The organism is Pirellulales bacterium, from assembly GCA_035546535.1.
Taxonomy (GTDB): Bacteria; Planctomycetota; Planctomycetia; order Pirellulales; family JACPPG01; genus JACPPG01.
The window spans coordinates 1-57,671 of sequence record DASZWQ010000033.1 but is presented as its reverse complement, the minus strand read 5'-3'; the positions used below and the strand labels follow the sequence as shown (position 1 = coordinate 57,671).

48 protein-coding genes (1 of these 48 running past the window's edge) are annotated in these 57,671 nt (G+C 63.2%); 25 read left to right on the top strand and 23 right to left on the bottom strand.

Translation table 11 applies throughout. The annotated features are described in order from the left end of the window. The 3 genes from VHD36_04285 to VHD36_04275 all read left to right on the top strand — a co-directional run. Positions 1 to 191, top strand: the 3' end of a protein-coding gene (locus tag VHD36_04285) for a glucose 1-dehydrogenase (protein HVU86513.1). 562 nt of this gene lie to the left of the window's left edge; 191 of the gene's 753 nt are visible here — the last part of the coding sequence; its start codon lies off the left edge, out of view; the stop codon is at positions 189 to 191. A gap of 68 nt (positions 192 to 259) precedes the next feature. Then, entirely contained in the window at positions 260 to 739 is a 480-nt protein-coding gene (locus VHD36_04280; GenBank protein HVU86512.1) for an isoprenylcysteine carboxylmethyltransferase family protein, read from the top strand. Between the two features lie 228 nt (positions 740 to 967). Continuing rightward, positions 968 to 1,759 carry a DUF1570 domain-containing protein gene (locus tag VHD36_04275; protein HVU86511.1) on the top strand — a complete coding sequence of 264 codons (792 nt, stop codon included), beginning with the start codon at positions 968 to 970 and terminating at the stop codon, positions 1,757 to 1,759. Between the two features lie 37 nt (positions 1,760 to 1,796). Here the strand turns inward: VHD36_04275 and VHD36_04270 are convergent, their stop codons facing one another. The 4 genes from VHD36_04270 to VHD36_04255 form a co-directional block, all read right to left on the bottom strand. Next, positions 1,797 to 3,350: a BBP7 family outer membrane beta-barrel protein gene (locus VHD36_04270; GenBank protein HVU86510.1), complete on the bottom strand. Its 1,554-nt coding sequence runs from the start codon at positions 3,348 to 3,350 to the stop codon at positions 1,797 to 1,799. A gap of 715 nt (positions 3,351 to 4,065) precedes the next feature. Continuing rightward, positions 4,066 to 5,028: a GNAT family N-acetyltransferase gene (locus tag VHD36_04265; protein ID HVU86509.1), complete on the bottom strand. Its 963-nt coding sequence runs from the start codon at positions 5,026 to 5,028 to the stop codon at positions 4,066 to 4,068. A 116-nt stretch (positions 5,029 to 5,144) separates the two neighbouring features. Then, entirely contained in the window at positions 5,145 to 5,456 is a 312-nt protein-coding gene (locus VHD36_04260; GenBank protein ID HVU86508.1) for a Rieske 2Fe-2S domain-containing protein, read from the bottom strand. Positions 5,457 to 5,577: 121 nt separating this feature from the next. Further along, positions 5,578 to 6,504, bottom strand: coding sequence for a lysophospholipid acyltransferase family protein (locus VHD36_04255; GenBank protein HVU86507.1), 927 nt, complete (start codon positions 6,502 to 6,504; stop codon positions 5,578 to 5,580). Between the two features lie 704 nt (positions 6,505 to 7,208). On the opposite strand from VHD36_04255, the gene epsC reads away from it, so the two are divergent. After that, on the top strand, positions 7,209 to 8,165 hold the full coding sequence (gene epsC / locus VHD36_04250; GenBank protein HVU86506.1) for a serine O-acetyltransferase EpsC: 957 nt from the start codon (positions 7,209 to 7,211) through the stop codon (positions 8,163 to 8,165). Positions 8,166 to 8,276: 111 nt separating this feature from the next. Here the strand turns inward: epsC and VHD36_04245 are convergent, their stop codons facing one another. Together VHD36_04245 and VHD36_04240 are read right to left on the bottom strand one after the other, a co-directional pair. Then, entirely contained in the window at positions 8,277 to 9,524 is a 1,248-nt protein-coding gene (locus VHD36_04245; protein ID HVU86505.1) for a PQQ-binding-like beta-propeller repeat protein, read from the bottom strand. Positions 9,525 to 9,737: 213 nt separating this feature from the next. Continuing rightward, positions 9,738 to 10,904, bottom strand: coding sequence for a DUF1570 domain-containing protein (locus tag VHD36_04240; GenBank protein HVU86504.1), 1,167 nt, complete (start codon positions 10,902 to 10,904; stop codon positions 9,738 to 9,740). Positions 10,905 to 11,381: 477 nt separating this feature from the next. Here VHD36_04240 and VHD36_04235 point away from each other — a divergent pair, with 477 nt between their 5' ends. Further along, a complete protein-coding gene (locus tag VHD36_04235; GenBank protein HVU86503.1) occupies positions 11,382 to 11,996 on the top strand; it encodes a HEAT repeat domain-containing protein in 615 nt (204 codons plus the stop codon). Positions 11,997 to 12,058: 62 nt separating this feature from the next. On the opposite strand, the gene VHD36_04230 is transcribed toward VHD36_04235, so the two are convergent. Beyond that, positions 12,059 to 12,481, bottom strand: a complete 423-nt coding sequence (locus tag VHD36_04230; GenBank protein HVU86502.1) for a DUF3365 domain-containing protein — start codon at positions 12,479 to 12,481, stop codon at positions 12,059 to 12,061. A gap of 220 nt (positions 12,482 to 12,701) precedes the next feature. Then, on the bottom strand, positions 12,702 to 13,136 hold the full coding sequence (locus VHD36_04225) for an Rrf2 family transcriptional regulator (GenBank protein ID HVU86501.1): 435 nt from the start codon (positions 13,134 to 13,136) through the stop codon (positions 12,702 to 12,704). Between the two features lie 519 nt (positions 13,137 to 13,655). On the opposite strand from VHD36_04225, the gene VHD36_04220 reads away from it, so the two are divergent. The 4 genes from VHD36_04220 (at position 13,656) to VHD36_04205 (ending at position 18,140) form a co-directional block, all read left to right on the top strand. Then, the gene (locus tag VHD36_04220) at positions 13,656 to 15,179 is read left to right on the top strand and encodes a hypothetical protein (protein ID HVU86500.1); all 1,524 of its coding nucleotides are present in this window, start codon (positions 13,656 to 13,658) and stop codon (positions 15,177 to 15,179) included. Positions 15,180 to 15,488: 309 nt separating this feature from the next. Further along, on the top strand, positions 15,489 to 16,418 hold the full coding sequence (locus VHD36_04215) for a diadenylate cyclase (GenBank protein HVU86499.1): 930 nt from the start codon (positions 15,489 to 15,491) through the stop codon (positions 16,416 to 16,418). Between the two features lie 210 nt (positions 16,419 to 16,628). Then, complete coding sequence (locus VHD36_04210) at positions 16,629 to 17,759, top strand: DUF1559 domain-containing protein (GenBank protein HVU86498.1); 1,131 nt, start codon at positions 16,629 to 16,631, stop codon at positions 17,757 to 17,759. 54 nt (positions 17,760 to 17,813) lie between these two features. Then, entirely contained in the window at positions 17,814 to 18,140 is a 327-nt protein-coding gene (locus VHD36_04205) for a hypothetical protein (GenBank protein ID HVU86497.1), read from the top strand. A 59-nt stretch (positions 18,141 to 18,199) separates the two neighbouring features. Here the strand turns inward: VHD36_04205 and VHD36_04200 are convergent, their stop codons facing one another. After that, positions 18,200 to 18,976: a phytanoyl-CoA dioxygenase family protein gene (locus VHD36_04200; GenBank protein ID HVU86496.1), complete on the bottom strand. Its 777-nt coding sequence runs from the start codon at positions 18,974 to 18,976 to the stop codon at positions 18,200 to 18,202. A 142-nt stretch (positions 18,977 to 19,118) separates the two neighbouring features. On the opposite strand from VHD36_04200, the gene VHD36_04195 reads away from it, so the two are divergent. Beyond that, a complete protein-coding gene (locus VHD36_04195) occupies positions 19,119 to 20,111 on the top strand; it encodes an NADPH:quinone reductase (protein ID HVU86495.1) in 993 nt (330 codons plus the stop codon). A gap of 212 nt (positions 20,112 to 20,323) precedes the next feature. Here the strand turns inward: VHD36_04195 and VHD36_04190 are convergent, their stop codons facing one another. Together VHD36_04190 and VHD36_04185 are read right to left on the bottom strand one after the other, a co-directional pair. Further along, a complete protein-coding gene (locus VHD36_04190) occupies positions 20,324 to 21,349 on the bottom strand; it encodes a hypothetical protein (GenBank protein HVU86494.1) in 1,026 nt (341 codons plus the stop codon). Between the two features lie 330 nt (positions 21,350 to 21,679). Next, positions 21,680 to 22,417, bottom strand: coding sequence for an SDR family oxidoreductase (locus VHD36_04185; GenBank protein HVU86493.1), 738 nt, complete (start codon positions 22,415 to 22,417; stop codon positions 21,680 to 21,682). Between the two features lie 425 nt (positions 22,418 to 22,842). Here VHD36_04185 and pruA point away from each other — a divergent pair, with 425 nt between their 5' ends. After that, the gene (gene pruA / locus VHD36_04180; GenBank protein HVU86492.1) at positions 22,843 to 25,875 is read left to right on the top strand and encodes an L-glutamate gamma-semialdehyde dehydrogenase; all 3,033 of its coding nucleotides are present in this window, start codon (positions 22,843 to 22,845) and stop codon (positions 25,873 to 25,875) included. Between the two features lie 181 nt (positions 25,876 to 26,056). On the opposite strand, the gene VHD36_04175 is transcribed toward pruA, so the two are convergent. Genes VHD36_04175 through VHD36_04140 form a run of 8 tightly spaced genes read right to left on the bottom strand, consistent with a single transcriptional unit; the run spans position 26,057 to position 38,319 of the window. After that, on the bottom strand, positions 26,057 to 28,879 hold the full coding sequence (locus VHD36_04175) for a vWA domain-containing protein (protein HVU86491.1): 2,823 nt from the start codon (positions 28,877 to 28,879) through the stop codon (positions 26,057 to 26,059). After that, positions 28,876 to 30,660 carry a BatA and WFA domain-containing protein gene (locus VHD36_04170; GenBank protein HVU86490.1) on the bottom strand — a complete coding sequence of 595 codons (1,785 nt, stop codon included), beginning with the start codon at positions 30,658 to 30,660 and terminating at the stop codon, positions 28,876 to 28,878. Before VHD36_04170 ends, VHD36_04175 begins: the two co-directional genes overlap by 4 nt. Before the next feature lie 27 nt (positions 30,661 to 30,687). Next, complete coding sequence (locus tag VHD36_04165) at positions 30,688 to 31,557, bottom strand: DUF58 domain-containing protein (protein ID HVU86489.1); 870 nt, start codon at positions 31,555 to 31,557, stop codon at positions 30,688 to 30,690. Next, positions 31,550 to 33,094, bottom strand: a complete 1,545-nt coding sequence (locus tag VHD36_04160; GenBank protein ID HVU86488.1) for a hypothetical protein — start codon at positions 33,092 to 33,094, stop codon at positions 31,550 to 31,552. Before VHD36_04160 ends, VHD36_04165 begins: the two co-directional genes overlap by 8 nt. Further along, positions 33,091 to 34,020, bottom strand: coding sequence for an ABC transporter ATP-binding protein (locus VHD36_04155; GenBank protein ID HVU86487.1), 930 nt, complete (start codon positions 34,018 to 34,020; stop codon positions 33,091 to 33,093). The genes VHD36_04160 and VHD36_04155 overlap by 4 nt, the downstream gene beginning before the upstream one ends. A gap of 2 nt (positions 34,021 to 34,022) precedes the next feature. Further along, entirely contained in the window at positions 34,023 to 35,813 is a 1,791-nt protein-coding gene (locus VHD36_04150) for a hypothetical protein (protein ID HVU86486.1), read from the bottom strand. Then, a complete protein-coding gene (locus VHD36_04145; protein ID HVU86485.1) occupies positions 35,810 to 36,889 on the bottom strand; it encodes an AAA family ATPase in 1,080 nt (359 codons plus the stop codon). The genes VHD36_04150 and VHD36_04145 overlap by 4 nt, the downstream gene beginning before the upstream one ends. Then, positions 36,886 to 38,319 (bottom strand): hypothetical protein, encoded by a 1,434-nt coding sequence (locus VHD36_04140; GenBank protein HVU86484.1) that lies wholly within the window; start codon positions 38,317 to 38,319, stop codon positions 36,886 to 36,888. The genes VHD36_04145 and VHD36_04140 overlap by 4 nt, the downstream gene beginning before the upstream one ends. A gap of 743 nt (positions 38,320 to 39,062) precedes the next feature. Between VHD36_04140 and VHD36_04135 the strand changes: the two genes are divergently transcribed. The 13 genes from VHD36_04135 to VHD36_04075 are packed head-to-tail and all read left to right on the top strand — an operon-like array spanning position 39,063 to position 52,421. Then, positions 39,063 to 39,371 carry a cytochrome C oxidase subunit IV family protein gene (locus tag VHD36_04135; protein ID HVU86483.1) on the top strand — a complete coding sequence of 103 codons (309 nt, stop codon included), beginning with the start codon at positions 39,063 to 39,065 and terminating at the stop codon, positions 39,369 to 39,371. A gap of 36 nt (positions 39,372 to 39,407) precedes the next feature. Then, positions 39,408 to 39,782, top strand: coding sequence for a hypothetical protein (locus VHD36_04130; protein HVU86482.1), 375 nt, complete (start codon positions 39,408 to 39,410; stop codon positions 39,780 to 39,782). Between the two features lie 59 nt (positions 39,783 to 39,841). Continuing rightward, a complete protein-coding gene (locus VHD36_04125) occupies positions 39,842 to 40,501 on the top strand; it encodes a cytochrome c3 family protein (protein HVU86481.1) in 660 nt (219 codons plus the stop codon). Then, entirely contained in the window at positions 40,498 to 43,629 is a 3,132-nt protein-coding gene (locus tag VHD36_04120) for a TAT-variant-translocated molybdopterin oxidoreductase (GenBank protein HVU86480.1), read from the top strand. Before VHD36_04125 ends, VHD36_04120 begins: the two co-directional genes overlap by 4 nt. Next, positions 43,629 to 45,044, top strand: a complete 1,416-nt coding sequence (gene nrfD / locus VHD36_04115) for an NrfD/PsrC family molybdoenzyme membrane anchor subunit (GenBank protein ID HVU86479.1) — start codon at positions 43,629 to 43,631, stop codon at positions 45,042 to 45,044. The genes VHD36_04120 and nrfD overlap by 1 nt, the downstream gene beginning before the upstream one ends. Beyond that, positions 45,044 to 45,670 carry a DUF3341 domain-containing protein gene (locus VHD36_04110; GenBank protein ID HVU86478.1) on the top strand — a complete coding sequence of 209 codons (627 nt, stop codon included), beginning with the start codon at positions 45,044 to 45,046 and terminating at the stop codon, positions 45,668 to 45,670. Before nrfD ends, VHD36_04110 begins: the two co-directional genes overlap by 1 nt. Before the next feature lie 7 nt (positions 45,671 to 45,677). Then, a complete protein-coding gene (locus VHD36_04105; protein HVU86477.1) occupies positions 45,678 to 46,445 on the top strand; it encodes a cytochrome c in 768 nt (255 codons plus the stop codon). Beyond that, positions 46,442 to 47,653, top strand: coding sequence for a hypothetical protein (locus VHD36_04100; GenBank protein HVU86476.1), 1,212 nt, complete (start codon positions 46,442 to 46,444; stop codon positions 47,651 to 47,653). The genes VHD36_04105 and VHD36_04100 overlap by 4 nt, the downstream gene beginning before the upstream one ends. Then, positions 47,646 to 48,185 carry a hypothetical protein gene (locus tag VHD36_04095; GenBank protein ID HVU86475.1) on the top strand — a complete coding sequence of 180 codons (540 nt, stop codon included), beginning with the start codon at positions 47,646 to 47,648 and terminating at the stop codon, positions 48,183 to 48,185. The genes VHD36_04100 and VHD36_04095 overlap by 8 nt, the downstream gene beginning before the upstream one ends. Beyond that, positions 48,164 to 49,018 carry an SCO family protein gene (locus VHD36_04090; GenBank protein ID HVU86474.1) on the top strand — a complete coding sequence of 285 codons (855 nt, stop codon included), beginning with the start codon at positions 48,164 to 48,166 and terminating at the stop codon, positions 49,016 to 49,018. Before VHD36_04095 ends, VHD36_04090 begins: the two co-directional genes overlap by 22 nt. 31 nt (positions 49,019 to 49,049) lie before the next feature. Then, positions 49,050 to 50,057: a cytochrome c oxidase subunit II gene (coxB, locus tag VHD36_04085; GenBank protein HVU86473.1), complete on the top strand. Its 1,008-nt coding sequence runs from the start codon at positions 49,050 to 49,052 to the stop codon at positions 50,055 to 50,057. Then, on the top strand, positions 50,054 to 51,703 hold the full coding sequence (locus tag VHD36_04080; GenBank protein HVU86472.1) for a cbb3-type cytochrome c oxidase subunit I: 1,650 nt from the start codon (positions 50,054 to 50,056) through the stop codon (positions 51,701 to 51,703). Before coxB ends, VHD36_04080 begins: the two co-directional genes overlap by 4 nt. After that, positions 51,693 to 52,421: a cytochrome c oxidase subunit 3 gene (locus tag VHD36_04075; protein ID HVU86471.1), complete on the top strand. Its 729-nt coding sequence runs from the start codon at positions 51,693 to 51,695 to the stop codon at positions 52,419 to 52,421. The genes VHD36_04080 and VHD36_04075 overlap by 11 nt, the downstream gene beginning before the upstream one ends. A gap of 61 nt (positions 52,422 to 52,482) precedes the next feature. On the opposite strand, the gene VHD36_04070 is transcribed toward VHD36_04075, so the two are convergent. The 4 genes from VHD36_04070 to VHD36_04055 form a co-directional block, all read right to left on the bottom strand. Then, positions 52,483 to 53,712, bottom strand: coding sequence for a hypothetical protein (locus VHD36_04070; protein ID HVU86470.1), 1,230 nt, complete (start codon positions 53,710 to 53,712; stop codon positions 52,483 to 52,485). Between the two features lie 294 nt (positions 53,713 to 54,006). Next, positions 54,007 to 54,516 carry a biopolymer transporter ExbD gene (locus VHD36_04065; GenBank protein HVU86469.1) on the bottom strand — a complete coding sequence of 170 codons (510 nt, stop codon included), beginning with the start codon at positions 54,514 to 54,516 and terminating at the stop codon, positions 54,007 to 54,009. A gap of 1 nt (position 54,517) precedes the next feature. After that, positions 54,518 to 54,973 carry a biopolymer transporter ExbD gene (locus tag VHD36_04060; GenBank protein ID HVU86468.1) on the bottom strand — a complete coding sequence of 152 codons (456 nt, stop codon included), beginning with the start codon at positions 54,971 to 54,973 and terminating at the stop codon, positions 54,518 to 54,520. Positions 54,974 to 55,064: 91 nt separating this feature from the next. After that, positions 55,065 to 55,862 (bottom strand): MotA/TolQ/ExbB proton channel family protein, encoded by a 798-nt coding sequence (locus VHD36_04055; protein HVU86467.1) that lies wholly within the window; start codon positions 55,860 to 55,862, stop codon positions 55,065 to 55,067. A gap of 515 nt (positions 55,863 to 56,377) precedes the next feature. On the opposite strand from VHD36_04055, the gene VHD36_04050 reads away from it, so the two are divergent. Then, positions 56,378 to 57,448 carry a TerC family protein gene (locus tag VHD36_04050; protein HVU86466.1) on the top strand — a complete coding sequence of 357 codons (1,071 nt, stop codon included), beginning with the start codon at positions 56,378 to 56,380 and terminating at the stop codon, positions 57,446 to 57,448. The last annotated feature ends 223 nt before the right edge of the window (positions 57,449 to 57,671 follow it).

Genomic DNA, 57,671 nt, shown 5'->3' with positions numbered 1-57,671 from the left:
TGGTAGAAACCGAAGGCTTTCGCGCGGCCGGCATTGACGAGAGTGAATTCCGCACGCAGGTCGAAGCGCACACACCACTGGGGCGCATCGGCCAGCCCAAGGATATCGCTCCGGCCGCGGTGTTTCTCGCCTCGAGCGACTCGGAATGGGTCACCGGCGAATCGTTCTACATCTCGGGCGGATTCCGCTAGGCAAAGCTCGACCCCATTTAAAAGTGCAGCCCAGGAATACTGGTGAATCAAAAAAGTCGAGGAGCAACATGGCTCAGCAAGCTGCAGCCGAAAAATCGAGTCCACGGGTCCGCGTCGTGCCACCAGTGTATCTGTTAGCCGCCGTGGCGGGCATGATCGTGCTGGCCTGGCTGGTGCCGGGGCCGACCATCATTCCTGCGCCCTGGAATTGGCTCGGCCTGGTACCTCTGTTGGGAGGGATCGGGCTGGGGGCGGTCGCCGCCCGGCTCTTTGCCCGGCACAAGACAGCCATCCGACCGGGTCACACGTCAAGTCACCTTTTGACCGCTGGCCCCTACCATTGGACCCGCAATCCGATCTACGTAGCCATGACGGTGCTGCTGGCAGGCGTGGCCCTCATGCTTGGCGTGCTCACTCCCTGGCTGTTGGTGCCCGTCTTTGTCGCCGTGATCGCCGTGAATGTTATTCCCGTCGAGGAAGCGATGCTGGGCGAGACGTTTGGCGAGGAGTACCGCGCCTACCAGGCGCGCGTGCGGCGCTGGATTTGAGACCGATGTCGGCATCGCTAGCGAACCAAGGTTCGCGCATTGCGAAGCGCCGGCCCCAGGAGCCACTTGCAGGCATGAACGTGGCACTGCTAGCACGAACCCGGCTTGGCCTTCTGCCAATTTCGCCGACTTGGTAACATTCCGCCCGCCCGGTAGTGGGCGTTTGGGAACCAGTAAAGGCGAACAGTGGTTCATCCTTCAGGGGTCACGATCTCTCGACGCGGTTTCGTGTCGGGAGCTCTTCTGGCTGCGATAGCCGCGGGTTGCGCGAGCGTCATCGAGCGTTCCGCGGCGCTCCCGGTGCGCCATGCGGTGGTGCTCGATCAGCTAGTGATTCACAGCGATTCGCGCCTCGCCAAGCAGGATCGCTTGTTCGATGAGCTGCGCGCCCTGCGTGAGGCGCTGTCCGCCACATTGGCCCTGCAACTTTCCAAAGAACCCATCCACGTATACCTGTTCGAGAATGAGAAGCGTTTCAAGGCGTTCCTGGCGAAACATTACCCCGAATTCCCGGATCGTCGCGCCTTCTTCGTGCAGCAGGAAAACTCACTGGCCGTGTACGCCCACCGTGGCGATCGTGTGGCCGAGGATCTGCGTCACGAAGTTACGCATGGCTACCTGCACGCGTCGTTCCCCTCGCTGCCGTTATGGCTCGATGAGGGATTGGCCGAATACTTCGAAACGCCGCGCGGCGACGCGGGCTTGAACCGGCCGCATGTGACGCTGCTCAACACACTCATGACTCGTGACGGCTGGCGTCCCAACCTGACGAGGCTCGAACAAATCACGAGCGCCTCGGACATGAAGCAGGCCGATTACGCCGAGTGCTGGGCGTGGATGCACATGCTCCTGGAAACGATCCCTCAGCGCCGCGAGCTGGTGCAAGATTTCTTGCGTACCATCCGCCGCGATGGACCGCCTGAGCCGCTGTCGACCGTCGTGGCGCGTTCGATGCCGCATCCCGACCAGGTGCTAGTCGACCATCTGACGCAGCTGGGCAAATCGCAAGGGACGAATTAGCGCCCACCCCGTCGAAGTCGGTCGGTCTCTGCAGGGCTTAGTAACGCAGCTCCACTCCGCAGCTGACGCCCTGAATCAATAAGCCGCTCTCTTGAAAGCGAAACGTCGACGGCACGGCCACGCCGGACAATTGGACGGGGTTGAATGCGGGATTGATTTGCTCGCCGGGGCGGGCCACACGGTTCCAAAACAAGAGATCATAGCCCACCCGCGCGGTCCAGCGCGGCGTGATCGAGTAAGCGAGCTTCAACTCGAGTTGCGGCACCACCGCGAAAACGTCGTGAACGTAGCTCCCGATGTTCGACGGGACGGCGAACAAGCCTGCTCCGCCCGCCTGTGACAGTCCCGACGACGAGCCCGAGATCGTGGCGTGCTCCGACGTCGTGCCCAGCCCCAGCCGGCCGATCGTTTCCCAGTTCCAGCGGCCACGTTGGTTCCAGGCGTACAGGCCGAAGTTGCCGCCATAAAAGCTATTCGTCGTGCGAAACGCGTCGGCGGTGGTGGCGCCGCCCGTAAGGTCCGTGAAGCTGTTCATCGTCAGCTTTTCGTATAGCCCCAGGTAGCGAAAGCCGACGAGTCCGCCGAAGCGAAACAGGCCGCCCCCTTCGGTGCGATTGCTGAAGCTGTCGCGCATCAGGTGGGCCCCGGCACCATTGAAGAAACTCGTTTCCTGCGCCGTGATCGACGCGGACGCCACGCCCGGATAGCCGAGCAGGTAGGCCGTTTGGGTGCCGTTCGAGAGATCAAAATGCGGCGTCGCGATGATGGGCGTACTGTCCGTATTGGCACTGAACGAGGTGTTGTTGCCACCGAGTCCGAACCACTCGAGCTCGAAGCGCGCCGAGGGCGCAATCCAGGCGCCCAGCGTGATTCGGGCGCCCATCTTCACGCCGCCATTCGTTGGTTGATCACCAAAAATCACGCTCGTGCCGGGCTGGCCTAATACGCCCGCTTCGTTTGCGGGCGTGCCGACGGGGCTGGTCGTGACCAAAGGCGGCAAATGGTCGCCGGTGAACCACCAGGCCAGGTACTCACCGCGGACGTAACAGGGACAGTACTGGCAGCCGCCACCGGTCCAACCGCCAGAGTAATAGTTCGAGCCGATCCATTTATCGAAACGTTGCACATCGATCGAGGGCGCGGTCGTGGCCCCCGTGCTAGCCGCGTCGGCCATCGCCTGCGCTTCGGCAGGAGGCTCGGTAGGAGCCGCTTGCGGAGGCCCCGCAGGCGGCGCCGGAGGCGCTGGCGGAGTTGGAGTTGCCGACGGAGCACCGGCCGAGGCGGCGGCTCGTTCAGGCACATACACCACGCTGGGCTGCTGCCCGCCAAGGGATTGTTGCGCCATGAGCTGAATGTTGGGATTGGCAATCGGTGCGCTCGGCGCGCCAGCGAAGGGCACGGCCGTCACGTTGCCCAGCGGAGGCGGCGCTACGGGGAACAATCCCACAGCGGGAGCTGGCGCGGCGATGCGAGCATCCCCTTGTGGCTGCACAATCGGTTGCAGAGCCGTCGCAGCAGGCGCAAGCGCCGGTTGCTGTGAATAACCCATTGCCGGCGGTGGCCCCATAGCGGGCACTGTGTTCGGCGCCATCGTCGGCGCGACTGGACTGGCGGCGGGTGGTTGCGCCGCGAAGCTTCCAGCGCTCATTGGCGCTACGCCAGGAGCAACCGAAGATGATTGTCGTTGATCGGACATGGACGGAACGATCCGCTCGCTGCCGATCGTGCTGCCGTATGGCTGCGCGACCGCCGGTGTGGTCGCGAGACATGCCCCGAGCAAAATAACTCGCGCAAATATCTGCATAACGCCTTCGGGGCCTTTCGCCCTCACCATGTTGTAATCTCGCTGCGCTGTCGTTGAGCGCGCAGCGGCGGGTATCAACTCGCAACCGTTGGCACGCACGCGCCGGGCCCGGGCCGGCGTGATGGTCCCTACGCGTGACGAGCCATGTCCTGGCGCGGTACAGGGCGCGAACCATTGCCGAGTGGGTCGAAAGGTTTGCTCGCGCGAGACGCCCTTTTGCGTCCTGCGCTTGCGGGCAATGGCCGGCGGGTTTCGGCCAGACTTTGAACTCTCCTACCGGCACTATCGGCAGGTCCGCTACAACCGCTCCAAGCGCTCGCCCACGAATATTCGCTGCAATCGCGAAATGCTCACAGCGGGCTAACAGATGGGTAAGAAGCAGAAAATGTTCCGTGCGCGCGGCCCAAACTTGAAATGCGCTCTGACCGCGCCAGGGGCGGAAAAGTTTGCGCAGATTACGCCGCCAGAGGGAGGCATGAACGCTTTCGCGGCCTGCGAATTCTCAGACAGCGGGGCCTTCCTTGCGGTAGGCGATTCCCTGGTCGACCTCGCGAAAGCCGAGCTTTTCATAGAGCGCGCGGGCGGCCGCGTTGCCCGCCATGGTCGCGACCTCGACCAGTCCGATTCCCTGGGCGGCGAGACGACGAACCGCGTCACCGAGTAAAAACGTGGCGAGTCCTCGCCGCCGATGGTCCGAAGCGACTTCCAACTCGAACAGGCCCGCGGCCTGCACACCCCAACCGGCTGCGAATGTTTCCAGCAACCAGAATCGCGCAGTGGCGACGGGGCACGATTCGTTGCGCTCGCAAAGGTGAAAGGCGATGACCTGAAAGTGCTCGAGCGCGCACGCTTCCCACCAGTTGCGCGGGAGGGCGTCGGAAACCTCTTCGACGATTGAAGTGCGGCGGATTTGCATTTGCGCCCGATCGATCGGCGGCCGGAAGCTCGCCAGCTCTCGCTCGAGCATGACCACGCGATCGATTTCTCGATAACCATGCGCCCGGTAGAGGCCATTGGCAAAGGAATCCGAGGCCAGCACGCCGGGCATTTCGCTGCCACCGTATAGTCCACGATAAAAGGGGTCGAGCGGTCGGATTCCGCCCGCGTACAGTACCCCCGCGCCGCGCGAGCGCAGATACTCCTCGCTGCGGGCGAGCAAGTCAGGGCCGACGGCGCTTTGCTGAGACTCGGGGCGCACCAGCAAGAGTGAGGTGACCCCGAATCGTCGATTCAAACTTTCGGCGTTGTCGGTCGCACCGAAACCGGCGTGTACAAACCCGACGGCGGTGCGGCCGTCGAAGGCGACGATCAAACCTTCGTTCTCGAAATACGGCTTGGCCAGCACCAACTGCTCGAACAGTTCGACCGAAACGGGTTGCGCCAGGCCGCGCGCACGCGGCTGGGATCGCCAAACCTCGATCAATTGCGGCGTATCATGGTTGCGAAACGAACGATAGCTAATCAACGTTGATCACTCGACTAGTGGGCTGGTCTTGCGCGGTCATCTTGCGGCCACGAGCGAAGTGCGGTTTGGTTTTGACAAATGCCTGCGATTTCCGGGCCGCCTTCGCCGCGCCGTCGCTATGCGCCTAAGTCGATCCAGATCGCTTCGTTCTCAATGCGCACGGGAAACGCGGGCTGACGGATGGATCGGCTCAGCGAATGCTGCCCGGAGCGCACGTCGAACTGCCACCCATGCCACGGGCACGTAATGATCGTACCTGTCAGGCATCCTTTGCCCAATGGGCCTCCCTGGTGCGGGCAGACGCCATCGAGCGCGTAAATCGAGCCGTCGACGTTGAACAAGGCCACGATGCGATCCTCGACGACGCATTCCAGTGCCGCACCCGGCGGACATGCGCTCAGCTCGGCCGCACGAATCCAGCGTGACATGACGGCTTGCCAGGACCTACGGACAAGTTTCCTGCGGGCATGCCACGCGCACGCCACCCGAACTTCGAACCACCGACGATTATAGAGGCATCCGCCTTCGCGCACGAACGAGAGCGCGGCCTCATGCTGCCTGGCGGCTGCGCTGCTTGGGATTTCGGCGGTCTTTCCACCGATCGTGCAACCACCAGTATTGATCGGGTGCCAGGCGGACGAAATCCTCGATCGTGCGGCTGTACCATTGCGTCAGCGGGCGAACGCCCGTTACCGTGCGATCCGTGGTACTGCGCGGATCGGCCACGTCACAGATCGTGAGTTCGTATTTGAGAGGCTCCCCCAGGCGCATCGCGTAGCCGACGGCCATCGGCGCATCGTTATCGAGAGCCAGCAGTCCGATCGCCTTGTGGGCCGAGGCGGGGCGCCCAAAAAATTGCACCCAGCAGCCCTTGGTTCCGGCGTACTGATCGGCCAGAAAGGCCATCGCGCCTCCGCCGCGCAGCACGGCCTGAATCTGATCGTAGCCCCCCTTGGTCGGAATGATGTGCTGGCCCGTCGCGCCGCGAAAACGTCCGACGAACTGGTGCAAGTACGGGTTATCGAGCGGCCGCGCGACGGTGTACGTCGGAAAGCCAAGAACCCCGAGCATGAAGCCGCACAGCTCGAAATTTCCGAAGTGGCCGCTCACGAGAATGACCGGCCGACTATCGAGCAGCACGCGGACCAACAGGTCGGGATCCTTCAGCCGCACATAGTGTCGCCAATTCGTTTCGTGAATCTTGCGCGGGGCATGGGCCACCTCGGCCACGAACAGAAACAAATGCTTCCACATCCGCTTGGCCAGCCGCCGGCGGCGGCGCTCGTCGAGTTCCGGAAAGGCGTGCCGCAGGTTTTCGTCGACCAGCTTGCGCCGTAACGGAATTACGTCGGTCGCGATCGTGGCCAGAACGTCGGCCAGGCGCTCGCACGTCTCGATGCGCACCGCTTGCACAAGGCAAATGAACAGCCGCACCGCGATGTAAGCCAGGTAATGAAGCGTCTTCTCGAGCGACACGCTGCGCAGTTCTCGCGAAAAACCACGCGCCAGATTTACCAGGGCGGCCGGCGGTGGAGGGATTCGGTCATCTGAGGAAGTTCAAAGCCCGCGGATTGTGCCACGAACCTGCGACGGCACAAAGAGCGGTTTCCGAGTCGCCGTGCGCCACGACCAAGGCGAGTGCCCCGATCGCTAGCGCTTCGGGCCGTTGTGGGACGATGCCTCAGCGGCAATGCCCGAAGTACCCGTGAAGTTCGGCGAATGGTCAGTATGCCAGCAAACGTCAGCCGGCCGCGTGCTAGCTAACTCCTGTCCGCAGGCCGTGTTAAACGGCCTGCAATCAATAAACTTCCAGCGCTACCCCCGCCGATGAGAATGCCTGGAACCTTGATTTTGCCCAATGCCACTTCTACGATTCACCCCGTAAGGGGGCTTTCAGTGGTTCTGCGGCCGCGAAGCACCGCACGTTCGGTCGCAACCCAGCCCATCTACTCGCCAACCAAGACGAAATGCCCGCTCGCACGACCATGACCGATGGCTTCCGCACGTGGCACGTCTCACCTCGCACGCACGCGGTCGCGCCCTGCCGCTGTTGTTGTCCGGGCTAACCGGACACCCTTCGCACTCCGTCGTTCTCGTTGCGTGTTGATTGCCCGATTGTCGAATATTGTTTCGGCGCGCCTCGATCCAACTGTACCCGCCGGCACAGAGAGCAATCCGCCATGGCCACTGACGCCCGTCTGAAAGAGCAGCTTCCCGATCTCACCGAGCGCATCGTTGATACCTTTACCGAGGTGGGGACGATCAACCACCTCGGGCACTGCCCGCTACCCAACTACGATGTGATCATCCAGGTGATCGAAGACCTGCAAGAGATCATCTATCCCGGCTACCGGCGGCAAGAAGGCCTGCACCAGGGCAATGTAAGCTACTACATTGGCGCGCTGGTCGATCGCTTGCACGATCGGCTGACGACGCAAATCGGCCGTGCGCTGCGCCACGAAGCTCGGGCACCTTGCGAAGGCGAGCAGGCCGTGGATTTCGAGGCGCTCGGCCAGGCCAGGACCGTCGAGTTCCTCAAGCAACTACCCGAGCAGCGGCGCCTGCTCGCGCTCGACGTGCAGGCGGCCTACGACGGCGACCCGGCCGTAAAAACGCCCGATGAGGTCATTTTCTGCTACCCAGGCCTGGTGGCGATTACGGTTTATCGCCTGGCCCACGTGCTGCACGAACTCGACGTGCCGCTGATTCCGCGCATGATGACCGAATGGGCTCACGGGCGCACCGGCATCGACATTCACCCCGGCGCGACGATCGGCAGGCATTTCTTCATCGATCACGGCACCGGCGTGGTGATCGGCGAAACCTGCGAGATCGGCGACCACGTGAAGCTCTACCAAGGCGTGACGCTTGGCGCGCTCAGCTTCCCGACCGATGGTGAAGGGCACATCGTGCGTGGCAACAAGCGCCATCCGACGATCGAAGATCGCGTGATCATTTACGCCAACGCGACGGTTTTGGGAGGACAGACCGTGATCGGAGCCGATTCCGTCATCGGTTCCAGCGTGTGGCTGACGCGCAGCATTCCGCCGCGGACGACCGTCGTCCTGGAAAAGCCGCGCCTGCGGATGCGCGGCGAGCAAGTTGAAGAAGAGCCCGAGCTGAATTACCAGATCTGAGGACTTGACTTTGGCATCACAAGTCCGAAGCGCCAGCGACGGTCTTTCGCCTTCGCCTCGCTGGCGCTTCGGGCTGTTATTTTCATGTATTGCCTGTGAATGCGGCGCGGTTTACGGCTTCCGCACGTCGTAGACCAAGAGCTTGTCCTGGTCGCGCAGGTACAGCCGGCCGTCGGCCACCACGGGGTGCGGCCAACTGGGGGCGTCACTCCGCTCCGGCTGTTCGAAGCGGCCGTGCAGCTCGAAGCCGTCCGGCTTGGCCGCTACCAGGCTCACCAGTCCCGCCTCGCTGCGGCAGTACAAGAGGCCGTCGACGCAGACGATCGAGCATTTTCCGGAGCTGCGATCGGCCCATTTCACTTCGCCCGTCGCAAGGTCGAGGCAGGTGAGTACGCCCGGGTCGTCGCTGCCGTAGAGATATCCGTCGACCACGACATAGCCGCCGTGGTGGTTCTTCATGCGCTTGGTGAAATACGCTTCCTGGGCCTCGAACTTGCCCGCGCCGCCGGTAACTTTCACCATTCCGCCCCCCGTGCCGTAGCCGCTGGCGGCGAAGACCTGGTTATCGACGCACACCGCTGTGGCACAATTCGCGGTGCCGTTGGCCGGCGCGTCGTAGCGCCACAGGAACGTGCCATCGGCGGCATTGACCGCGATCACTCCCTTGGCCGTGAACTGGATGTATTGCTTCACGCCGCCGATGTCGGCGCGAATGATCGACGAGTAGTGAGCCGGGTCGCCGACCTTGGCCTTCCATACCGTTTCGCCCGAAGCCTTGTCGAGCGCCGCGATCGTGGCTTCGCTGCCGCCGGGCGTGCAGAGGACCCACGGCCCGTCGACCAGCACCGATTCGCTGTAGCCCCAATTGGGAATGGCGCCGCCGAACTCGCTGACCAGGTTACGGCGCCAGATGCCCGCACCGTTCTTGGCATTCAGGCACACCAGGTCGCCGTTGATGCCCAGCACATAAACGTTGTTGCCATCAACCGTGGGTGTAGACCGCGGGCCGGGATAGCCGGCTCCTTCGTGCCGCACCGGACCGATGGGTGCCGACCACAGTTCGCGCCCTTGTTCGCGCGCGCTTAAGGCCAGGATCATTTCCTGGCCGTCGCGGTTGCCCATCAAGAAAATGCGGCCGTCGGCCACAGCGGGCGTCGAAAAGCCGATGCCCATGCCGGCCGCCTGCCAGGCGAGCTTCGGTCCCCCGTCGGGCCAGTCGGTTAATAGTCCACGCTCGCGCGAGACGCCTGTTCGCTGTTGGCCACGCCAGGCGGGCCAATCGTTGGAAACGCGCGGCACCGGGGCCGCGCCCAGCTGTGTACTCACGATCAACGCGGCGAACAAACCGTAACGCTTCATAAGGGGCAATTCCTGGCGAAGGGGGGCGAGGAGGGCTCGCTCCGCGAGCGACAAGGCTCGACAACGAGCAAAGAACACGCGGTCGTAAGCGGGCGGGGTCTTGCGGGGCAGGCTTGGGCACGGGGCCCGAGGTTCAACAGACCCTATTGTGCATACACGATCCGGCAGGGCAAGCGCCGCGTCACGGTAGCCCCCCGCGCGTGCCGCGGGGCGCTAATGCAGCATCTTCGCCATATACCGCTGAAAATCGGTATCGAGCGCCGTAAGGTTCCCGAAGGCGGCGGTGAATTCGGCCAGCCGCTCGCTCGGCTCGTCCCAGATCAATTGCTTTTTCGCGGCCAGCACTTGCAGATAGGCCCGATATTGCTTGGGCCGCTTGTGAATCAGGAAATAGTTGAGCGCCCAGGCCTCGGCGTAGGCGTCGAGTGCTTTCGAGGTGTCGCGGAATCGGCTGTCGTCCGCAATAAGGCTGCGCAAACTGTCGGGGCCGCGGCGTTCCGCGTAGTCGGCGAAGGCCGCCAGTCGCGATTGATTGATCCCGCCGAAATCACGCCATCCCTTGGGACTGGAAAGGTCCGGCGTCTCGAAATAGACGGCGATTCCTTCGCTAATCCACAGCGGTATGTCGGCGTATCGTGTTTGCAATCCGCAGTTGTAAGCGATCTGGTGTGTGGCCTCGTGAATTACGGTGGCCACGGTGCGCTCGGCATCGGGGCGCGAGAGCATGAGATTGATCTGCGCCGGCGAGCCGCGCCGATCGCCCGGAGCGCGCAAGCTCTCGATGCCCGTCAAGTCGTACATCGTCATGCGGTTCGTGGCCAGGCTGTAGTAACCGATGATCGACGAAGCGGCTTCGCCGAGCTCAGCATGCGCGAAGTGCGCATAAGACGCCTGGTCGGCAAACACGATGGCCACCAGCGGAAATTCCGGGGCGCGCAGCTCGAAGCCTTGCCGCGTCCAGTAATTCGTGAATGCCCCGTACAGCCGCTCGAAGAGCGACCCACACCATTGCGCGTAGGCCTTCGATGTGTTGTAAGCGATCAGGTAGTGCCTGGTCGTATGAACCTCGAAGCCCGCGGGCAACTCGGCCAAGAGCCGCGAGGCCAGCTCGTTCGAGGAGTAGGCTTTGAAGGCGTCGGTGTCTTCGGAATGCGAAACCAATTCCTCCGGCGGCACGGTACAGAGCGCGCCGTCGGCCGACATCACAAGCAATCCGCCATCCTCGGCCGTGACCAGTACCTGTCCCAGAATGGTCTGCTCGCGGTCGTTCTTGCGCAGCACGATTTTGTCCAGCGCGCGCGCCGGCACCAGAGCGCTTGTGGCAAGCGCCACGAGCAGCGCACCGCTAAGCGTCGGCAGGGACCACCGCAATCCGACCATGGGAAGCTAATTCGGGCGTTAAGGATGCTGGCAATGCTGCCGGTCGTCGGCCGGAACACCTACTTCCTACGGTAGCAGAAGAACCGCGTAAGTGTACGCCCGCCAGGCAGTGTCGGCTCGGGCAGCGGCAAGGATTTGGCCTGGATTCGCGGGTGTAGAATCTAGGGGTCTGCTGGGTATCGGGTCAATGGCGACCCGGCGGAAACCGCGATGCCGCTGCCGCGGGCCCAAAACAGGTGTACCCGGGTACCGGAAGCGCCTCGGGTGCTGTCAGGTCGCCGGTACCACGCGGCTCGTCGGCGGAATCGTCTTGGCGGTCGTCCGGAGGCCGTGTATAGTCCGCCCTCCTTTCACGGTCGGGGGCGTTCTGCCCCGGGTTCACCTCATATTCGGTCTCGCATGCGCACTGGGCACACCCGGCATTTGCTAGCGCTACTGTTGAGCGTTGGGCTCGCTAGCGGCTGCGCGCAAATGCACATGCCCAAGAGGCCGACCTGGCTGGGCGGCAAAAAAGAGGAGCCCGGTCCCAAGGTGATCACACCGAAAGACAAGATGGAGCAGATGCGCGCCCTCAGCGACAACGCCAAGAAAATGACCCCCGAGTTGCAGCAACGCGTTTCGGAAGAGCTGGCACAGGGCATTGCCCATGAGCAGGATCCGGTTCTCCGCGCCCAGGTTTTGCGCACCTTGGGACATTTCCCTAACGAGAAATCCGGCGCGATGCTCGCCGCCGGACTGCACGATCACGAGCGCGACGTGAGAATCGCCGCCTGCGAAGGGCTGGGCCGGCACGGCGGACCACTGGCCGCCACGGAGCTGGCGCGCGTCCTCGCCGAAGACGCCGACATGGATGTCCGCCTCGCTGCAGCGCGTGCCTTGGGGGAAGCCAAAGCCAATGCCTCGCTGCCAGCCCTCGGCGACGCACTCGAAGACCAGGACCCGGCCTTACAGCATCGAGCCATGGCGTCGATCAAGCAAATTTCGGGGAAGGATTTCGGCAATGACATAGGGGCCTATCGCGAGTTCGCCAAGAGCGGACAGGCGCCGGAGCAGCCTTCGTTCATCGCCCGCATCTTCAAGCGATTCCAATAACACTCGCGATCGACCCCTTTTTCATCGTCTCTGCTGCCCTGCAACGCGGCGAGCGCGCCCCGTCAGTCGATCTTCAACGTGTAGCTGAGTGCGCCGATCGGCTCGTTGGGCTTTGCCTGCTTGTAGTGCTCGTGGCACATCGTGCATTTCGCCAGCACGACCGGTATGGGCGTCGCGGCGCGCAGGAAACGACTGCCATCGCGGTCCACGATCTGTTCATGCCAGGTTTCTCCCGCGAGGAGTTGCTTGACCGCTTCTTTTTCGAACGCGTCTTGTGGCGAGTTTTTCTCCTCGATGGGCTGGCCGGTTGCGTCCAACAGCCGCACTTCGTGCCATCCTTTCTTCTTCATCGCGTCAAACAGCGCGATTGCCGCCGTGCCGGCCGGCAGGTCGGAATCGACCTCGACGTAGTGCTCGGTGATCAGCACTACGGCGGTCTTGTAGAGGTCGTCGAGCATGCGCGTGGTCTCGCGAGCGCGTTTCACGGCCGTGTCTTCTTTCGCCGGTTCGCCGGCATCGACCGAAAATCGAGGCGCTAAAAGGAACGCACCTAACGCTGCGCCAGACACCGCCACAACCAGCCATGAACGAGAACGAGACAACATGACGACTTCTCCAGAAGGACAGGTGGGATCGAACGATGCGGGGCGGCCCGCGGCCGCCGAATCAGGGCGTGAAAGCAGGGCAGGATCGACTCGCGCGTGGTCAGCGCAGCTCGTAGACCGGCAAATCGGCCAATTGGCCCCCTGGTTGAACGATGTCCGACAGACGCACGCTGTTGAGGTACTCCCGTTGCAGCCGTTCCGCTTCGGCCAGCACGTCGCGCAAACGGCATTGCGGCTGAATGACGCACACCTTGGGCGTTGCCACGCATTCCAAAAGATGCATGTGCCCCTCGAAGGCCACGATGACTTCGCCAATGCGGATGTCATCGGGGTCGCGGGCCATCTCGATGCCGCCGCCGACCCCGCGAATACTGCGCACGTAACCGAGACGTCCCAGCCGGTGGACAACCTTGGCCACGTGGTGGGGCGAGATGCGGTAGAAGTCAGAGACATCGTGGATGTTGGCTCTGCCGGGCTTACCGACGAGGTAAATCAGGGTTCTCAGGGCGTAATCGGTAAGCAGGGCGAGTCGCATGGCGATTTAGTTAAAACATGTACCTGTTTTACATGTTTGGCAGGATAGCCAGTCTCGCCATGCTGGTCAACCTGTTTGCAAGGCAAACTAAACCCTGCCCGCCCACGCACCCCCGGCTGTCTGAGTTGGTCGCCGATCGCTCGCTGCCCGCGTGCACCGAAGTCATACAATGCGAACGCCTTGTGGCGATGCCGATTGCAAGCCTGCTATCCCCTTTGGGCATTTGCCTGCACGCGTCAAGGGCTGGTCGCGCTTCATCCGATACAACAGTACAAACCCTGCGCGAGCTCTCTGCGCCGTGGCAATGAAATTGGTCGAATCCCAGCAAAGTTAAGTAAACGGACCGGCCGCATTCACTCCTTGCGAAAAGGGGCCGGCCCAAAGGACCCCGTCGGCGCAGCAAATCGAGGCGATCAAGCGCGCTCGGAAATGTGCGCGGCGGATCGCGTTGGATGATCACTCGCCCGAAATCTTTCCTCGGAGGTCTCCGCGCCTCCGGTCGGCAGCAATCGGAATTTTATGAAGCGACAAACTCTGTGTGCCGCCACCACGTGGTGCGCGATGGCCCTGCTCCTGTCCGCTTGCGTACACGCCGCGGGCAGTCGATCGCGCACCATGGCCGATACCGATGAGCGCGGCGTGTTCATCAGTCTTGAGGGGGCCGGCGTCAATTTCGTTGAGGAAGATAAAGACGCTGATGCAGCGTCGTCCATTTTGGGAACGCCGCCGACCGACGAGACAGCAACCGACGGCGGCCCGCGCGTCCCCGCCAATTGCGAAGACGACACCGATGCCGACGCCGTGGCGCCGGCCGATGCTCCGTCGCCCGACGGTCCCCTTTCCACAGCGATCGAGCAGCCGCAAAGTGAAACGATGCGGCGGCATATCGTCCGGCTGACCCCGCGCATGTCGATGCTCCGCGAGCGCATTCGCGAAACGCTCGGTTACTACCACAACAAGCGGCTCAACACCCGCGATCACAACCCGTGGGAAGTCATGCATTCGATCGTGGCGTACGGCGCAGCGTCGAATCTGAATCGCAACGGCCCCGACGGACCGATGGTGAACGCCATCTCCTGGCTGTGCTGGAACGGCGAGTGCAAAGGCAACCGCATTCTCGAGGTCGCGGACGGCAAATTGGCGGCGCGTAAGGGGCCGCAAGTCCAAGGTCATCCCGGGCAGTTCCTGGCCATCCTCGCCCAGTGGGACATCGCGACGAACTGCCCGATCAAAGTCGGCAAACAGCAGTTCACGCTCGAGGATCTGATCGAATCCGAAAAGCTCGGCTGCCAGCCCGGCATGGAGCTGACGTTCAAGCTGATTGGCTTGAGCTATTACCTGGATATCGATTCGCGGTGGAAGAATTCGACCGGCCAGATGTGGTCGATCGAGCGACTCGTGCGCGAGGAGCTCGGACAGCCGATCGTGGGGGCCGCTTGCGGAGGAACGCACCGCCTGATGGGCCTGGCTTACGCCGTGCGGAAACGCGAAACGTCGGGGCGGCCGATGAACGGTGAATTCCGCCGCGCCCAGAAATACCTCGACGATTATCACCGCTACACATTCACGAAGCTGCAAAACCCAGACGGCTCGTTCAGCACCGAATGGTTCAAAGCCCCCGGCGCGCGGCCCGACCTGGGACGTCGCATTCAAACAACCGGTCACATCCTGGAATGGCTTTCTTACTCACTGCCCGAAAGCGAATTGCAGTCCGCCAAGGTCGTGAAGGCGGTCGAGTATCTGTCCGGCGTGCTGCACGACGGGATGAGCCAGGACTGGGAAGTGGGGCCGCTGGGACACGCTCTGCACGCGCTGGCGATTTACGATGGCCGGGTGTTCAAACCGCTCGACCGCCAGGCGGAAGAGGAAGACAACGTCGCAGGCGGCGCGAGCGACTTCACGCCGGACGTTGTTCTGAGCGACAGCGACACTCCTTCGCCACGTGCCAAGATGCGGCAACAGACGACGCATACCACCCGACGCCCCGGCACGCCCCCCTCGGCTCGAAGCAATCGGCCCACTGCTCCGCGCCCCCACAACTAAAAGTCGCGAAACGGCCGCCTGCGGTGCACAAAATCGCCGATTGCGTCAGCCGGGTGATTCCTGACCCTTGGTCGAGGCGCAGGCAATTCGACGCGGCCGATGGCGATCCTCGCGGCTTGGTTCGCGGCCCCTGGCACCCACCGCGCGCACCGTGGGGCGCCTTGCGAATTTGGAAGTTGGCAGGCCGTCAGCTCCTGTTGCCCAGAGCGGCGAAAACCCGTACATTTTCGGGCGCTTGCGTGCCTGCTCTTCGCGCTTCTGCCGTTTCGTCGCGCTGTCCTATGTCCGCACCACGTGCCCTAGAGCCGCATGACCCCGACCCGTCCCAGCGAGGAATTCCTGACGATTTTCCGGGCGGCGGTGCGCTTGGCCGAGGCGGTACACGTCGATGCGATTCTCCTCTTGCTCGAGGACTCGCTCGACTGGCTGCAATTGAAGGAGCACTGCGGCAATCAGAAGCTTCTATTGGCGGCGGAAAAAGATTCGGTCGTGACCGGCGCCGAACAGGCGGGATTCGCGTCGGTCGTTTTGCCTGACGCCTTCGATACGCCGGTCCCCGAAAAGCTTTCGCAAGCGCTGTTGAACGCCGTGGCCGACGATCTGTTGGTCAGTGGCGCGCGTGTGGTCGCGCTGTACGGAGGCTTCGAACCGCATTCGATCGACTCGATCAGCTTGATCGATCTGGGCGATCACCTGGGTCGCCTGACGGTGAAGGATCTGCGCCAATTGGAAACGCGCGTGCCGCTCGACACGCTGCAAACCGTGCTGAACCTGGCCGTGGAAATCGGCCGCGAAGGACGCGAAGGAAAGCCGGTCGGCACGCTGTTCGTCGTGGGCGACACGCCCAAGGTGCGCCGCATGAGCCATCCGGCCAGTTTCGACCCGGTAAAGGGCTATAGCCGCCGCGAGCGGAATCTGAAGTCGCCGCGCGTCCGCGAAGCGATCAAGGAGATCGCGCAGATGGATGGCGCTATCCTCGTGGCGCCGGACGGCACGGTCGAGGCCGCGGCGCAATATCTCGACGCGTCGGCCGCGGACGTGACGCTTTCCAAGGGACTCGGCGCGCGGCATTGGGCCGCCGCCGCCATCAGCCGCGCTACCAAAGCCGTGGCCGTCGCCGTGAGCGAATCAAACGGTACGGTGCGCGTCTTCCAGGATGGCGAGGTCGTGCTCCGCATCGAACCCTTCCGCCGCCCCATGAAGTGGAAGGATCGGGATCACGACGGAGCCGATCACTAGCGGGGGGCGTTCTCGGCGCCACGTCGACTTTGCGGGCATTACGGTTCCGCGTCGGCGCCCACGGCTACACGATTTCGCCCCCGTGGGGCTCGAAGTACCAGTGCCTTGAGAGTTTTGATCACTCAAAATCACGTATTGCATAGAACGAAATCACGAGTATCATGAGGTGAAATCTCGGATCAGCTGTTCTCCGACGCTGCTGAGGGGCCCGTGTCGCGTTTCCATCCGCCAAAGCGTTCGCGCAGTCGCTACAGCGGCTTCACGCTCATCGAGCTCTTGGTCGTGATCGCCGTGATTGGCATGCTCGTCGGCATGTTGCTGCCGGCCGTACAAGCGGCGCGCGAGGCGGCCCGCCGCGCGCAATGCGTCAACAACCTGAAGCAGATCGGCCTCGCCCTGCAAAGTTACGAGAGCACACACGGGCGATTCCCCCCGTCGTGCGTCACCAGCGTCGGCCTGTACCCTCGCTCGGGAAATACGGATGGAATTTCCTGGCCCGACAATCTCATGGTTTTCCCCAGCGGCTTCGGCTGGGGAGCGCTGCTTTTGCCGCAGCTCGAGCAGACGGGGCTATACAACCAATTCAATTTCAACACGGCCTGCTGGGCGATTTCGAATGCAACCGCTGCGGCGACCCGAGTGCCGGCCTTTCTATGTCCTTCGGCCACCGGCGGCAGCGACGGCTATGTGGTCGAGAGCCCCGTCCCCGGTCCGACGGTGACCGGCAGTGGCAACACGGGAACCGACATGCTTCGCTCCGACGGCAGCCCGATTCTCTTTGCCCATTCGCATTACGTCACGAATGCCGGCCAGAATCAGCCCTGGGGCCGGAATGCGGACGACAATGCGAACCACGATTACACGCGCAACATGGACCTGCCTGAGCCCTTGAACGGCGGCCGGCCTCCCTGCGTGATCAATGGGCCGTTCTATCCGAATTCGCATACTCGTGTGGCCGATGTCACCGATGGCCTCTCGAATACGGTTTTCGTCGGCGAGCGGAGTTCCTTTTTGTGCAACAACACCTGGGTGGGCGTCGTACCAGGCGGAGGCACCATCCCGCGCATGGACCTGTATTCTTGGCCGTCCGAGAACAACGCCGCGACGAACATGGTCGGCTGCCACAGCGGGCCCGATACTCACGACCATCCGCAGGTCATCATCCACGCCCCGAACAATCCTTTCGGCCATACGGACGAAATGTGGGGCGAGCATTCGGCACCCGGCTGCAATGTGCTGTTCGGTGACGGCTCGGTGCGGTTTATCTCGGCATTCATGGACGCCGACACCTGGTGGTACCTGTCGACGATGAACGTGGGCGACTTGCCGGGGGCCTATTAGATGGCATCGCCGAAGAAAAAAGATGCCCCGCATTACCGTGGCGCCGCAATAATCGTGGCTGGCCTGATTGTTTTGGCATTCCTGCTTGCCTGGTCGTGGTGGCCCGTCAAGCCCTCGCTAGGAAACGATCGTGACGTCGTCGCAACCACCGACGCTTTGTTCACGGCCCTCACGTCGCATAATCACGACCGGCTGAACGAATGCGAACGGCGCTTGCTCGCCCTGCGCGAGTCGGGCCAGTTGCCGTCAGGTGCCGCGGCGTATCTGGAAAAGATCGTCGGCCAGGCCCGCGCCGGAAGCTGGGATTCGGCGGCCCGCAAGCTCTACGCGTTGATCCGCTCACAATCGCACCAGGCACGCGTGAACCGGGTCACGACTTAAATAGGTCAGGCGGATAACGGTCCTTTGGCGCGATCCGGTTGTCTGAAGACTCACCCCCCTCACGGCGCCTCGGCCCGGGCGGCCCACTCCTTGATCGCCGTGTCCGTGACTTTCACCAGCGGCTCGTAGCGCGGATGGCGTGATTCCTTGTAGGGGTCGTTCCGCGCGGCGTTGTAGCAGCAGATCAGCGACCAGCGCGAATTCGGCGAGCGGTTTTCGTCCGAGCGGTGCAGCAGGTTTGAGTGAAAGAAGAGGGCGTCGCCAGGGTCTGCCTCGATGTAAACGAGATCCATCCGCGCAAGCGCCTCTTCCACGCGCTCCATGTCAGCGCCGGTTTGCTCGCCCACGCGACCATGGTCCAGGCGGCCCATATGGTGCGAGCCGCGGATCACTTGCAGGCAACCGTTGGCTTTGGTCGCGTGATCCACAGCGATCAGGCAACTGGCCAACAGCGGAAACAGACAACCGTTGTGGTACCAGTAGCCGTAGTCCTGATGCCACTCCCACGCGCCGCCGACGAACGGCTCCTTGAGCATCATCTTGGTGTGATAGTGATACACTTCGCCGCCGAGCAGTCCTTCCATCCGGTCGACGATCCGCGGCGAGCGCGAGAACATGCTGTACAGGTCGTCGCCCGCCTGGTTCCACAGCGCCAGCCGCGTTTCATTGCCCGCCGCGTCCTTGCGGGCGTAAGCGCCGGCCGCCAGGGCCGGATCGCGACGCGCGAAGGAGAGCAGGATCTCCATCTCCTCGGCGTCGAACAACTGCCGCACCAGCAGATAGCCGTCGCGATCGAAACTGACGAGGTCCTGGCCCGATAGCACGCTGCTCGACATCCGACGCTCCTCGCTAGATTGTGTCGCCCGTCCATCTGCCAATATAACAGTGTTTAACGGCAGCGCCGCAGGCGTGCCTGATGCCGTTTAACGGCAGCGCCGCAGGCGCGCCCGCATACACCCGGAGAGGACACCGACAACCATGAAAGCCGCTTACATCAAAACGCCCGGTCCCGCCGATGCGATCATCTACGGCGACCTCGCGGACCCCACGCCGGGCGAAGGCGAAGTGCTCGTGCGCATGAAAGCCGTGGCCGTGAACCCGATCGATACGTACATCCGTGGCGGGCTGGTGAAGGCGGCGCTTCCCAGCCCGTTCGTCATCGGCTCGGACCTGGCCGGCGTCGTCGAGAAATGCGGGCCGAAGGCGTCGCGCTATAAACCGGGCGATCGGGTGTGGGCCAGCAGCCAGGGAATGGCCGGCCGGCAGGGCTCGTTCGCCGAGTTGGTCGCCGTCAACGAGCAATGGCTCTATCCCACGCCCGCCGGCGTCGACGATCGCGCGGCCGCCGCCGTGGCGCTCGTGGGCATCACGGCGCACCTGGGTTTGTTCAAGCACGCCAAGCTGCAATCCGGCGAGATTCTGTTCGTCAACGGCGGCACGGGGGGCGTCGGCTCGATGGTCGTGCAAATGGCCAAGGCCGCGGGGGCGCGCGTCATCACCACGGCCGGCAGCGATGAAAAGGTGGCCGAATGCCGCACGCTGGGCGCTGACCTGGCGCTGAATTACAAGACCGCCGACGTCGATGCCGAGGTGCGCAAATTTGCACCAAATGGCGTGAACGTCTGGTGGGAGACGCTGCGCGAGCCCGATTTCGACCGCACGGTGGGCCTGTTGTCGTTGCGCGGCCGCATGGTGCTGATGGCCGGTCGCGACGCGCGCCCGGTGTTTCCCGTCGGTCCTTTCTACGTGAAGGATTGCTCGCTGCACGGTTTCGCGATGTTCAATTCGTCGGTCGCCGAGCATCGCGCGTGTGCCGACGATATCAACCGCTGGCTCGCCGAGGGCAAATTGAAACCAAAGATCGGTCGCGAATTCAAACTCTCCGAAGCGGCCGCCGCCCACAAACTGCAAGAAGATAACACGCTGCACAAAGCCGGCACGCTAGCCGGAAAGATCGTGCTCGTGCCGTAAGAGAGCGGGCAGAGGGCAGCAGGCAGTGAAGAGTAGTCGGTAGTCAGTAGCCACTGAAGACCGGCGCGAACTCCCTCTCCCATCGGGAGAGGGCCGGGGTGAGGGGATCAGCGATCAGCTTCAACCTTGAAGACCCTCACCCTAACCCTCTCCCGATGGGAGAGGGGATGTTCCTTACTGCCCTCTGCCGGCTGCCTACGGCCCACTAACTCCTATTTCCGCTTAACGCGAATCTTCACCCGATACTCGCCGGGGAATTGCTGATTCTGCGGATCTCCTTGCATGGCCACGGCCAGTTGCAATACGCCCGCACGGTCGGCGGTGAACGAGTGTTTCGAACCGATGCGAAATACGCTCCCCTGCGGTCCGATTTTGCCCACCAGCGTTCCGCCGGAGATCTTGTTCGGCACGAACCAGCCGTAATTCGGGGCACCGTCGGGCGTGCTCACGGCCTGGTTGCCCCAAGGGGTCATGGTGATCGTACCGTCGGCGGTGATCGTAATTTTATCACCGCGCTCGACGCGCACGCCCGAGTCCTTGATGTTGCGCATCACCAGGTTCGTGCCTTCCACGGTCACGGTTTTTTGCGTGTCGCGCTTGGACGACGTTTCGCGCTCGATGCGGCGGATGTCGCTGAGCTTCACCTTCAGCACGCCGTACTGGCTGGCGATCTCGAATTCCTGCGGCACGATTTTGCCCACCACGGTGAAATCGGCGGTCTCGATCGTGTCGCGCTCGATCAACCGTGGCGCCGGCGACTGCTCGTCACTGTCGGCCTCCTCTTCGGCCTGATCAAACTCTTCGAGAATCGCCTTCACGCGGCTGCGGCGCTCGGTGTCGGCATCTTCGGCCACTCGGGCGAGCTTCACGCGGATCGAAGGGCCCATCGCCACGAGCGCCTTTTGCGCCGCTTCGCGCTCGGTGAACGCCGAGGAGCCCAGCTTCTCGATCAACTCGTCGAGATTCTGGCCGACTTGCGGATGGCTGCCCAGTCCGGGCGTGAGACTGACGATCGCAGTCACGGGAATCGTCAGCTTCCCGTACGCGGTGTCGACCTCCAACTCGCGCGTGGCGAGCTTGCCGCCAACCTGCGAGCCGTCCATCAGGTGGATCTTCAGCACCTCCGGATCCGCGGTAGCAGGCGCCGCGGGCGCCGGCTGCTGAGCAACGGCTGGTCCCGCGCCGCGCGTCACGATCAATGCTCCCCAGCACGCCAGCAACAGGCATGCACCTCTCATGCGATGTCCCCCCTTCGTTCGTCCCGATTCGCGATGCTGCCTCCCGTTTTTCGCCAGGCAGTTGCGAGAATGAAGTTTCCCTCTCCCCGAGCGGGGAGAGGGCAGGGTGAAAACGTCGGGCGTCCCCGAAATCTTGCCCTGAGCGCCGCCGCGCCACAAGCCCATTCTGCCGCGCGCCGGAACTGTAATCCAGCAGAAAAGAATCTCGTTCTGGCCGATTCCGATTCCGGTGCCGTCGGTGGCTCGTCCACCAGTGAACGCTCAGAGAAGACCCGAGTGCCAACGAATGAAGATCCTCAAACCGCCGAAATACGACGGAAGAGCGTCCGCTTACGCGAAATCCTGGCTCGTCGGCTTGATTACCAGGTCCGTCACGTGCGCCCGCGGCGGCAGGCAGGCCACCATCAAGACGGCCGCCGCCACGTCATCAGGCTGCAAGATTCGCGCGCGATGCTCGGCGCTGACCGGCACCGGGCGATTGTCCAAAATCGGTGTCTCGACCTCGCCCGGATAGACATTCGTGACGCGGATATGGTGCGTCGCCTCTTCGCGCCCCACGGTCGTCCCTAGCCCGGTCATGGCGAATTTTGATGCCGTGTAGCCGACGCCCCCCAACAGCGACGAGCGAATGCCCGCGATCGACGAAATATTCACGATCAAGCCATTGCGCTGTGAGCGCATCTCGGGCAGCACGGCGCGCATGCAGTAGAACGCGCCGCTGGCATTGATGCGCATCATCTTGTCCCAGTCCTCCGGACTGAGCTCGGCCATCGTGCGCTTGCGCACATTCACGCCAGCGCTATTGACCAGGATATCGAGCGGCCCGAGCGTGGCCATCGACCAGCGGAACAAGGTCTCGACGCTCGCCAGGTCCCCCACGTCGACCGGGTGGCAGCTCATGGCGGGCGACCCTGTGAACTCTTTGCAGGCGGCCTCGAGAGGCTCGCGCCGGCGCCCGGCGATCGCCACGCGGCACCCTTCGTGGGCCAGGGCCAGGGCCACGCCCAATCCGATGCCCGTTCCACCGCCGGTTACCAGAGCCGTTTTACCCGCTAGACGTTTTGACATGGTCGACCTTTCCTGATTCAGCACCCACCGCACCGCATGCGGCGTAGGAAAGTTATCGAGCCGGCAGGCGTCCAAGGCAAGGGGGCGGGCCGTAGAGGCCACGGCTGTTCGGTTTTCTAATCCTCACAAAAATGCAGGCGAGACGCCTGCACCACAAGATTCCGAGGCGAAACAAGTTGTGGTGCGGCCGTCTCGGCTGCACGTTTTCCCAACTTCAACTATGAAATACGTCCGCCGCGCCGCATGTGCCGCCAGAACGACGAGGCTGGTTTACGCTGAAACACCTACGGCGCCCTGACAACGAGTTGTCAGGGCCACCCAGACGGACGTTTCCCGCGTGAGGCGCCGCACATTTGCCGCGCACGCTAGCGCCCGCATACGATTCTTTCAGCCCAAAGCACTTGTCCGCACGTGAAGGAACGGCGTTGATTGCCCCTTTGACCGATAAAGACCTGGCGACGATCGAAGCCTCGACGCGGCGCATTGGCCGGCACATCTTCGATCACCTGGCCGACCAGCGGCCGAACATCCTCGAACGCGGCTGGTGGGACGACCGCATCATGGCCTGGGCCATGCGCGACGAGTCGGTCAAGGTGCAGATGTTCCGCCTGCTGGACGTGCTGCCGATGCTCGACTCGGGCGAGTCGTTGACGCGCCACCTGCACGAATACTTCGACGACGTGGCGCGGTTCCTGCCCGCCGCCGCACGATTGGGTTTGTCCGTGGCGACGCCGCGGTCGCTAGCCGGGCGCGCGCTGGCGATCGCCACACGCCGCAATGCGCTGTCGCACGCCCGTCGCTTCATCGCCGGCACCAACGCCGGCGAAGTGCTCGCCGCCGCCATGCGCGAACGCAAGCTGCGACGCGCCTTCACGCTCGACATCCTGGGCGAAGCCGTGGCCAGCGAAGCGGAGGCCGATCATTACCTGCAGGCGTATCTCGATCTGATCGCCGGCATCGCGCCGACGGTCAATTCCTGGCCCGAGGTGCCGCAGATCGATCGTGACGCCGGCGGCAACCTGCCGCGCGTGAACGTGTCGGTCAAACTATCAGCGCTCGATAGCCAGTTCGACCCGATCGATCCGGTGGGAAGTGCCGAGCGCGCTGGTCGCCGCTTGCGAACTCTGCTGCGCGCCGCGCGCAAGGCCCGGGCGTTCGTCAACGTCGACATGGAATCGTATAAGGTCAAAGACCTGACGCTCACGATCTTTCGCCAGATCCTGGAAGAGGACGAATTCCGCGGCACGCCGCACGTGGGCATCGTGATTCAGGCTTATCTGAAAGACTCGGAAGCCGATTTGCGCACGATGGCCGACTGGGCCCGCCGCCGCGGCACGCCCGTCTGGGTGCGGCTCGTTAAGGGAGCCTATTGGGACTACGAGACGGTCCTGGCCCGGCAGCTCGATTGGCCGGTGCCCGTCTTCGAGCGCAAATGGGAGACCGACGCCAACTACGAACGGCTGACCGATTTCCTCCTGGCCAACCACACGCTGCTGCGCCCGGCGCTGGGCAGTCACAACATTCGCTCGCTGGCACATGGGTTGGCCGTCGCGCGGCATCTGGGCCTGCCGGAAACGGGACTCGAGCTGCAGATGCTGTACGGCATGGGCGATCCCGAAAAGCAGGTTCTCGTCGATCTGGGCTACCGCATGCGGATTTACATGCCGTATGGCGAGCTGATCCCCGGCATGGCCTATCTCGTGCGACGGCTGCTGGAAAACACTTCGAACGATTCCTTCCTCAGAGCGAGCTTTGCCGAAAACGTCTCGCCGGAGACTTTGCTGATGACCCCCCTCGATTCCCCTCGCGCCGAAAAAGTGCAACCTGTCACGGTGAATACGTTGCCGCAAGGCACGGCCGCGACCAACGACGCGGAGTTTCGCAACGAGCCGCTGGCGGACTTCTCAAAGGCCGAAAATCGCCAGGCAATGAGCGAAGCGTTGTCCCGCGTCCGTACGGCGTTCGGCCAGTTTCATCCGTTATGGATCGGCGGCCGGCCCGTCGAGACGAACGACCAATTACTATCGATCGACCCTTCGGACAAGGAACGGGTCGTGGGCATCGTGGCGGCAGCGGGTCGCGCCGAAGCCGATCGTGCCATGACCGCCGCGCGCGAAGCCCTGCCGGCCTGGAGCGCCCGCCCCGTTGAAGAACGAGCCGAATATCTGCGCCGGGTCGCGACAATCATGCGCGAGCGGCGCTTCGAGCTGGCCGCTTGGGAAGTGTACGAGTGCGGCAAGCAATGGCGCGAAGCCGATGCCGACGTCTGCGAGGCCATCGACTTTTGTGAATTCTATGCCCGCCAGGGAATTGCCCTGCAGTCGGAGCGAGGCCGCGACATGCCCGGCGAGGAGAATCGTTTCTTGCATTTGCCGCGCGGCGTGGCGGTCGTGATCGCGCCGTGGAACTTTCCGCTGGCGATTCTCACCGGCATGACCACGGCCGCGCTCGTGACCGGCAATACCGTGGTGATAAAGCCGGCCGAGCAGTCGTCGGTCGTCGCGGCGCGCATGTTCGACATTTTTCAGGAGCTGCAACTGCCGGCCGGCGTGCTGAATTATCTGCCCGGCCGCGGCGAGACGGTCGGCGCGGCGTTGGTCGAGCATCCGGATACGGCCGTGATCGCGTTCACTGGCTCGCGCAGCGTGGGGCTGGCCATCAATCGCCGCGCGGCCGAAACCTCGGGCGTCCCCGGCTGCCCGCGCGTGAAGCGCGTGATCGCGGAAATGGGAGGCAAGAACGCGATCATCATCGACGACGACGCCGATCTCGACGAAGCGGTGTTAGGGGTAGTGAAAAGTGCCTTCGGTTATCAAGGGCAGAAGTGCTCGGCCTGCTCGCGCGTGATCGTGCTCGCGGCGGTCTACGACCAATTTCTCGCGCGCCTCATCGAGGCCACACGGAGCCTGAAGGTCGGACCGGCCGACGATCCGGCGACATCTGTCGGGCCGGTGATCGACGCCGAGGCCTTCGCGCGCATCCAGCAGTACGTTGCGATCGGGCGCAGCGAAGCGACCGAAGCGCTCGCGATCGACGTCGGCAAGCTGGCCGCAAAGGGCTTTTACATCGGCCCGCACATCTTTACCGACGTGGCATCGACGGCGCGCATCGCCCAGGAGGAGATCTTCGGTCCGGTGCTGGCCGTGCTGCGCGCCGCGGATCTCGACGAAGCGATCGCGATCGCCAACGGGACGGACTATGCCCTGACCGGCGGCATCTTCTCGCGCAGCCCCGCCCATTTGGAACGCGCGCAGCGCGAGATGCTAGTGGGCAACTTGTACTTGAATCGGCCGATCACCGGCGCGCTCGTGTCGCGGCAGCCGTTCGGCGGATTCAAGATGTCAGGCATCGGCAGCCAGGCCGGCGGCGGCGAATACCTGCTGCAGTTCGTCGTTCCGCGCACGGTGACCGAAAACACCATGCGCCGCGGCTTCGCCCCCGCGATCGAAGAATCGTAACGGCGTTTTCGCATCGGCGCGCAGCGGAGACGCGAGTCCACGGTAACTGTTGAAGCAAAAGCGATCCGTGGGCTTACCGCCCGCGGCTGCACGATGGCACCCCTGCCGGGGCTGAGACGGATCCGATCGCGAAATGAGATTGGAAAAAGGCGGTGCCCACCACTTGCCAATCCATCGACACCTACCGTTGCGTCCGCCGCGCGGCGCGTTGGCGCGCTTCGCTCAGCGCGTCGATCACTTTCTCGTCGCTGGCCGGCGGCGGTTGCGGCGCGGGCGCTGCCGGCGCTTCGGCACTCGGCGCTGCTGCGCGCGCGACTGGCGCGGTGCGCAGCGGAACCGCGGCCGGGCGCGTGGCCGGAGTCGCTGCCTCGCGCCCCGTCGGTGTCCCATCCGCGGAGACTTCGCCGCGCGTGCGCACAAGCGCCGGCATCTTCAACAAGCGCACGGCGCTGGTAAGCAGCCCGGTGCGCCGCTGCAGAACTTCGGCCAAGAGCAAGAGCATGGCCGCCATCGACAGCCAGGGAGCCAGGTTCACGTAGCGCGGTCGCTTCGGCAGATCGCCCCAGGCATCGGCCAGATTGATCCGCTCGACGCCCCCGGTCGTACGTGCCAGGCGTTCCAGCGTGCGTAGGCCTTCTCCCTCGGGCCGCGGCGCGAACTCGGGCGAGTAGGGGAGGCAGACGGGGGGCAGCGTCGCGCGACCGATGCCCGGTAGTTCCAGGCTCGTCAGCAAGGTTTGCTCGCCACGCAACGGGACGTCGGCCGAAAGGACGTCCGCCGTGGTCCAACGCAGCGGCACGTGCTCGGCGGCGGGCTTTTGGCCCTCCTTGCCCAAGAGCACCGACAATTGCGGCACGGCGGCAAAGGGGGTCTTCTCGCGTTCGCTATCCAGGTGCAACTCGACATGGCACGTGCCTCCACGCAGTTCCTGGGTGAGCAGCATGTCGGGCCCAAGGCCTTGCTCTTGTGCGCTCACCCAGCGGGCGAGCGACGAAAAGAATTCGCCCACTTGCGGCCACTTACCGAGCGCTCCGGTGTATTGTCCATCGGCTTGCCCGGTGTAGCTCAACACGCGTCCCAGCCCGGCTTGCCAGGTGGCCACGAGCGGAGCCTGGTAATCGTCGACGGTGACGGCGGCGAGATTTGCCTCGGGTCGCAAGTAGCAGAGGTTGTAACCACCGACTTGCGGCAGTTCGCCCCAGGGCTGCGCCGTGAGCGCGATCATGCCCGCCGTGGTGCGCACTGTGGTCGGATCTTCGAGAAATGAGCTGCGCGCCACCAGGAACGTGTCTTGCGCGAACAAGCGCGGCAGTTCGTGGGCGTCTTCGGTGAACATGCACTGCCCACCGCCGCGGCGAGCAATATCCTTGAGCAATTCGGAGTCGCGATCGCGCTCGGTCCCCAAACCGATCACGCTGACCGTGATGCCCGCCTTGACGATCTGGTCGACCAGGTTGATGTAGTCGCCGGGCTCTTCGCTGTCGTTGGCGTCGGAAAAGAGAATGATGTGCCGCGTGCCTGCCGAGGCGGATGCGATCATCGCCGCGGCCTTCTGTAGCGCCTCATAAACGAAGATGCCGCCGCCGCCGGAATCGATGCCGAGAATCTTGTTCCGCATCGCCTCGGTGTCCGACAGGTCCGACAAGGGGACGATTTCGTGAGAGATCGAATCGACCGCCAGGCAGCCAAACTGATCGGCGCCCGAGAGTTGGTTGAGAACCTCGGCCGTGGCCAGGTCGGCCAGGTCCATCTTCGAGCGGCCGCCCGGAACGGGAATGGCCATGCTGCCGCTGCGATCGAGCGCCACGACGATGGCCAGCGACAACTTGCGATGTTCGCGACGCAACTCCATCGAGACGGGCAGCACGCGTTCCAGCGCGCTTTTGAAGTATCCGCCGGTCCCGTAAGCGTTGCGACCGCCGGTCGTCAACAGTCCGCCGCCGGCTTCGGTGATCCAGGCGGCGAGCGTTTCCATTCCTGCCGTGCCGATCTTGCTGGCCGGAATGTCTTCGATCAGCACGGCCGTGAAGCCGGCCAGATCGGCCAGCGACCAGGCACATTGCTCGGGCAGTCGGCGATCGATCTTCAGCCCGCCCGCGGATAGCAATTCCGGCAGCGACGAGCCGGCCGGGCTGACACACAGCAAGGGCTTCGCACCGCGGACGCCCACCAGGAAGCGGGCGCTATTGTTTTCCATAACCTGGTCGTCGTTACCCGCCGCGCGCACGCGCAAAACGTATTGGCGGGCACCGGCGTCGCCGGCCTTATCGCGGAAGACTAAACGGCTGCGCCCGGCCGGCACGGTGCGCTTTCCTTTGGTCAACACCTGGTCGCCGAATACCAGCTCGTAGGAAACTTCTTGCGCGCGTGGGCTTTCGACCCAACCGGAAATCATGAACGCTTCGGCCGCCGCCACGGACGACGGTGCGTCGACGTGATCGATCGCCAGGTCGCCCACTCCCTGCCGCCCGAGGGGACGATAGTCGATCGAGACGCCGGCGCTGGCCGCGCGCGCGGCGGCTGCCGCCACGTCGCCGCCGGTCGTATTGCCGTCGGAGATTAGTAGGATGCGTCCCGGGCTGTCGCGCGGAATGAGGGAAATGGCTCGCTCCAGCCCTTCGGCCAGGTTCGAGGCTTCGTTACCCACGTCGCTCATGAAGCCGCTGAACCGCGCGTGCTGCGGCGGCTGCTCCACCGCGGCGCGCTGACCAAACGACACGACCGCCAACTCGTCGCCGGCCCCCATCGCGCGATAGAGCAATTCCGCGGCTTCCGCCTGCTGGTCCTGGCTGCCCGAGGGCATCGACAAGCTGCGATCCGCGACCAGCACGATGCAACCATTTCGGCTGGGCAGCACGATGCTCAGGCCGCACAGCGCCAACAATAGAAGCCCCAGCGTGATCGCGTGCAGGATCGTGAGTCCGCGCGTGCGCAGCGGCCGCAGCCAGAAGGTGACGACGATCGGAATAATCAAAATCAGCCAGAACGGCCAGGTGAATGTCATGAGCCTGGTGCTCCGCTGCGCGAGAGAACGACCAGATGAGCCACCAGGCAACCGATGGCAACGAGCAGAAACACCCAATCGAGCCGCACGTGCTGGTCTTGAAAAACTTCGGAATCATTCCAACTTCCCCAGCGACCGGTAGCGCACTCTAACAGATTCGATTCGTCGGCGTTGACCGCATTGCAGGCAAAGGCGAACTGCTGCGCACCGGCGCGAACATTGTATAGCCCTATCTGGTCCGGCCGCACTTCGTGGCGCTTACCTTCGGCAATAACGCTTTGCTCGCTGCCGTCGGGTCGTTTCACAACCACTTGGGTGTCGCGCGTCGGTTCCTCGACTAGGGTAAAACGCAGCAATTGACCGAGCTGCAGATTCGTCGCCGCGGGTCCCGGCAATGCCGCCGCGCGCCAACGCACCAGGTTGGCGATCAGGATCGGCCACTCCGGACTGTCAGCAAGATTCGACAGTTCCATGTCGATGGCCAGTTGCACGTGGTGCTTGCCCGAGGCATGCTCCTCGTCCGCCACCAGCACGCGGTTACCGGCGGTGATCACCGGCACTCCGTGCGGCACGTTGTTTTCGGCCGCCGACCAGATGATCGCCTCGAGCGACAAGCCTTCGGTCAGCGGATGGCTACGATCCACGACATAAGGCCCTTCGAAGGCGACCGCATCGGTCCCGCCGAGCAACTCGAACTGCCAGGCGTCGCTATCGGGTGCGGAAGCGCGGTCGGCGATGATCAGCTGCGGGCGGCTGTCGACGACCAGCGACTGACCGGCAGCCTCGAGGGCGCGCGTGATCGCGCCCTTTAGCTTATCGCCTGCCCGCTCGTCCTCGGCGACCGCGATTTGCACGCGCACGGGCGCCCGGCGCGGCGAAACCAGCACCACTTCGTTGTCGATCGCCAGCTCATCGTCGTTCAGCTTGGCGCGCAGCTCGGCCGAACCGGACACGAAACTCATGATCAACCGGCTGGCAGCCCCGGCCCCCAGGTCCAATGTCTTTCGCTGCGGCTCGCCGAGATTCGCCCCTTGGAGCACGAGGCCTGCGCGCGTGCCCGTCGAGCCAAGATGGGTAATCTCCAGCAGCGTTCGATCTTCCTCGCCAGTTTCGCCACCGCTCGACCGTTCGCGGGCGGCTGCCGTGATGGCGGTATTCGATAGCGGCTGTCCGAAAGCCCACCATTGCACTTTGCCGGGCGTAAGCTCTTCGGGCGGTTCATGGTCGCTGATTACGAGAATCCGCGCCGTTTCGCCGCCGATTTCCGCGGCGAGCGCCACGGCCGGCTCGAGCGCCGCCGTGGGCGCCGTACAGCGCCAGTCTTCGAGCGCCTCCTGCAATTGATCGGCGTTGCGGATCGACTCGCCGAGTAGTCTTGGTTGCGAACCGGCCAACACCACGCGCGCGACGTACGCGGTCCGCTGGAACTCCTTGACAAGCGCCTCGCGGGCACGCGCGCGCGTACTTTTGTCCTTTCCGGCCTGCATCGAATACGAGTCGTCGAGCACCAGCACGATGGGCCGGGCGAACTGCGACCGCGTGAAGCTAAAGCCCGCGGCGGCCAACACGATCGCCGTGATCGCCAGCAGCTCGAGGAAAAAAGCCAGCGGCGTTTGGATCTTCTCGACGATCCGGCCTCCTTGTTTCGGCCGGCGCTGGTCGATCCACAGGAAAAGGCTCGATACCACGCGCACTTGGGCTCGGCTGCGCAGCCAATAGATGGCCGCCAGTGCCGGCACGCCTACCAGTCCCGCCAGCATCCAGGGGAGCGTAAAGAACATGGAGGATCGTTCCCCGTTCGTACGAATCTAGACCGCCAGCGCCTCGGCTTTGACCAGCGGCGAGAGGTCCCAGGTGCGACACAAGTCCTCGGCCACGAACGATACGAATTGCGCCCCGACCTTGCGCGCCGCCAGGTGCCAGTCCTCCTGATGCCGCGCCAGCTTTTCTCGATAACGGGCCTGTCCCTGCGCATCGACAAACGCTTCGAGCGTTTCGCCAGTCTCGGAATCGACCAGGCGGCGGTTGCCCAGCCCGGGAGGTTCGACGTCTTCGGCCGCCAGGAGCTGCACGACGAACACGGCCGCCGCGCGATCGGCCATGGAATTCAGGATTTCGAGCGGATCGCCCAGCCACAGGCAGTCGCTAATGAACATGCGAATGCCGCGCGGCCGCCAGGCCGGGGGGAGCGTGCGAAATGCCTCGGCGGGCGTGTTATGAGATTCGAAATCGAGACCTTGCCAGGCGCGCGGGCTTTGTGAGCCGCCGACGATCGGATGGCAACCGCCGGTCGTCAGAAAGACTTGCCGGCTGTAGCCCGCGTTCTCGGCGGCGCAAGCCGCGGCCGCGGCCAATCCGAGCGCGGCGCGCCGTTTTTCAGTGCCGGCGAGCATCATCGAGCGCGAACCATCGACAACCAGGTCGAGGTGCGGGCAGACCTCTTGCCGAAAGACCTTGATCACCAGCTTGTCGGTCCGCGCGTAGGCGCTCCAGTTGATACGCCGCAAATCGTCGCCCGGCTCGTAGTCGCGATGCTCGAGGAATTCGAGGCTTTCGCCCGCCGCCCGCGCCAGTTGCGATCCCACGAGTCCGGCCGGCGCGCTGCGGGGCGCGGCCAGGCGATAGCGCGCGCCGGCCTGCTCCCCTTCGGCCAGAAACCGGCGAGTTTCGTCAGCCATGAGCCACCGCCGGGGCCGGTTCGGCCAAGGCGACCGGCTGTGGTTCGGCCGGCTTGAGCTCATGCCGCGCAAACGCACTCCATTGCTGACGGAACCACCGGAAGTTGCAACCGGTGGCCACGATCGCCCAGATCATAAGGAAATAAAGCACGATATAGCGCGCGAATTCACGTTCCAGCACTGCCGGATTCGTGAGCACGAACTCGATCGGTAACGTGTCGAATCTCCACAGCGGACCTTCGATCAGGTAAGCCAAGAGAAGAGGCGCCAAGCAGCCGACGGCAAACAGAATGCAAGCGAGCACGGCGCCCAGGATGGGTGGCGACTTGGGCGCGAGCCAGCGGCGCACGAGCAAACCCGTCATCGCGTAGCATACGGCGTACAGTAGCGCGCCGGTCATCATGGCGATGCTGTCGCGCAGCGCCTCTGGCCGAATGCCTCCCAGATGGGAACGCGGAAGCATACCATTCGCCGCGATCGCCGCGAGTAGCGTCACGGCGCCGAGCGTAAAGCACCACAGTACGCCCCCCGCCGAACCCGTAAAGAGGAGCCAGGCAACAAATCGCGGCAGCCTGCCGCGCGGGATCGCGCGCCGGACGCGCGGGCTCCAGCTCTCGCGCTCGGCCAGCACGAATACCAGCACGACGCTAACGACCATGACGCTGGTTACCAGCCAGCTCCCCATTGGCAGCGGGCTTTCCTCGATCCAGCTCCAGACGCCCATGATCAGGCCGAACACTATCCAGCAGGCCGTCACGAAGACGCGCACGGGGAGCATGCGGTTCGATGACCGCGCGCTGATCGAGGCCACGGCCAGCAGATAGAAAAATCCCCATGCACACAGCCCGAACAGGACGACGCAGCCAAAGACGGCCCAAGCCTCGCGATCGTTGAACATGAAGGTCAGGCCCATCCGTGCCAGCTGCATGCAGCCAACGATCACCATGGTCGTGATCCAGCACCAGGCGAAGAGGAAGGCGCCGGCCAGCAGCAAGCGCAGCAGCCATCCGCCCGCCACGCTGCCGACGAAGATGGCCAGCATCGTGACGCCGGCGGTACAGGCGAAAGCGATGGCCAGGCTGGCAAAGATCGACGGCAGATCGATCCCCCGCAGCAAGTAAGTGAATGTCAAAAAGGGCATGCACGCGCTATAGATCAAGGCGATCAGCGCCACGGCGGCCCAGAATTTGCCCCGGATGATGGCGGCCGGGGCAATCGTGGTGGTAAACAAGAGATCGATGTTCGCGTCGTTGCGCTCCATCGTCAGGCGGATGCCGGCATACAACGGCACGAACACCAGGCACGTCAAAGCCAGCACCACGAACAGCCAGGCGAACAGCTCCTGACCGGCCGTTTCGTTCGAGTTCGCGTCGGCGTTGAGCATCAGGAAGCTGCACACCACGAACACGTTCACGAGCAAAAAGACGAGCAAGATGGCGATCACCAGCCGGCTTTGCACGGCCTGGCGCAGCTCTTTGACGACGATCGGATTCGCGCGATCGCCGATCGTGGCGGCGATCTTGGCCAGCCGGGTCATTGCACTTGTCCCTTGGTGACGGTCATGAAGATGTCTTCCAGATCAGCGCGGCGCTGATGAAACTCCACGATTCTCACGCCCGCGGTCACGAGTTGCCGCAGCAGGTCGCCGCAGACGTCGTCGCCGCCGTTGACCTCGGCCTCGACCACGGGCCCCGCGATGCGCGATTCGCGCACCAGGGGCGACTCGAGCAGGGCCCGCTGAAGTGCATCGATCGGCCCTTCGCAGCGGATGATCACCGTGCGCTCGATGTTTTCGGCCTCCACGACGTGATCCATCTGCCCGGCGCGCAGCATGCGCCCCTGCTCGACGATCACAACGCCGTTGCACATTTCCGAAAGCTCGGTGAGGATGTGCGAGCTGACCAGGATGGCCTTGCCCTGGTCGGCCAGCACCTTCAACAGTTCGCGCAGCTCGATGCGGGCCCGCGGATCGAGCGCGTTGGCCGGCTCGTCCAGCACCAGCACCGGCGGATCGTGTACGAGCGACCGGGCCAGGCTGACCCGCTGTTTCATGCCTTTCGAGAGATCGCGCAAGAACTTGCGGTTGATGCCCGTCAGGTTTGTGAACTCCTCGACGCGTTCGACCAGCGAATCGCGATTCACGCCGCGCAAACCGTAGGCCCGGGCGAAGAAGTCCAGGTATTCGTGTACGGTCATGTCGCGGTGCGTCGGCAGGGTGTCAGGCATGAAGCCCACGAGGCGACGCGCTTTTTCAGGCTCGTCGACGACCGAGATGCCGTCGATCGTGGCGTCTCCTTCCGTGGGCTCGTCCAGCGTGGCCAGGATGCGCATCGTAGTGGTTTTGCCGGCGCCGTTGGGACCGACGAAGCCGACGATATGTCCGGACGAGAAGCTGAACGAGACACCGTCCACGGCCTTGGTGCCGCCGAAGTAGCGCTTCAGGTTGCTGACATTAACGTCCATTTCTAACGTCCATCGCCCGTTTCCGCGCAGATGCCGTAAATGATCCCCACGCTCCCCTCCTGCGGCGCCGTCGGGAGTGGATCGTTCAGAAAGGGACTCTTCTTGACCACGGCCAGGTAGGTTCCCGGAACGAGAAAAGTGTCGGGGTACTGCCGCAACGTGTTCAGCGAGTAGCTCCAGTTCTGCGTAAACAACTCGCGCAAGGGCTTGCTTACGGTGCCTGCACGCTTGGCGAGCTTGTCATCTTTGTCGAGTTTCGCTTCCTGGCCGGCCGGCAGGTTCTGGGCGACGTGAAAGTTGCCGTCGGCATCGCGGTAGTGCAACGATTCGATCTCCTCTCCCAGGCCGTTGACGACCGTGATCGTGCCGTCGGCGTCGCGGCGAATGGAGAGCCGCTCGCGCCGGGTTTCGTTCATGCGGAGAGCCAAGCACGCCGGCACGCGGGCCATCACCCAGCCCGAGTCAAGGTGCTGATCGTTCGTCCAATCGAGCGTCCGCGACCGCTGATGCCGGAAGGGATCAGCATACCGGTCGTTGGCGTACAAAGGCGCCACCGCCGTATCGTAGGAAAAATGCAATCCGTCGGACGGAGTCAGTGGGCAGTAGTACGAGACGAAGCCAAGCGTCGAGGCGCGATGGTTGTTCTCGTCGAGGATCGTGACCAGCGACGTGCGGCCGTGGCCGTGAACTCCCTCGGAAGCGAGCGAGTAGGCGAACACCACCAGGCAAGTGGCCAGCGACACGGCCGGCACGATCCACCACAACCACATCTTCCGGCCGCGGCGCGACAGAAACCATACGTTGACGGGTCCGATGCCCACGGCGAAGGCGATCACCAAGACCAGCAGGCCGCGCACCGGCACCTTCACCTCGCCCACCACTTGCAGGGTCGGATCATTCGGCGCGTTTTGCGTGCGGTTCATGCCTTCCCAGAACTCCGTGGGCCAGGGCGCCTTCGTCGGGCAGGGGCGCAGGATCCCGAAGCCGATCCGATACAGCCCGTGATTGGCCTTGTCAGTGGGATTTCGCAACGTCTCGGGTATGGCGGTTGCCAGGGGGACCCCGTGGACCAGGATCATGCCGCCACTTTCCGCATAGCGGTGCAGCGCGCGACCGACATCTGCCGTCAATGACTCGGCCTCTTCGCGGGTCAACAACACCACGTCGTAACAGGTGTAGCCCAGCCACTGCGGGCTCCACTCGCTGACCGGCAGCTCGCTGCGCAGAAATCCCGCCTGGTCGCCGTGCGCGACGCGCACCTGATCTTTTAATTCCTGCGGAACTCCGCGACTGGCCAGCACGTTCAATACTCGGTTGCCGCTCGTCGGGTGGCTGTAACCGCGGTAACCGAAGTTGAACGGGTTGTCCATCGAGAGCTGCCCTTCCTGACGCCTGCCATTGATTTCGACGGCCAGCCGCTCGTCGACCACTTGCAGCGCCGGCTGAAATAACGACACCGTGGAGGTTGTTTCGGGCGCGACCCGCACGGTGCGCGCATTGCGCGTGACGCAATCGCCGTAGAACGTGCTCATATGCGGCGGATAGACCAACCGCACTTCGTGTTCCTTGGTCGTCGAGCGATTCTCGACCGTGATGCGGAATTCGAGATATCCCTCTTTCCCTGTCTGGAAGACCGTCCCCTCGGGGGTCGGTTGCGGCTGCACGGTGACCGTGATATCGCCGAAATGCTGTTGCGCTGCCAGGCAACAGGAAGCCGCCAAAACTGCCCAAGCCGCCACGAGCAGCCACGACGCATGCCGCAACACGCTGCGAATCGGCCCGCGAGCAATCATGATCGGCCGTCTCCTTGAATGCGGACATCCGCGGGAAGCGACATGCCCGATTCGTCGATGCGATTCAACAGGCGCTGAATGATGACCGCCGGCGTCACCTGTTCGAACCGCGCCTTGTAATTGAGGATCAGCCGGTGGTTCATCACCGGCGCCGCGATGGCCTTCACGTCCTCGAAGCCGGCGGTCGGCCGGCCGTCGATCAAGGCGTGTGCCCGAGCGGCCTCGGCCATGGCAATGGCGGCGCGCGGCGACGCGCCGTAAGTGACGTACGAATTCACATCGTCGATCGCTTCGGCCGCGCCGGGATGCGTGGCGACAACCAGCCGCGAGATATACCGGCAGACGGGCCGTGGCAGATAAATCTTGTCCATGATCGCCATCAGCCGTTCGAGGTCGGCCGAGGTCGAGGGGGCCTCGGCCGGCGGCGCTTCGCCGCGGCGACGCGTGGCGATGATCTCGGTCAGCACGTCCACATTGACGTCGCCGACCGCCAGCTTGAAAAGGAACCGGTCCAGCTGCGCCTCGGGCAGCGGATACGTTCCTTCCAGCTCGATCGGGTTCTGGCTGGCCAGCACGAAAAACGGCCGCGGCAGCGGGCGCGTCTGTCCCATCAGCGTGACCGAGCCCTCTTGCATCGCTTCGAGCAAGGCGGATTGCGTCTTGGGCGAGGCACGATTGATCTCGTCGGCCAGCAGGATGTTGGTAAAGATCGGGCCCGGCTGAAACGACATCTCCCGCCCGCCCCCCGGCACGTCGCGCAGCATGTGGGTGCCGAGAATGTCGCTGGGCATGAGGTCGGGCGTGAACTGGACGCGATTGAACTTCAGGTCCAGAATCTGGCCCAACCCCTTGATTAGCGCGGTCTTACCGACGCCGGGCAGGCCTTCGAGCAGGATATGCCCACGGCTGAGAATGCCAACCAGGACCAGGCGGTGCAGTTGCTCGCGACCGAGCAACATCTGGTCCAACTGAACGAGCACGCGGCGCGTGAGCGCCGTGCTCTCGGCGATCGTTTGCGGCGAGACAAGCGCAGACTGAGCGCTAGCGCCTGACGCTGACGCGAGATCAGATGTCATGGTGCCTCGGAAGCCTTGTTCCGTCCCTGCGTTTCGCGGGCGAAGTAGCGTTGGACCGCCTTGCGATGCTCGGGCAGGATGACCTGCGTCCGCGCCGATCCACGCCCCGCGTTGGATGTGTCTAGTGCGCCGCCGGCGGTCGTCTCGGCCGGAGTATCCGCCGTCGGATCGCCGATGCTGACTCCCTGCAAGGTGCTGTCCTTGACCGAGGCCACGGCCCCTGGCGGCAGCACCTTTTCCTTGAACTGCGTGTTTTCCGCGCTCGCGCCGTCGGTCCAGGTCATGGCCGCATCGCCGCGCCCACGATTGATGCCGCCGCGGCCGGGCTTGTTGCACTGGGCCAGCGCGTCCGACAAGCAAAAGCCCTCGCCATCGCACGCGGCCAGAAGCGCCGCCAGCGCGTCGGGATCGATCTCGCACTGGCCGCGCAGTTGCGCGAGCATCGAAGGGTCGATCAAGCGTGCCTCGCATAGCCGGCCGAGCGTGGCCAGGTTGCCCCCCTTGCAGTTACCAAGCGCTTGCGCCAATTCCGCAAGCTGCGCCGGGGCGAGCTCACCCCCTTCGGCAAGCTGCTTCATAGCTTCGGCAAGCGCCCCGTCCAGCGATTCGCTTTCCTTGGTCGCGAGCTGCACATCCTCGGCCAGCAGCTTCATAGCCTTAGCAAGCTCGGCGGCTGCCATCTGACTGTGAGCATCGTCGAGTGCCGAGGCCAGCTCTTCGGCCTGCGCGGCTTTCTCGGCCGCGCGCGCCTTGTCCTCGGCGGCTTCAGCGGCCGCTTTTGCGAGTGCTTGCTCCAGGTGGTCGAGCGCCTCCCAGGTCTTGCTCGGATCGTTTCCGGCTGCGTCGCGCTCGAGTTCGTCGAGCGCCTGCTCGAGCGCTTCGGCTTTTTGCGGAGGCAGGATATTCTCTTCCTTCAAGACCTCGATCTTGGCGGCCAGCTTCTCGACCTCATCGGCCACCACCAGGCGCTGCGAATTCGGCTGCTCCAGGAAGCGCGCCGGCACGACGAATGCAAAGAGTGCAAACAGAGCACAGCACGACAGAATGCCGCATTGCCGCCTTCCGTTCCAGGCGACGCGCGGTGCGGCCGAGACGGCGGAGTTGTGAAGCGACCACCCGCTCGTGTCCGTATCACCGGCGGCCATCAGCAATCCACCGCAGCGCCAGTGACCATCCAGCAGGGCCCGCACGGCCGCGATGGTCGGCTGCTTGCGGTGAGCAACGACGCCGCCGAAAGCCGCCGCGCCAAGAATCCCGAGGGCGCCCCAGGCGAGCGGTTCGCGCGGAGTCGCGAGCGCCGCGCGCAGCACCAACGCAATCGTTCCCCAAGTGAGCAACCAGACCGAGAGGGCCGTGACAAAAGCGCGAACACCCAAGACGGCGCCGATCTTGGCGCGCGTACTTGCGATGGTTCGTTCGTGGTCGATCATTGAAGCCCCGGTAGAAGTGTCGCGCCGAGAGCGCCGTGCGTGGCCGCCGCCGGCAATGCCTCAATCACCCGTGAATCGTCCCGAATTCCACTCATGATCCTATCCCCTGGCGCAGGGACGCACAACATTTAAGCAACCCCAGAGGATCATCGTTCGGCAGTCGCCTAACCCTTTCCTGTCAATTCATTTGCATGCACTACTAATCAGGCGCCGCCTGCCGTTGTTTACACACCGCTCGGCGGCGGGCTTCTTAACAAGCGTACGGCGGAAACCGTCTTCGGCCACGTGCTGAAAAACGGCACAGAACCACAGAACCCCGTTTCGGCGGCGCAGGGGATCCGCAGTTGCCTCGGTTTTGGTCGTTAAGAACCGCTCGCGCGCGGACCACGTTCGAGGCTCGACGATTCCTGCGTCAACATGTCGCTTTTTCAGATGCGTTCCCCCGGAAGCGTCTCGCGGCAGCATTCGGGGGGTGCCTTTTCGTGCCGGCTACCGCAAATGAATGGATCCCGGACTAAAGCGATGTCTTCAATGCGCGTGGCCGTTTGCCGCGCACTATGGGCGCTCTCCCGCCACCAAATCTCGGCGGCCGGCGTCGACCGTCCGCCAAATGACCGTTGCGTTCGCGGGGCGCTCACGTTCGCGGGCGGCATTTACTTTGCACAGACATGGCCCGCATTGCACCGCGAACCGTTCGTTCTTTTCCGTTGGGCTTCGCGGCCGCCACGAGCGAAAGGGACTCCATGTCCAGCCGAGCTATCTCTCCGGCGGCATACCTGGTCGTGCTTGCCGTGCTCGTCGTGCTGACGTGCGTGACGGTCGGAATTTCCTTTATCCCACTGGCACATGATTGGCACCTGGCGCTGGGGTTGCTGATCGCCGTGGTGAAAGCCTCGCTCGTCGGATTGTTCTTCATGCACCTGCTGCAAAGTCGAGCGGCGGTCTGGTCCGTCGTGTGTGTCGCGCTGTTTTGGCTGGTCATGGTGCTCGGCGCGCTGACCTTTGCGGATTACGTATCCAGGCCCTGGGTACCGTATGTTCCCGGCCACTAATGAGAACTGATGGGCGGCGTTGCACCGCGACTTCCCATGCACGATCGAGAGCAACACGCGGCAACCGCTCGGGCAGTGTTGGAAAGGGCCGGCCTGCCACCTGTCGCGCTTGGCATCAGTTCGATGGTGCTGGGGGCGATCGCCGCCTGCCTGTTCCTGCTACCGGTGATCTCGATTCCCTTAAGCGCGTCCGCAGCCGTGCTGGGGCTGGCGGGAATCGTTGCGGCGCTTTTCGGCCGCACCGCGGGTTTGCGCTTGGGCGTTGCCGGCCTGGCCATCTCGATGACGGCTTTAGTCCTCGTCGCGGCGATTGCGCACGCGCCGGCCGGATACTTCGGGCCAAAAACCATTTTCCCCTCGATGTCGCCCGCGGCGGAACGCCCCTACGTGCCGCCACCGGCATCCCTGTAAATCGCAGGCGTGAGGCCGCCCTGGCATCGCGCCTTGGAAACGTTTGAAAGCAAGCGGCGATGGCTCAAGCCTTCCATCGGTGGACGAACGTCGGCTCGAAAGGGAGCATCCTCGGCGGCGTGATGCTGCTGGCGCTGGCGACCTGGGTTGGCATCGTGATCGTCAGCTCGTCGTACGGAACGGCCGCGGGCGTCGCGCCCGTCCAGCCGATTCCGTTCAGTCACGAACATCACGTGGGGATCTTGGGAATTGATTGTCGCTACTGCCACGCGAGCGTCGAATCCGCGTCGTTCGCGGGCATGCCGGCCACGAAGACCTGTATGAATTGCCATTCGCAAATGTGGGTCGGCAGCCAAATGCTGGCGCCCGTTCGCGCCAGCTACGCCAACAATCGCTCGATCGAGTGGAAGCGGGTCTACAACCTGCCCGGCTTCGTTTACTTCGATCACAGCATCCACATCCACAAGGGGATTGGCTGCTCGACGTGTCACGGCGAAATCGACCGCATGCCGTTTACCTACCAGGTGCCGACGTTGCTGATGAAGTGGTGCCTGGATTGCCACCGGGATCCGGCGCGCGAAGTGCGCCCGCGCGACAAGGTGTTTGACATGCAGTACGAGAAGCCGCGTGAGCAGTTGGAACTCGGCCGGAGCCTCGTTGCCGAATACCAGATCGACACGCCGGAAGCGCTGACAAGTTGCACCGTGTGCCATCGATGAATCCTCGCAAGCAGCTCAGCCCGATGTTCGCCAAGATCCAGCGAAAGCTGCGTGACACGAGCGGGCGCTCGTATTGGCAATGCCTGGAGGAGCTGGCCGATAGCGAAGCCTTCGACGAGTTCGTGCGCCAGGAGTTTGCGGCGCTCGCGGATATCTGGCCCGCCGGATTGAGCCGCCGCAAGTTCCTCGGTTTGCTGGGTGCTTCGCTGGCGCTAGCGGGCCTTGGAGGTTGCTCCGTAAGGCCGGCTCCGCAAGGGACGATCGTGCCTTACGCGCATCCGCCCGAGGAACTGCTGCCTGGCGTGCCGCTGTTTTACGCGACGACGATGGTTCACGATGGCGATGCCGTGGGCCTGTTGGTGGAGACGCACGAGGGCCGGCCGACGAAAATCGAAGGCAACCCCGATCACCCCGCGAGTCTCGGCGCGACGGACGCCTTTTGCCAGGCGTCCATTCTTTCGCTCTACGACCCACTGCGCTTACAAGCCGTGATGCACGGCGATCGGATTCGCGGCTGGGACGATGCGGACACGGCCATGCAGGCCGCGATGCGCGATCAAACCGCGAAACGTGGGTCTGGATTGCGAGTCCTGACCGGGCGGGTGAACTCGCCCACTTTGGGTTCGCAAATCGATCAGCTACTAGAGGCCTTTCCTTCAGCCCGATGGCATCAATACGAGCCGGTCGATCGCTCTGGTGAAAGACAAGCCGCGCAAATTGCCTTCGGTCAACCGGTCGACATCGTCTGCGACTTTCAAGCGGCCCGCGTCGTGCTGTCGCTGGATCATGACTTCTTAACGAGTGGTCCCGGCCACGTGCGGTATGCCAACGACTTCATGTCGGCTCGCCGGGTTCGATCCAGTGCCGAGACGGCGCCCAACGCGACAATGAACCGGTTGTACGTTGTCGAAACCGAAGTGACTTGTACCGGCGCGAAGGCCGACCATCGCCTCGCCGTGCGGATGCGAGACCTGGAGCAGGTCGCGGCGGCGGTCGCTTCGACGTTGGGCCTGGAGGTTGATGCGAAAATCGCCGACGAACATGCCGGGTGGGCGTCTGCCGTCGCGCGCGACCTGCAAGCGCACGCGGGAGAATGCCTCGTGCTGGCCGGTCACCGGCAGCCGGCCTTCGTTCACTTGCTCGCCCACGCGATGAACCAGCAATTGGGAAACGTCGGTCGCACGTTGCGGTACATCAAGCCGGTGGCGTGTCGGCCAACTGACGAACAGCGAGAATTGCGCGAACTGGTTGATGACATGCAAAGCCGCCGCGTCGACGTCTTGTTGATCCTTGGCGGCGACCCAGCCTACAACGCGCCGGCCGACGTCGATTTCGCGGCGGCGCTCGACCGGGTGGGCACGAGCTTTCACCTTAGCCATTACGAAAACGAAACCTCCCGGCGGTGCACCTGGCACTTGCCGGAAACCCATTATCTGGAGGCATGGAGTGATGCACGCGCATTCGACGGCACGACGTCCATCGTTCAACCACTCATCGCACCGCTTTACCAAGGGCGATCGGCGCACGAAGTCATCGCCGCCTTATCAGGAAACCGCGGCGCGGAAGGCCGCGAGCTCGTGTACGCGTGTTGGCACGCGCAAAGCAGCGCGCGCCAAGAAGCAACGTCCGACGAGCGTCCCGCGACCTTCGACGACCAGTGGCAAACCGTACTTCATGATGGTTTGTTCGCCGATTCCGCCTCGTCACCACTGGAAGTGCGACTCGCTTCCGACTGGCAACAACGGGCAGCAGCACTTCGCAACGCGACTTCCCCGGCGGCGGCGGGCGCGCTAGAGATTGCTTTCCAGGCCGATCCCACCATTCACGATGGCCGCTACGCCAACAACGGTTGGCTGCAGGAACTGCCCAAGCCCATCACGAAATTGACGTGGGACAATGCAGCGCTTGTCAGTCCGCGCACGGCCGCCGAGCTCGGCGTCGCATATCCTCACTTCGAGCACGGCGGAGAACATGGCGGCTACAGCGTCAGCATGTTGCGCCTGCAATTGGGCGATCGGCAAGTGGAGGCTCCCGCGTGGATCATGCCGGGACACGCCGACGGTTCGATCACGGTCTACCTGGGCTATGGTCAACAGCACGCCGCGCGTGCCGGCGGACAGTGGCATTCGACCGAGGGCTTCAACGCCTATCGATTGCGGACCAGCGAGGCGCCGTGGTTCGCTTCGGGACTTGTGGTCGAAAAGCTGGACAGAACCTATCCGCTCGCCTGCACGCAGGCCCATCAGACGATGGCCGAGCGCGCGCCGATTCGCGCGGGAACACTAGAAGACTATCAGCAGCACCCGCACGAGATCGCCGAACAGGAAGAGGAGCCACGCGGATCGATCGGCAAGGTCGGCCGGCCACCGCGCGGGAGCTTGTACGAACCGTACGATTACAGCCCGCCCAAGCACAAATGGGGCATGTCGATCGATACCACGGCATGCATCGGTTGCAATGCCTGCGTCGTTGCCTGCCAGGCGGAGAACAACATCCCGGTCGTCGGCAAGGAGCAAGTGAGTTTCGGCCGCGAGATGCATTGGATACGCGTCGATCGCTACATCAAGGGAGCGCCGGAATCGCCCGAGGAATTTCATTTCCAGCCGGTTCCCTGCATGCATTGTGAGCATGCGCCGTGCGAATACGTTTGCCCGGTCGCGGCCACGGTGCACAGCGCCGAGGGCTTGAACGAGATGGTTTACAACCGCTGCGTGGGGACGCGGTTTTGCTCGAACAACTGCCCGTACAAGGTGCGGCGCTTCAATTTCCTGGCATTCGCCGACTTCGAAACGGTGCCGCTGCGGATGCAGTACAACCCCGACGTCACCGTGCGCAGCCGGGGCGTGATGGAGAAATGCACGTACTGCGTGCAGCGTATCCGCCAGGCGGAAATTCATGCGGAGGCCGCCGGCCGACCGCTCCGCGACGGCGATGTCGTCACCGCTTGTCAAGCGGCTTGCCCGGCGCGGGCCATCACGTTCGGCGATATCAACGACGCATCGAGCGCCGTGGCGCAGTGCAAGGATTCGCCGCTGGACTACTCTCTGCTTGCGGAACTCAATACTTTCCCGCGCACGACGTACATGGCGGCGCTGCGAAATCCCAATCCCGAGCTGGAGGGTGCGTGATGGGAGTCGACGCCGCGCCCGTGACGATCTCGCAGGAAGAGCTGGAGCGCTACGGGTTAAAGCCGCAGTACGTGCCCACCGAGCATTCCGTGGCGAGCGTCAGCGACAAAATCACCTCGCTCGTCACCGCGCCGCGACCGCGCCCCTGGTGGTGGGCGCTGTTTCTCGTCGGCGGAGGTCTGTCGACATTGTTTGCGGGTGTCGTGACGTATTTATTGGTCCGCGGCGTCGGCATTTGGGGCATCAACGTTCCGGTGGCCTGGGGCTTTGCCATTACGTCGTTCGTGTGGTGGATCGGTATCGGCCATGCGGGCACGCTGATCTCGGCGTTTCTTCTGCTGATGCACCAGAAGTGGCGCACGTCGATCAATCGGCTGGCCGAAGCGATGACGGTCTTCGCCGTGATGACCGCCGGTCTTTTTCCGCTTTTGCACTTGGGCCGCCCCTGGTTTTTGTATTGGCTCTTGCCCTATCCCGACACGATGGGACTGTGGCCCCAGTTTCGCAGCGCGCTGGTGTGGGACGTGTTTGCGGTCTCGACCTATTTATTGGTGTCGCTGTTGTTCTGGTACATGGGAATGATCCCCGACCTGGCGAAGCTGCGCGACCGTTCGTCGTCGACCGCCTGGCGATCGTTCTATGGCGTGCTGGCGATGGGGTGGCGCAACTCGGCCCGGCATTGGCACCGTTACGAGACGACGTATCTGCTGCTGGCCGGCCTGGCCACGCCGCTGGTGGTCTCGGTGCATTCGGTCGTGAGCTCCGACTTTGCGTCGTCGCTGGTGCCGGGCTGGCACGAAACGGTCTTTCCTCCCTATTTCGTCGCGGGCGCCATTCTCTCAGGCTTCGCGATGGTTCTCGTGCTGTGCATTCCGATTCGCGTTGCCTACGGCGTGCAGGAGTTCATCACGCGCGATCATTTGGACGTGATGGGAAAGCTGCTGCTGGTGACAAGCCTGGTCACGTCGTACGGATACCTTTCCGAACAAACCGTGACGTACTACGGCGGAGATGTTTACGACACGCACGTCTATTGGTACCGGCTGACCGATTTCGCCAAGTACGGCTGGTTCGTGTGGATTCTCTTCTCGTGCAACACGATTGTTCCGCAGCTGCTATGGATCCGAGCCCTGCGCCGCAACCAGGCAGTGCTGTTTGGCGTTTCGTTGCTGGTGCTGGTCGGCATGTGGCTCGAGCGGTACATGATCGTCACCAGCAGCCTGAGCGAAGATTTTCTGCCGTCGTCGTGGGGATTCTTCAAGCCGACCTTGTGGGACATCCTCACATTCGCCGGCTCGATCGGTTTCTTCATGGTGCCGTTCCTGCTGTTCGTTCGGTATCTGCCTTTGATGTCGATCTCCGAAACCCAGGCGCTATTGCCCGGCGCGCATGGGTCGGAAGTGGGGCGCGCCTGATGTATCTCAAATACCACGGCCTGATGGTCCAATTCCTGACGCCCGATGCGGTGCTGGCCGCGACGCGCAAAGCGCGCCGGGCCGGCTACCGGCTGATGGACGCCTACACGCCCTATACGGTCGAAGGCCTGGCGACGGAGCTCGGCATGAAGCGTTCGCGCATTCCGTCGGTCGTGCTGATCGCCGGACTGGTCGGCGCGGCAACGGGCTTCGGCATGCAGTACTACGCGATGGCGATCAACTATCGCTTTAACTCCGGCGGCAAGCCCTACAACAGTTGGCCCGCCTTCATGCCGGTTGCGTTCGAGTTGATGGTGCTGGTTGCTTCGCTGGCGGCGTTCATGACCATGATCGTGCTCAACGCGCTGCCGCATCCGAACCACCCGGTATTCAACGTTCCGGAATTCGTGCGGGCCAGCCAGGATCGCTTCTTCTTGTGCATCGAAGCCGAGGATCCGCTGTTCGATCTGGATAAAACGGCCGAGTTTCTTAGAAGCCTCGACCCGTACGGCGACGTCATGCTGGTTCCCATCGCTCCCGAAGCGCTGGAAGAGCCCGAGTCGGGCGATGAACAAGAGTCAGGCGAAGGCGGCGTCACGGTGTCTTCGCAACACGACGCGGGGTGAACGGATCATGGTGGCGCGCGAGATTTCTACTTCCTGGTATCGCTTGATCCTGTCCACCGGGATTCTGTGTGCGGCCGTGATCCCGATTTCCGGATGCCAGCAAAAGATGGCCGCGCAGCCCAGTTACAAGACGCTTGAGAAGAGTGATTTTTTTGACGACGGCCGCTCGGCCCGTCCTCCGCTCCGCTATACCGTGGCCCGCGGCCACTTGCGCATCGATCGGGCGTTCTTCACCGGTCGTGTAGATCAACCACCGGTCGAGGCCGCCGCGCCTGCCGAGCCACCGCCAGAGGAGAACCAGGATCGGCAGCCGTTACCACAAAGCGGCGCCGCGGCGAGCGATTTTGCGGAGAACAGCGCATTCGTCGATCGTTTCCCGGTCGAAGTCAGCGAGTCGATGATCGAGCACGGCTACAACCGGTACATGATCTATTGCGTCGTCTGTCACGATCCGCTGGGCACGGGGCGCGGGCGGATCGTCGAGCGTGGCTACACGCCGCCCCCTTCGTACCACATCGATCGACTTCGTAACGCGCCGGCGGGTCGGATCTTCGCCATCATTACCGAGGGCTACGGTTCCATGCCTTCGTATGCCGACCAGATTCCGCCAGCCGATCGGTGGGCCATCGTGGCGTATGTGCGCGCGCTGCAATTGAGCCAGCACTTTCCGCGCAGCGCGTTGACGCCGGAAATGGAAAAGGCCTTGTCGACGAGCTTGGCGCAGAACCACTCATCATCCGACGGCGCGGCCACCGCGAGAGGTGACACGCCATGAATGCCGTGGTGCAAACGATGCGAAGGCTCTCGCGATACGCACTGCTGATTGCCGCGGCCGCGGCGGTCGGCTGCGCTATCGGCGCCGTGTGGAATTGGCCGTCGTTTCTGCGCGCGTATTTGTATGCCTGGCTGGTCGTGCTGGGATTGTCGTTGGGAGGAATGGCCCTGGTGATGATTCACAATCTAACCGGCGGCGTGTGGGGGCTTTACATTCGCCGGATCGCCGAGGCCCAGATGCGAACGCTGCCGCTCGTTGCGGCGCTTGCGATTCCGCTCGTTATTGGCCTGAGGCAAATCTATCCCTGGGCCAGCATCGAGGCCGAACCGTCGCCCAGCACGTCAGACTTCTGGCGGCACTACTTGGAACCGTCGTTCTTCTTCGGCCGTGCCGCCGGGTACTTCGTCGTGTGGCTGGTCTTGACGGCTCTCTTGACACGTTGGTCGCGCGGGCAGGATTCGTCGCCCAACGTCCGCCGCTTCTGGCGCGCGTACAAGGTGAGTGGCTTCGGGCTGTTGGCGCTCGGAGTCACGGTTCACTTTGCCTCGATCGATTGGATCATGTCGCTTGCGCGCGGGTTCACTTCGACGGCCTTGGGGCCCGTGATGTTCGCCAATCAGGTGCTTTCGGCGTATTCGCTGTGCGTCGTGATCGGCGCCTGGTTGGTGGTGACGCCGGAATTCGAGCACATCGTTTCCAGCAAAGCCGTGACCGATCTAGGCAGCTTGCTGTTGACCATGTTAACGCTGTGGGCCTACCTGGCGTGGTTTCAATTCATGCTCGTGTGGATGGCCGATCTGCCGCACGACAACGTCTGGTATTTGGTGCGCTGGCGCGACGGTTGGGGCGTGGCCGGCGCGATCCTTCTACTGTTTCAGTTCGTGCTTCCCTTTTTCTTGCTGCTGCTGCGCGTGGTGAAGCAAAGCCCGCGCGCTTTGTCGGCCGTCGCCGCCCTGGTCTTCACAGGCCAGTTGGTTGCCACGTACGCCCAGGTGGGACCGCTTTTGAACATGCCGGGCTGGGCCAATCACTGGGTCGACCTACTGACGCCGCTGGCGCTCGGCGGTATATGGTTTGCATCCTTCACGTGGCTTCTTGCACGACGTCCGTTACTGCCAGTGTACGACATGAACTACGAACAGGCCTTCCTGCTTCGGGAGATTGATCTCGAGGAAGTTGCCCGCGACGAGGCGCTGGCCCATGGCTGACGATTCGGCTCGCCAATCGAACGACAGCGACAGCGGCGCTCCGCCCGACGGCGTCAGGCGGCATGACGACGTGCGCTTCGACGAATCGCAAGTCTCGCCGTTCGGCGTGATCTTGGTGTTGTGCGGGATCGCGGTCGTGTTCGCGGCCGTGATGGTCATCGGAAGATGGTTTTTGGCGACTCGTGACCAGGCAACGAACGAGGTGGCTGCCGGCTCGAATTACAGCTTTCCGGCCGAGGCCAAGCCGCGTCCGCCGCGCCTTGATCTGCTGGATTACGAAACCGAAGTTCATCCGAACGTATTCGGCGCGCAGTTGGCCAGGGAGCGCGCGCTTCATTCTTATGGCACCACTAACGAGAACGACTACGTTCGAATACCCATCGAGGCGGCGATGAAACTGGTCGTGAAATCGTTGCCCGAAGAAGAGGACGCGAGCCCGCCCGAGAAAGCCTTCGGCCTGGTCGGCGGTGGGGAATCGAACTCAGGAACACGGTACGCGGAGCCTCCCCGATGGATGCGCGGCGACAAATAGCGTGCGCGGCGCTGGCGGCTGCCATCATTGCCAGCCTGTTTCGTAGCGCGCAGGCGGTGCCGGCCGCGCTGCAGGGCGTTGGCTTCGATCAGCGTCTGAACCAGCAGGTGCCATTGGATGCGGAGTTCACGGACGAAGCCGGCCGGTCCGTGCAGTTGACCGATTACTTCCACGGCAAGCCCGTCATCCTCGTGCTGGCCTACTACCAATGCCCTCGTTTGTGCACGCTCGTGCTCAATGGCCTGGTGCAGGGGATGTTGGAAATGAAGCTCGACGCGGGCCGCGATTTTCAGGTGGTCACGATCAGCTTCGATCCGCGCGAGGATTGGCGCCTGGCGGCGAGCAAAAAGGAGAGCTACATCTTGCGCTACGCGCGGCCGGGCGCCGCCGCCGGCTGGCATTTCCTTACCGGAACCGAGGAGCAGATTCATCGCGTGGCCGATGCCGTCGGGTTTCGCTACCGGTTCGATCCGGCACAAAACCAGTTCCTCCACGCTGCTGGCATCGTGATCCTGACACCAGAAGGCCGCGCGTCGCGCTACTTCTACGACGTGAACTACTCGGGCCGGGACCTGCGGCTGGGGCTGGTCGAGGCTGCGAATCTCCAGATCGGCTCGCCCGTCGATCAGATATTGCTGTATTGCTTTCACTACGACGCGGCACTGGGCCGTTACTCGGCCAGCATCATGAACATGGTGCGCGGCCTGGGAGTGGTGACCATGATCGCGATCGGAGCATTCGTCGTTTTCCTGCAGCGATCTCACGCGCGCGTCGTCCGCCGAACGCCGCCGGTCACCGACCTTCCGGAAGCAAATGTAACGGCGGCACGCTAGGAACAATCGCTGCGCAAAAGCGAGACAATTGATGTTCGCGGAAATCTCACTGTGGACGAGCGCCGCCTCGACGACGGCCCGGCAAGTCGACCTGCTGTTTTTCTTTCTCATGGCCGTGTGCGGCAGTGTCGGTGTGCTCGTGGCGGTGCTCTTGATTTACTTCTGCGCTCGCTATCGGCGCCGCAGCACCGACGAGGCTAACCCGCCCGACGTCAAGCAGTCCCGCCTGCTGGAGTGGTCGTGGACCATTGCGCCGCTGGGCGTGTTTGCCATTCTGTTCGTGTGGGGAGGCGAAGTGTACTTGAATGCGTACATGGCCCCACCAGAGGCGACGCCGGTCTATGTGGTAGCCAAGCAGTGGATGTGGAAGTTTCAACACCCCGAAGGGCAGCGCGAGATCAATACGCTGCACGTGCCCGTCGGCAAGCCGGTCAAGCTGCTGTTGGTCTCCGAAGACGTGATTCACAGCTTCTTCGTCCCCGCCTTTCGCATCCATATGGATGTGATCCCCGAGCGGTACACGTCCGTCTGGTTCCAGGCCACCACGCCGGGCACCTATCACTTGTTCTGCTCGCAGTATTGCGGAACCGACCACTCGGGCATGGTCGGGCGGGTCATCGCGATGGGCGAGGCGGAGTATCAGGCGTGGCTCACCGGCGAAGCCGAAGGTTCGCTGGCACTCAAAGGGCGGCAAGTGTTCCTGCAGTATCGCTGTGTGAGTTGCCACAGTGCCGACTCGGGAGCGCGTGCGCCGACACTGGAAAATCTCTTCGACAAGATGGTCGCTCTCGACAACGGCAAACTCGTCCGCGCCGATCACACTTACTTGCGCGATTCCATCTTGCACGCAAGCGCCCAGGTCGTGGCCGGCTACCGCGACATCATGCCCCCCTTCGACGGGCAGATCAGCGAAGAGCAGGTGCTGGCGCTCGTGGCCTTCATCCAGTCGTTGAAAACGGGCGAGACACCGCGGCGCGTCGAGACTTATCCTCCGCCGGCCAACAAAGAGCGCATCCCCGCCGAGAGGACTTTCCCATGACGCGCTTGTTGGAGATCCCGCGCCCCAGTCCTCTGCCGCCCGAGCGGCCCGCGCGCAACTATCTGAACGCGTCGCGCGGCTTCGCCTCATGGCTGTTGCCCAAGGATCACAAGCGGATCGCGATCCTGTACCTGTTTCCCGTGACCGCGATGTTCTTCATCGGCGCGTTCTTCATGGTGATCGTGCGTTTGAACCTGATGACTCCCACCGGCGCGCTCGTCTCGGCAGACACGTACAACAAGAGCTTCACCGCGCACGGCGTGATCATGGTCTTTTTCTTTTTGGTGCCGGTGGTTCCCACGGTGCTGGGCAATTTCTGCCTGCCGCTCATGATCGGCGCCAAGGACCTGGCCTTCCCGCGCTTGAACTTGTTGAGCTGGTACACGTACATGTTTGCCGCGATCTGGGCTTTGGTGGCGATTATCGCGGGGGGCGTCGATACCGGTTGGACTTTCTATACTCCGTACAGTTCGCATGGCAGCCACTACAACGTCGTGCCGACGATGATCGCGGTCGTGATTTCCGGCTTCTCGTCGATGATGACCGGCATCAACTTCATCGCCACCACGCACTGGCTGCGCGCGCCGGGAATGACCTGGATGCGGCTGCCGGTTTTCGTCTGGACGCTGTACGCGACGAGCTTCATCTTTCTGCTGGCCGTTCCGGTTTTGGCAATGGCTTTGATCCTGGTGATCGTGGAACGCTTGTTCGGCGTGGGGATTTACGATCCGGCACTCGGGGGCGACCCGCTGTTGTTTCAGCACCTGTTTTGGTTTTACTCACATCCGGCCGTTTACATCATGATCCTGCCCGGGATGGGCGTGGTCAGCGAGGTCATTCCGTGCTTCGCCCGCAAGCGGTTGTTTGGATACACGTTCGTCGTGGTTGCCACGTTCGGCATTGCCTGGGTCGGCTTCTTCGTGTGGGCGCATCACATGTTCGTGGCAGGCATCTCGTCGTACGCGGCGCTGATCTTTTCGGCCTTGAGCTTCCTGGTGGCAGTTCCCTCGGCCATCAAGGTGTTCAATTGGACGGCGACGCTCTACAAGGGTTCGATCAGTTTCGAAGCGCCGATGCTCTTCGGCCTGGGCTTCGTCGTGCTCTTTACGTTCGGAGGCATGGCCGGCTTGTTCCTGGCCACGCTGGGCGTCGACATGCACGTACACGACACGTATTTCGTGGTCTCGCATTTTCATTTCATCATGGTGGGCGGCATGGTAACCGCCTACATGGGCGGGCTGCATTTCTGGTGGCCGAAGATGACCGGCCGGATGTATTCCGAGTGGTGGTCGCGCTTGAGCGCGCTCATCATCTGCGTCGGTTTCTTCTTTACGTTCGTGCCGCAGTACGTGCTCGGCTATCAGGGAATGCCGCGGCGCTACCACACCTACCCGCCCGAGTTTCAGGCGTGGAACGTTCTTTCCACCGCGGGCTCGTCGATCCTGGGCATCGGCTATTTGCTGCCGCTGTTTTACTTTCCGCTTTCCTTGCGCAATGGAAGGCCCGCCGGGCCCAATCCCTGGCACGCCACGGGGCTGGAGTGGCAGACCCCTTCACCGCCGCCGCGCGACAATTTCGACGAGACACCGGTCGTCGTCCGTGAGCCCTACGACTACGCAGCGGGGAAACCGCAGAATGAGCCGTGAAGACAGCTTCCTGACCGCTGACGCGCACGAGATGTTCAAGCACACGGTGCTGGTGCGCACTCCGCTGGAAGAACAGTTCCGCGACTTCGAGCATCAGACGGCCACCGCGACCTTGGGCATGTGGCTGTTTCTCGCCACCGAGGTGATGTTCTTCGGCGCGTTGATCCTGGCGTTCAACATCTACCGGTTTCAATACGCCGAAGCGTTCGAGAAGGCCAGCGAGCAGCTCAACTGGCAGATTGGCGGCACCAATACGCTCGTGCTGTTGGTCAGCAGCTTCACCATGGTGATGGCGGTGCATTCGGCCCGGCGAGGCGAGCGCCGGAAGCTCGTGGTCTATTTACTCGCGACCGCGGCGATCGGCACCCTGTTTCTGGTCCTCAAGGCAATCGAATATTACGGCGATTACCGCGAGAACCTCGTGCCCGGCTGGAAGTTCGACCCGCACGAGTGGGTCGAAGGCAAGGGGCTGTCGCTGGCCCAAGTCGCGCAAGTAAAGCTGTTCTTGATGATGTACTACATCATGACCGCGATCCATGCCGTACACCTGACGATCGGAATCGCGATCGTGCTCGTCCTGGCGGCGCTCGCCGCCCGCGGCCGTTTTTCGGCCGATTACAATTCGCCGATCGACGTGACGGGCCTGTACTGGCACTTCGTCGACGTCGTGTGGATCTTCCTGTTGCCGCTGCTCTACCTGCTCGGGACGCACAGTTGATGCGCGGAGTTAACTCCTGGTCGCCGCTCGGGGATCGGAATCGCGGTCCTGGTGGCGCCGCCTAATCCCGCACCCAATCAAAAGCGCCGGGCGGGGGCCGATCCGAGTCGTGCTGGTCGTCGTCCTCGTACGCGCGCTCATAGGGCGTGCGTCCGTCGTCGTCTTCGGCGTCATGCGCGGCAACCATCGGCGATTCAACGGCCCGTGAGGCGTGCGCGGCTTTCTTGCGCCGTGCGGCGATGACCCAATAGAGAATCGTCCCCACGACCAGCAGGCCGCCCACGGCCAGGATCACATACGACAGTGCTGTCTCCGCCGGGTTGGTAGGCGTAACGAGCCGTATCCATTCCACGCGCCCCACGATCATCGGCGCGGCCAGCGGCGGGGCATTCGGCTGCGCATTGGCCGGTTGATAGCCTTGCAGCTTGAAGAAATAGCCGTAGACCCGCACCGTTTGCGCTACCGAGATATCGGTGGGAAATCCGGGCGGCAGCTCCGGCGTGACAACGACGTAAAACCAGCCCTTGCCTGCGGTGGGCCAACCCCACAGCTCGTACAAGCGCTTTACACCGGCCGGGTTTTCCTTTTCCACGTCATACGTCACGACGCGGCGGACCGAGAGTTCCAATTCGAGCAGCTTGCCGCGATACTTGCCGGGACGCTGCCGCAATTGTTGGAACACGGCCTCGGGCGGATCGCGCTCTTTCAGTTCGGCCAAGGACTGGCCATTGATCCATTGCAGCAAACGCCAATAGGCAGGGTTCTCGATGCCCTGGATCGCCAGGCCCCAGTCGGCGATTGCCTCGGCTTGCCGGCGAAACTCGTTGACCTCGGCCGGGTCGCGATCGTCGTGGTGCTCTTCGGCGGTTGCGGCATCTACCGGTGGCGGCGGCGAATTGAGCGAGCCTTGCTCGTTGTCGGCTAATTGCCCCTCCGCTGGAGGTCCCTCCGCTAAATGACTATTGGATGATTTGCCGTCAGCAGCTTCCTCGCCCGCCCCTTGGTCGCCCTCCGCTTCGTTGCCGGGTGGCTTGTTGTTCGTGACGACCTTGGTGTCCGAAGGCCTTGGCGGCGCTTCTTGCGGCGGATGCGCCGCAACTTCCGGCGCCGCGGCGTCACCAGGATTTGCGGCCGGCGGCGGCCCGACATTGGCCGGCGCGCCAAAGCGGCCGTTGCGCGCGATGGTCATGCCGATTACGACCAGCATCACGATCATGCTCAACAGGCGCAGATTCTGCGCAAACGGTGCTAACGCCGATCGCCGTGCGCGCCGTTGATATCGTGACGGCATGATCGTTTGCTTCCGACGTTCGCGATGGCGTCCGTCCGCAGACGCGAGAAACCCATCCGCAGTGTTCATGCCGCCCGAGCGGCACCCGAAGGCATGAAAATATGCGTTGGCGGTTATGTTTCGACGTTGGCTTCCGGACGATTTACTGAGCAGATGACACAGATTCCGCAGATGCGAAGAAGCAGACCGAAGGCCCTTGAGCTTCACGCTTCGTCTTGGAACTTGTCCGACTCTCTGCTTCTCTGCGTAATCTGAGAAATCTGTGGACGTATTCTCTTCTGCCACGTTGCCCGGCTACGTGCCCTCGGGCAGTTCGGTGATGCTGAGTTTGGTCAATTGCTCGCCCGAGGCCAACTTGACGCGCGAGCAGATATCGAGGATTCGCACCAGGCTGTCGTAGTGCAGGCCCGATCCGACTTGCAGGATAACTTGCTCGAAGTTGGCGCCGGGCGCCCCCAACAAGGTGTTCAACTGCTGCTCAAACTCGTTAAGGTTCGCGCTGGGCGCTCCCTCCTCGATCTGCAGCGTGCCGATGCCCCCTTCCGCGTTCGACTTGATCGTAACCATCAGGGTCTCGAGCCGCTCCATGGGCGTGCTGGCTGGATTAGGCTCGCTGGCCGCCGCGGCGCCCGGCTTGGTCGTGGCCTGCGGCGGCGGCATGCGCAGCGCGATGAATCCTTCGGTCGGCGCCGGCTTGAAGGTGAGGATGAAGAACGCCAGCAACTGGAACGCCATGTCGAGCATGGCGGCCAGGTTCAGCTCGACCTCGCCCTGCAGATGTTTCTTTTTCTTGCGCCGGCCCATGTCACGTTTCTCCGCCGGTCATGGCCCGATATTGGAACTTGCGAAATCCCTGCCCCTGGCACGTGCGGATCACGTGATTCAAAAGACCGAACGGAGTCGCCTTGTCGGCGCGGATCACGACGGTGCGCGGCAATTCGCCGCCCGGCTCCAGTTCGGGATCGGTCTGCCGCGCTTTGCGCAGCGCCAGTTGCGCCTCTTGCGCGACGTAGGCGTCCACGTTCTTTTCCTCGCCGTAAACGCGCAGGCGTCCCTCCTTGTCGATGTTCAGCACCATGACGTCGCTGTCGTCACTCTCGGACGGCATGGCCGAGCCGATCACCGGCAGTTCCAGGTTCAGGTCGACGCTGGCCGCCTTGAAGTTGACCACCAACATGAAAAAGGTGATCAGCTGGAACACCATGTCCAGAATCGGCGTCAGATTCGGTTCGGCACGATCGCCGGAATTGCTGCCGGACACGAGTTAACCCTGCTGCGGAAAATGACGAATGACGAAATTCAAATGTCGAACCAGGAGCGCGCCTGCGAAGTCGCGTCGCGGGCATTGGGGTTTACTTGGGGGCTGGCGCCGCGCCGGTCGTGGCCGGGGCGGCTTTCCACTGCGCCATGTGATACAGCCGACGGAGCATCTGGTCGCACAAGAGCGTCGTGTTCGACGAGATGGCCGAAATGCGGTTGCGGAACAGGGCGTAGAAATAAATGGCCGGCACCGAGAGGCCCACGCCTTCGAACGTCAACAGGAGGGCTTCGGAAATACCGCCGGCGACTTGCGACGCATCGAGGTGCGTGCCCGACATGGCGATCACGCTGAAGCTGGAGATCATCCCCTTCAAAGTGCCCAACAGGCCAATCATCGGCCCCAGCGTGCCGAGCACGGCCAGCATGCTGATCATGCGCTCCATTTCCATCGTGACCGCTTCGCTGGTGCGGTCCATGCTTTCGCGCGCCTCGGCCAGCCCGTTGGGCAATTCCGAAATGCCGGTCGACAGCGTGCGGCCGAAGAACGAATCGCTTTCGCGCAGAACCTTGTAGAGCTGGCGGAAATCGCGCTGCTGGATCAAATCCTCGCACTGCGCGATCAGCTCGGGCGGGGCGGCCACTTTTTCGCGCAGCTCCATGAACATGCGCACGACCGTGGCTACGAAGTAGACGCTGAGGATCAGGATCACGACGCCGATCGCGCCCGACGATTTGGCGACCCACACCAGGTAGCTTTCGCCCTGCGTGGGGGCGGCCTGATCTCCCTCGGCGGCGCCAGCGACACCGGCCATGAACGCCGCGAGCGCAACAGCCGTGGCGAGAGGCACTAAAGGGCGAATGCGCCGCATGCGACCGAACCAGGAATGCACGTCTCTTCTCCTTACCGATGGAAGCTGTCGCGCGATTCGTGAACCGGCGCTCGTCGAAAGCCAAGGGCTTCGTACGAGCCGCACTCGATCCTCCGCGCTCGCGCTTTGCCGGACATGAATGCCGCCAAGATTCATGCTATCCCCGGACTCCCAGGGCAGCAACAGAATCCGCGCACGCGCCGGAGGTTACGTCGCAGCAAGCAATCCAATTCGTCAGAATCGGCACAACCGGGCCTCTGTCGGCCGCGGCGGGTCACGGCTCCCCCGCCAGTGGTTGGGGGCGCACCATGCGCCGCGTTGCGACCGCGCCGCGTGAGAGGCCTTCGCTTGCTAACGAGCGCTCAAAGGGCTGTGGCACGGCATGCGGGCTGCGGTTGTCGCTATCGGTCGTAACGTCTATGATGACCGCGCAGTGCTGGCGATGATGCCGACGCCGCTACAGCGCTGGTTGAGGGCAGCTCCGGCTGAAAACCTGCGGCGGCATCTCATTACAGCGAGAGATAATCAGATCCTCGATGCAAGTCGCTCTCTGGCATTGGTTGGCCTTTTCCGCGTTCGTCTCGCTGCTCCTGGCGCTCGACCTGGGCATCTTTCATCGCGGCGCCAAGGAAACCACGCTCGCCGAAGCCGCCCGGGCCACCGCCACGTGGGTGGCCGTAGCACTGGGCTTTAACGCCTTCATCCTGTTCTACGCCGGCCTGCAGCCCGCCACCGAGTTCTTCACCGGCTACCTGGTCGAATGGTCGTTGTCGATGGACAACGTCTTCGTCTTTGCCGTGATCTTCAGTTACTTTAGCGTCCCCATGAAGTACCAGTACCGGGTGCTGTTCTGGGGCATCCTGGGCGCTGTGGTGATGCGGCTGACGTTCGTCCTCGTCGGCGGTGAACTGATCAAGCGGTTCGAGTTCATTACCTATGCGCTGGGCTTGTTCCTGGTATGGACCGCGTTCAAATTGGCTTTCTCGGACGAAGAAGCCGATCCCGAGAAGGGCTGGACGTTGCGGCTGTCACGCCGCTTCCTGCCGATCTCAAAGGAAAACTACGGCGAGAAGTTTTTCGCGCGCGAGGCGGGCAAGCTGTGCATCACGCCGCTGTTCCTCGTGCTGATCGTGATCGATGCCACGGACTTTGCCTTCGCCTTCGATAGCGTGCCGGCCATCTTTGCCTTTACCGACGACCCGTTCATCGTTTTTTCGTCGAACGTCTTCGCCATCCTCGGCCTGCGGGCGCTGTACTTCCTGCTGGCTGGCGTGATGGACATGTTCCGCTACTTGAAGTACGGGCTGTCGGCGATTCTGCTCTTCGTCGGTTTGAAGATGCTCGTGCAATGGGTGGCTGATCCACCGGCGTGGTGGTTGAACCGCTTTGGCATGCCGCCCGCCTGGGCGCAGAAATGGATCGGTCATCCACCCGCCTGGGCGTCGCTATTGGTCGTGATGTCGCTCCTGTCGATTTCGATCGGAGCGTCGATCGCACATGCCAGGCTCGCCGGCCCGCACCATGAGCACAAGCCGGGCGAAGAGGGTGTGCTGGACGACGAAGCCGCGGCGCACGCGCGCGACGCGACAAAAAGCTCGGTCCACTGATGTAGACCTCGAAGCGCCTCAACGACGTAGCAGCGCCTCAACCGGGTCGAAGACGCCTGAACAAAAATCCCTCTCCCTCGCAGGGAGAGGGCAATACTGTTCGGCACGCTTTTTGCGCCATGGGTGGGTGTGTTATTTGTTGAAGCCATCTCAACCGAGGGAGGGCTTGCAATGACACGGAGGTCGACGCCGGCGGTGGTTGCGGGGAAGTTGCAGGGTTTCA

Bases quoted from the DNA above. Each gene is read 5' to 3' on its own strand.
- VHD36_04280 (HVU86512.1), top strand. From the start codon at position 260: ATGGCTCAGCAAGCTGCAGCCGAAAAATCGAGTCCACGGGTCCGCGTC.
- VHD36_04270 (HVU86510.1), bottom strand. From the start codon at position 3,350: ATGGCGCCGAACACAGTGCCCGCTATGGGGCCACCGCCGGCAATGGGT.
- VHD36_04260 (HVU86508.1), bottom strand. From the start codon at position 5,456: ATGTCACGCTGGATTCGTGCGGCCGAGCTGAGCGCATGTCCGCCGGGT.
- epsC (HVU86506.1), top strand. From the start codon at position 7,209: ATGGCCACTGACGCCCGTCTGAAAGAGCAGCTTCCCGATCTCACCGAG.
- VHD36_04245 (HVU86505.1), bottom strand. From the start codon at position 9,524: ATGAAGCGTTACGGTTTGTTCGCCGCGTTGATCGTGAGTACACAGCTG.
- VHD36_04240 (HVU86504.1), bottom strand. From the start codon at position 10,904: ATGGTCGGATTGCGGTGGTCCCTGCCGACGCTTAGCGGTGCGCTGCTC.
- VHD36_04235 (HVU86503.1), top strand. From the start codon at position 11,382: ATGCCCAAGAGGCCGACCTGGCTGGGCGGCAAAAAAGAGGAGCCCGGT.
- VHD36_04225 (HVU86501.1), bottom strand. From the start codon at position 13,136: ATGCGACTCGCCCTGCTTACCGATTACGCCCTGAGAACCCTGATTTAC.
- VHD36_04220 (HVU86500.1), top strand. From the start codon at position 13,656: ATGAAGCGACAAACTCTGTGTGCCGCCACCACGTGGTGCGCGATGGCC.
- VHD36_04215 (HVU86499.1), top strand. From the start codon at position 15,489: ATGACCCCGACCCGTCCCAGCGAGGAATTCCTGACGATTTTCCGGGCG.
- VHD36_04200 (HVU86496.1), bottom strand. From the start codon at position 18,976: ATGTCGAGCAGCGTGCTATCGGGCCAGGACCTCGTCAGTTTCGATCGC.
- VHD36_04195 (HVU86495.1), top strand. From the start codon at position 19,119: ATGAAAGCCGCTTACATCAAAACGCCCGGTCCCGCCGATGCGATCATC.
- VHD36_04190 (HVU86494.1), bottom strand. From the start codon at position 21,349: ATGAGAGGTGCATGCCTGTTGCTGGCGTGCTGGGGAGCATTGATCGTG.
- VHD36_04185 (HVU86493.1), bottom strand. From the start codon at position 22,417: ATGTCAAAACGTCTAGCGGGTAAAACGGCTCTGGTAACCGGCGGTGGA.
- VHD36_04175 (HVU86491.1), bottom strand. From the start codon at position 28,879: ATGACATTCACCTGGCCGTTCTGGCTGATTTTGATTATTCCGATCGTC.
- VHD36_04170 (HVU86490.1), bottom strand. From the start codon at position 30,660: ATGTTCTTTACGCTCCCCTGGATGCTGGCGGGACTGGTAGGCGTGCCG.
- VHD36_04165 (HVU86489.1), bottom strand. From the start codon at position 31,557: ATGGCTGACGAAACTCGCCGGTTTCTGGCCGAAGGGGAGCAGGCCGGC.
- VHD36_04160 (HVU86488.1), bottom strand. From the start codon at position 33,094: ATGACCCGGCTGGCCAAGATCGCCGCCACGATCGGCGATCGCGCGAAT.
- VHD36_04155 (HVU86487.1), bottom strand. From the start codon at position 34,020: ATGGACGTTAATGTCAGCAACCTGAAGCGCTACTTCGGCGGCACCAAG.
- VHD36_04150 (HVU86486.1), bottom strand. From the start codon at position 35,813: ATGATTGCTCGCGGGCCGATTCGCAGCGTGTTGCGGCATGCGTCGTGG.
- VHD36_04145 (HVU86485.1), bottom strand. From the start codon at position 36,889: ATGACATCTGATCTCGCGTCAGCGTCAGGCGCTAGCGCTCAGTCTGCG.
- VHD36_04140 (HVU86484.1), bottom strand. From the start codon at position 38,319: ATGATCGACCACGAACGAACCATCGCAAGTACGCGCGCCAAGATCGGC.
- VHD36_04135 (HVU86483.1), top strand. From the start codon at position 39,063: ATGTCCAGCCGAGCTATCTCTCCGGCGGCATACCTGGTCGTGCTTGCC.
- VHD36_04130 (HVU86482.1), top strand. From the start codon at position 39,408: ATGCACGATCGAGAGCAACACGCGGCAACCGCTCGGGCAGTGTTGGAA.
- VHD36_04125 (HVU86481.1), top strand. From the start codon at position 39,842: ATGGCTCAAGCCTTCCATCGGTGGACGAACGTCGGCTCGAAAGGGAGC.
- VHD36_04120 (HVU86480.1), top strand. From the start codon at position 40,498: ATGAATCCTCGCAAGCAGCTCAGCCCGATGTTCGCCAAGATCCAGCGA.
- nrfD (HVU86479.1), top strand. From the start codon at position 43,629: ATGGGAGTCGACGCCGCGCCCGTGACGATCTCGCAGGAAGAGCTGGAG.
- VHD36_04110 (HVU86478.1), top strand. From the start codon at position 45,044: ATGTATCTCAAATACCACGGCCTGATGGTCCAATTCCTGACGCCCGAT.
- VHD36_04105 (HVU86477.1), top strand. From the start codon at position 45,678: ATGGTGGCGCGCGAGATTTCTACTTCCTGGTATCGCTTGATCCTGTCC.
- VHD36_04100 (HVU86476.1), top strand. From the start codon at position 46,442: ATGAATGCCGTGGTGCAAACGATGCGAAGGCTCTCGCGATACGCACTG.
- VHD36_04095 (HVU86475.1), top strand. From the start codon at position 47,646: ATGGCTGACGATTCGGCTCGCCAATCGAACGACAGCGACAGCGGCGCT.
- VHD36_04090 (HVU86474.1), top strand. From the start codon at position 48,164: ATGGATGCGCGGCGACAAATAGCGTGCGCGGCGCTGGCGGCTGCCATC.
- coxB (HVU86473.1), top strand. From the start codon at position 49,050: ATGTTCGCGGAAATCTCACTGTGGACGAGCGCCGCCTCGACGACGGCC.
- VHD36_04080 (HVU86472.1), top strand. From the start codon at position 50,054: ATGACGCGCTTGTTGGAGATCCCGCGCCCCAGTCCTCTGCCGCCCGAG.
- VHD36_04075 (HVU86471.1), top strand. From the start codon at position 51,693: ATGAGCCGTGAAGACAGCTTCCTGACCGCTGACGCGCACGAGATGTTC.
- VHD36_04070 (HVU86470.1), bottom strand. From the start codon at position 53,712: ATGCCGTCACGATATCAACGGCGCGCACGGCGATCGGCGTTAGCACCG.
- VHD36_04065 (HVU86469.1), bottom strand. From the start codon at position 54,516: ATGGGCCGGCGCAAGAAAAAGAAACATCTGCAGGGCGAGGTCGAGCTG.
- VHD36_04050 (HVU86466.1), top strand. From the start codon at position 56,378: ATGCAAGTCGCTCTCTGGCATTGGTTGGCCTTTTCCGCGTTCGTCTCG.